Here is a 42,607-nt window from a genome sequence, read left to right as displayed (position 1 = left end):
AGGGCGAGTTCGCCCTGCCGGTCACCGTCACCCCGGCGCTGCCCGCCTCCGAGACGTTCGGCGAGCTGGAGATGCCGGCGCCGCTGAAGGCGGCGCTCGCCTCCGAGGGCATGACCGTGCCCTTCCCGATCCAGGCGGCCACCCTCCCCAACTCGCTGGCCGGCCGGGATGTCCTGGGCCGGGGCCGCACCGGCTCGGGCAAGACCCTGGCCTTCGGACTCGCGCTGCTGGCCCGCACCTCCGGCCGCCGCGCCGACGCCAAGCGCCCGCTGGCCCTGGTCCTCGTCCCCACCCGTGAGCTGGCTCAGCAGGTCACCGACGCGCTCACTCCGTATGCCCGGTCGCTGAAGCTGCGTATCGCCACTGTGGTGGGCGGCATGTCCATCGGCCGTCAGGCCAGTGCGCTGCGCGGTGGCGCCGAGGTCGTCGTCGCCACCCCGGGCCGTCTCAAGGACCTCATCGAGCGCGGTGACTGCAAGCTGGACCGGGTCACCGTCACCGTGCTGGACGAGGCCGACCAGATGGCCGACATGGGCTTCATGCCGCAGGTCACCGAGCTGCTGGACCAGGTGAACGCCGACGGGCAGCGGATGCTCTTCTCGGCGACGCTGGACCGCAACGTCGACCTGCTGGTGCGGCGTTACCTGAACGACCCGGTCGTGCACTCCGTCGATCCGTCCGCCGGCGCGGTCACCACGATGGAGCACCACATCCTGTACGTGCAGGGCGCCGACAAGTACGCCACCACGACGGAGATCGCGGCGCGCGAGGGCCGGGTGATCATGTTCCTGGACACCAAGCACGCGGTGGACAAGCTCACCGACCACCTGCTGCACAGCGGGGTGCGGGCGGCCGCTCTGCACGGCGGGAAGTCGCAGCCGCAGCGCACCCGCACCCTGGAGCGCTTCAAGACGGGGCACGTCACGGTGCTGGTCGCCACGAACGTCGCGGCGCGCGGCATTCACGTCGACAACCTGGACCTCGTGGTCAACGTGGACCCGCCGAGCGACCACAAGGACTACCTGCACCGCGGCGGGCGTACCGCCCGTGCCGGGGAGTCCGGCAGCGTCGTCACGCTGGTGCTGCCCAACCAGCGCCGCGAGATGACCCGGCTGATGGCGGACGCCGGGATCACCCCGCAGGTCGCCCAGGTCCGCTCCGGCGAGGCCGAGCTGAGCCGCATCACCGGCGCGCAGACCCCCTCCGGCGTCCCCGTGACGATCACCGCGCCGGTGACCGAGCGACGTCGGCGCAGCGCGGCCCCGCGCGGCCGGCGCAGCCCTGCCTCTGCCGCCCGGCGCGTGAGTCAGCGGCAGTCCTCCTACGACGCGGCGGCCTAGAACCTTCGTGATCCGGAAGCTTGCCCATGTGTGCAGGAGGCACCTTTTGTCGTTGATCCAGACCCGTCCCCGCTCCATTACCAGCGCCTTCGCGTGCGGGACGGTGGCCGACGCCATGGACACCGCCGGACCGCAGGTCTGCGACGACATGACCGTCGAGGTGGCCCTGTCCGTCATGGCGGGTGCGAGGGCCGGGCACCTGCTCGTCTGCGACGACAGCGGTCTGTGGACCGGGCTGGTCACTCAGCCCCAGCTCGCAGCGGTTCGTGACGGCTCCGCGTACACGGACCGGGTCCAGCTGCGGGACCTCAACGGCGGCCGGGGGCCGTACACCTCGCCGGTCGCCACCCTGGCAGAGGCCGAGCGCACGATGCGCTGCGGCCAGGTCGACGTTCTGCCGGTCGTCGACGAGCACGGCAGCGCCTTGGGCGTCCTGGCCGTCGCGCGCTGAACCTGCTCGACCGCCACAGAAGCACCCCGTCCGCCCCTCTCCCTGTGAGGCCTCATGCGCTGTGTCATCGCCCGCTTCCCGTTCGACCTCACCAGGAGCGGCGTCCTGGAATCGATGAAGGGCGTCAAGCCCGAGCCGGTCTCCGGCGAGTCCGTGATCATCGGTCGGCGCACCTACCCCGTCAAGCAGGTCGGTCAGGTGATCACACGCCAGGACCGCCGCGACTTCAGCGTGGGCGAAGTGCTGCGGGCCATGACCCAGCTGGGCTTCACCTGCCGCGAACTTCCCCGGACCGCCGTGCTCACGCGGGGCCTCGCCCCGGTGCGGCAGGCGTCCGCGATGCTGGGAGCCCCTGCGGCAGCCTGACCGAAGGGCAGGCGTGACCGACCCGCCGCCGAACCGAAGCGTGAGAGGGCCCGACCGGGTGTGCCGGCCGGGCCCCCGGCGCGTGCCGGGGGCTTTTCGGGTGCGGTGGATCAGTGGTCGGAGTAGCTGAAGTCCCCCATGGACCACGCGCTGACGTCCTCGATCGCCACCCGGTACATCCCGCCGGTCTCCGGAATCCCCACCGAGCCCTGGAGAATTCGGGCCACATGGAAGTGCAGATGGGTGGGTGGTGCTTCCTCGTGTGCCGTGGCGGTGAACACGGCGGAGAAGTCCCTCAGGCGGTCCGAGTCCGCCAAGACCTCCGACACCCGCTGCCTCCAGACGGCCTCGGGAGCCAGGCGGCCCGTGATGACAGCACCACCGGCGACCACGGTCAAAGACATCTGATTGCTGTGCCCGGACTCCACCAGGGCGGCAACGTTAACAAGCAGCGCGTCAGGCTTCGACATGGGGCCGATTATATTCGCCGCCCGCCCGGCCGCTTTCCGTGGTGCGGGTTTCGGCAGTCGCGGCCCCGTCGCCGAGGGCGCCGGGCTCCTGCCTACGGTGACCGACGGCACCGTGCTCGCCCACCGGCTGCCGCCCGGCCGCCAGCCCGGCGGGGGCGCGGGGAGAGGGGGCAGGTGGGATCGCCGGGCTCTGTGCCCTGGGCCGGCCGAGGGCTTCGCGTCGGCGTCCGCGCCGGTGCGGCGGTGTCAGCGAGGCAGGACGGCGGTGATGGTCTTGCCGCCGGCCGCCCCGCGGGTGATCCCGGTCGTGCGCGCGAGATGGTTGATCAGGGGCCAGCCGAAGCCCCCGGTGGCGCCGGTCAGGTCGGGAGCGCGCGTGCGGGGCATCTGCGGGCTCGGGTCGTGGACGGCCACCTCGATGCTGTCGACGTGGGCGGTCAGGCGGAGTGTGAAGGTTCCGCCGCCGTGGCGCAGGGCGTTGGTGGTCAGTTCCGAGACGACCAGGACCACCGCGTCGGCGGCTTCGCCCGCGACCGCAGGTTCGAGCTCTTCCAGGAAGGCGAGTGCGCTGCCGCGCGCCCCGGCGGCGGTTGCCGTTGCGGGGGCAGCCGCGGCCGCGAGGCTCATCGTGTCCATCGGGCCACCTCGTTCTGTGGATCGTCCGTGCCTGTCTGACGGGTGCTTGTGCCCGAACCGTGGTCCGCCAACCCGTCTGCGGTGAAATGCCTGTTGGCGACGGGGCCCCGAAGGGTGGCGCACGGTGCGTGCGGTGGGCTGCGTGGACGCCCGTATCGTCCCCGGTGCGGCGGACTTCTATCCTTGGCCCGGCGTGAACGACCGCAGGGGAAACGGCCATCGGGGGATCGGGTCAGCATGGGCATGCGCGAGGACGGGGAGCGGTACCCGGCGATGGAGGGCATACGACCGCTCGCGGCCGGTGATCCGGTCAGGATCGGGCCCTACCCTCTGCTGGGCCGGCTCGGCGCAGGGGGGATGGGACGCGTCTACCTGGCCCGCTCCGGGGGCGGGCGCACCGTGGCCGTGAAGGTGGTGCACGAGGAGCACATCGCGAACGGCGAGTTCCGGGCCCGGTTCCGTCGGGAGATCGAGGCGGCCCGCCGGGTCGGCGGGCGTTACACCGCCGCCGTGCTGGACGCCGACCCGGACGCAGAGCAGCCCTGGGTGGCCACCGGCTATGTGCCGGGCCCCTCTCTGGACCAGGCGGTCCGGGAGCACGGTCCGCTGCCCGCCGCCTCGGTGCACGCCCTGGCCGAGGGGCTGTTGCGGGCGTTGCGCGGCATCCACGCCGCCGGGATCGTCCACCGCGACCTGAAGCCGTCCAACGTCCTGCTGACCGTGGACGGCCCCCGCGTCATCGACTTCGGCATCGCCCGCGCGCTCCAGGTCTCCGTCGAGTCCCTGCTGACCAGCACCGGAATGGTCATCGGCTCGCCCGGATTCATGGCCCCGGAGCAGATCCTCGGCGAGGAGGCCGGGCCCGGGGCGGACGTCTTCTCCCTCGGGTGTGTGCTGATGTACGCGGCCACGGGGCGCCTGCCGTTCGGCAGCTCCGTGGGCAACCAGCACGCCGTGATGTACCGGATCGTCGAGTCCCCACCGGACCTCGCCGCGGTGCGGGACGCCTCCCTGCGGGAGCTGATCGAGCGCTGCCTGACCAAGAAGGCCGCTGAACGGCCTGGTGTCGACGGGCTGTTGGACGGGCTGGATCTGCCGGAGAGCGCGGGAGCGCCGCGTGGTGCGTGGCTGCCCCCGCTGCTGCTGGCGCGTCTCGCGCAGCAGGCGGCCCTGCTGCTCGACGCGGAGGTGCCGTCGCCGTCCGAGGCGGCTGCCCAGCCCGAGGCGGCTGCCGGGCCCGGGCCGGTCGCGGCGGCCCATCCGGGCCCGGGGGCGGGCGCCGGGGCCGAGCCGAAGCCGGGGACGGGCCTCGGGGCGGGCGCTGCGGCGGAGCCGGAGCAGGGGTCGGGGGCCGAGGGGTGCGCGGTGGGTGGGGCCTGGCCCGTCGCGTCTGCCTCTGCCCAGTCCGGGGCCGCTGCCGGACCGGGGGCGGGGGACGAGCCCTCTGACGCGGCTGCTCCCTCCGCCGTGCCCACCCCGCCCCGTGCCGACGTCGGCACGGTCGGCCTGCGGCCGGAGCCGGCGGTTGCGCCCGAGCCGGCGCCGGCACGGGGCGGGGCTGCTCCGTCGGTCCCTGACCCGGCCGCTCCGTCGCCCCCTGAGCCGGCTGTCCCGTCGGTGTCGGCCCCCGGCCCGGCTGTCCCGTCGGTGTCGGCCCCCGGCTCCCCGCCGGTCGTGGTCGCTCCGGAGGCCGAAGGGTCCGGCGGGGCTGCCGGGAGCGGGCCGCGCGCCCGCCGTCGCCGTACGTGGGTCGTGGCGGCCGCGGTCCTCGCGGTGCTGGCCGTCGGCGGCACCGTGGCATTTCTCGGCCAGGGGCCGGGCGGGGACACGGATGTACGGGGAGGGGGGACCACCGCCGAGCCCGGTACCGCTGGTGCCTCGCCCAGCCGTGCCGCCTCGCCGTCCGGGGCCCCCGGCGACGAGGAGTCGCAGGCGGACGGGGAGGAGGCGGACGGGGAGAAGAAGGAGGCAGGGGAACCGGACGAGGGCCGGGGCGGTCGGGACGGCGCGGGCGCGGGGCGGGCCTCGGACAGCGGGGGAGCCGCAGCCTCGGGCGGTGGCTCGTCCGGGTCAGGTGACGGGTCCCGTGACGGTTCCGGGCCCGGGGACACCGGGACGCCAGGGAGAGGCGGCGTACCGAGCGGGTCCGGGGCGCCCGGCGACCGGCCGGCCGCCGGTGCCGAGGGGGCGGGGTCCGACGCGCGACCGCCCGCAGGGGACTCCGGCTCCGCGACGCCGGACCAGCAGGTGCCCCGGCACTTCGTCGGGACCTGGACCATCGCGTCGCGGTACGACGTCCTCCAGCCCCACAAGGTGGTCATCCGGCGGGCGTCGCCGGGGCAGGTCGCGGTGACCCTCGTCTCGGACGTACAGGGCACGGGGCACTGCGAGTACACGGCGAAGCTCAGCTCCGTGACGGACGGCGGGAAGCGGATCAACGTCGGTACGGCCGTGGTGGACACGGCCCGTTCCACCGGCAGGTGCGGCGACTCCGACCCCTCGTTCTTCGCCGTCGACGGGGCCGGCATCCTTCACGACGTCGGTCCCGCCCACGGAAGCGGCTACCGCTACAACCGGGCCTGACCGCACGGAGCGCACGGACCCGCACGGACCACACGGGCCCGAACGGACCCGCACGGACCGCACGGACCCGAACGGACCCGCACGGGCCGTCCGGCCTTCGCCTTCGCCCCCGACCTCGGATCTGCCCCGGTTTTCGCTCGCCGTCCCGCCGGCCGGCTCGCGGCAGTGTGTCAACGGGCGGTAAAGAAGAGGGCTTTCTCCTCACGGAGGCCCTGACCTCTATAGGATTCTTCTCTTTTTCGTGTGGGCCGGTGGACGGAACATCTCCAGGAGGAACAGCGATGTCGCGCATCGCACAGGACAGGGCGGTACGCACCCGTGAGGCGCTGATCATCTCCGCGGCGGAGATCTTCGACGAGTTCGGGTACGCGGGGGCGGGGGTCACGAAGATCCTCGAACGCGCGGGGGTCACGACGGGGGCGATGTACTTCCACTTCAAGTCGAAGAGCGAGCTGGCCACGGCGGTCATGAGCGCCCAACAGCAGTCGATAGAGCCGCCGCAGGGCTCCCACGGGTTGCAGCGGCTGGTGGACATCACCCTGGTCTGGGCCGTACGGCTGCGGACGGACCCGCTGCTGAGGGCGGGTGTACGGCTCTCCGTGGAGCAGGGCAGCTTCGGGCTCCAGGACGCGACGGCCTTTCTCAACTGGCGGGACGCCATCGTGGAGTGCCTGGACGTGGCGCGGGACGAGGGCGATCTCCTGGCGGACGCCGACCCGCACGCGATCGCCGAGTTCCTGGTCGGCGCGTGCACCGGCGTCCAGCTGTACTCGCAGCTGATCAGCGGCCGGGAGGACCTGCTGAGGCGCACCGTGGGGATGTGGCGGATGCTGTTGCCCGGAATCGCCACCCCCCAGGCGCGGCAGCGGGTCCTGCTCGACGCGGACCGGGGGTACGCCGTGTAAGCGCCGCGCGCCTGGTGGCGACGGGTGCCCGTGGGCCGACGGGCGCCCGGTGGGTGCCCGTGGGGCGTCGCGTGCCCGGCGGCGGGGCGGCCGGAGTCAGCCCGCCGCGTCGCCCGGGTACGCGGTCTCGAACGCCGAGTGGAACAGGGCCGTGACGTCCTGGCCGCTGAGTCCTTCCGCGCGGGCCTGGGTCATCCAGTCGGCCAGGACGGTGTGCAGCGGGGAGCCGGGGCCGGTCCGGGGCCGGGCCAGGGAACGGGTGATGAACGTGCCCGCCCCCTGGCGGACCTCGGCGAGCCCCGCGCGTTCCAGCTCCCGGTAGGCCTTGAGCGTCGTGTTCGGGTTGACCTTGGTGGCCGCGGCGACCTGGGCGGCGGTGGGCAGCCGGTCGCCCTCCTCCAACGCCCCCATTCGCAGCGCCTGTTCGACCTGGCGGACGATCTGGAGATACGTCGCCACCCCGCTGCGCCGGTCGATGCGGAACACGACCACGGACTTCACCTTCCGCTCGATTGCCGACACTTTACGTAGGGGGCGCGCACCACGCCTACAGCGGGCGGTGCGTGACGCGCCACAGGGCGAACCCGGTGAGCAGGGCCGTTCCGGCGAGCAGCAGGCCCGCCGCGGTCCACTGCATCGCCGCCATCTGGTCGTAGCCGAGGTACTCGATGACGTTGTTGACGATGCCGTGCTCCTGGAGGCACGCGTTCCGCGCCTCCACGGTCGCCTCGGTGCAGGCGCCCCAGCCGTACAGGTCCCCGTCTGCACTGCCGACCCAGCGCTCCACCTCGTACGAGTCGCGGAAGCGGTCGGGAAGTTCGCTGTTCAACGGGTAAGTGAACATCTGCGAGGAGCCGAGGCGTACGCGGATCTCGTCCCAGACGAACAGGGTGGTGATCGCGGTGAAGAGGAACGTGATCACCATGGCCGGGAGCACCCGGCGGGCCAGGATGCCGATGGTGACGCCCGCGGCGGTGAGGAAGAGGAGGAGCGCGGGCAGGACGGGGCCGGTGTTGTCGAAGATCACGCCGTCGATCCACTGGCTGAGGAAGACGGAGCGGTACGGCTTCCACCACCAGGTGAACAGGGCCGAGAGCACCAGGCCGGATACCAGCGCGAGGGAGTAGGCCAGGCCCAGCTTGGCGATCAGCCACTGGCGGCGGGTGACGGACTGGGTGGTGACGAGCTGCGCGGTGCCGGTCTCCTGGTCGCCCGCGATCAGTGGGGCGCCGATGAAGACGGCGAGGATCAGGGGGAGGCTGCCGAGCACGGTGGTGATGTAGCGGTAGCCCCGGTCCTCCTGGAGCACGCTGCCGACGTCCTTCTCCGGCCAGCCCTTCGCGTCGAGCAACTGGACCAGCGTGTGACGCTCGTACACGATCCAGAGCGCGCACAGCAGGGTGAGGCCGAGGACGCAGACCAGCGCGGTCCGGTGCTGGCGTACGACGAGCCAGGGCAGCCCGCGCAGGAGGCGTCGGCGGGAATCGGTTGCGGCGGACTTCTCGGTGAGGGTGGTGCTCATGCGGCCTGGGTCCCTTCGGCCTCGACACGGGCGCCCTGGGTGTAGAGGGCGGGGGCGTCCGGGGAGCGGAGGTGGGCGAGGAGGACTTCCTCCAGGGAGGGCTCGGCGGTCTCCCAGTCGGCCGGCAGCGGGCCCCTGGGCCGGATCATCGCCCGGAACTGCCTTCCCTGGACGCGGGACTCCACCACGGTGTGGTGGGCGAGCCCGGGCGGCGCGGCGCCGTCCTGCGCCCTCCCGGTCACCAGGGCGTGGGCAGGGACGAGCGCGTCGGCGTCACCGGCCATCCGCATCCGGCCCTCGGCGACGACCAGCAGGTAGTCGCACATGTCCTCCAGCTCGGTCAGCATGTGCGAGGACATCACCACCGTGGTGCCCCGCTCGACGGCCTCCGCCATCAGCAGAGTGCTCATCTCGTCGCGGGCCAGCGGATCGAGGTCCGACATCGGCTCGTCCAGGAGCAGCAGGTCGGGCCGCTTGCCGAAGGCGAGCGCGAAGGCCACACGGGTGCGCTGGCCACCGGAGAGCGTGCCGATCCTGGCGTGCAGAGGGACGTCGCCCGAGCGGACGATCCGCGTCGCCGCCGCCGCGTCCCAGCCGGGGTTCAGTTCGGCGCCCAGGCGCAGGGTGTCGGCCACGGTGAACCGCTTGAACAGCGGTTTCTCCTGCCCGAGGTACGCGAACCTGGGCATCACCGCGGGGTCGTCCACCGGTACGCCGAAGACGCGCAGTTCGCCGGTGGTCGGCTGGACCCGTCGGGTCGCCAGTCCGAGCAGCGTGCTCTTGCCGGCCCCGTTCGGGCCGACCAGGCCGCAGATGCGCCCGGCCGGTATCCGGAAGGAGCAGTCGCGCAGCGCCCAGACGCGCCGGTAGCGCTTGCCCAGGCCGCGGGCTTCCAGCGCCCAGCTGCCGGACGTCGCGTTCGGAGTGCTCGTGTCCGCCACGCGCTTCACCTCGATTCCATGAGTCAATTAATGGAATCATGGTCTTGGGGGAGAATGACTGTCAAGCTTGAGAGCCAGGAGCCAGGAGCCAGGAGCCAGGAGCCAGGAGCCAGGAGCCAGTCCCGGCCGTGCTGCCGGGGCGCTCCTGGTGGCGGTCGTCGCCGTCCCGCCGGCCTGGCTCGCGGGCGGACCCGGCCGGTCGGACTGGCGGGAGCGGGGGAGTAGTACGTTCCTGGGCGTGCGGGAGCGGCCGCACGCCGACACGAACGGGGGCCGGGAGATGGGCGCCAGCGACGGGACCGCGGTGGACGGGCGGCCGGGCCGGAGCCGTACGGCGGGCGGAGGCGAAGGCAGCGGCGTTGCGGCGGGCGCGGTCGGCGCATGGCCGGGCCGGGCCGGCCATGGGAGTGCGGTCGGCGGCGCCCGTAGGGCCGCTGACGCGGCAGACCGGCCGGCCGGCGGGCTCGACGGCCCGGAAGAGGGGCATGGCGCCGACGAGGCATGCGGCCCGGAAGAGGCGTGCGGCCCGGCTGCCCGCGACGGCTGTGGCGTGCTCGCCCTGCCCGGCCCCCTGGTCACCGTCGCGTGGCTCGCGGAACGGCTCCGGACGCCCGGACTCGTCGTGCTGGACGCGTCCTTGCCGGCGCACCGCGGCGCGGGCGCCCGTGTCCCCGGGGCCCGGCGCTTCGACCTCGACGGTCCGTTCAGCGACCCCGGCTCCCCGCTGCCGCACACGATGCCGGGCCCCGAGCGGTTCACCCGTGAGCTGCGCGCCCTCGGGGTCGACGACGCGGACACCGTGGTCGTGTACGACGGGGCCGGGGTCTACTCCAGTCCGCGGGCCCGCTGGATGCTCCGGGCGGTCGGCTTCGACCGGGCGGCCGTGCTCGACGGCGGACTGCCCGCGTGGACCCGCGCAGGGCAGCCCGTCGAACCGGATTTGCCCGCTGCCGCGCCGCCACCGCCCGGGGACTTCACGGCCCGGCCGCGCGCCGGACTGCTGGTCGGCAGTGCCACCGTACTGGCGGCCCTGGCGGACCCGGATTCGGCTGTGTTCGACGCCCGGACCCGGGAACGGTTCGCCGGTACGGCCGCCGAGCCCCGGCCCGGCTTGCGGGCGGGGCACATGCCGGGGGCGGTCAACCTGCCGTTCGACGCGACCCGGCGCGGCGGGCGGGACGCCGGCCGGATGCGCCCGGCCGGTGAACTGCGCGCGCTGTTCGCGGAGTCGGCCGGGCAGCGGCAGCGGCTGGTGATGAGCTGCGGGTCCGGCGTCACCGCGTGCGTACTGGCGCTCGCGGCCGAACTGGCCGGGTACAGCCAGGTATCGGTGTACGACGGGTCCTGGAGCGAGTGGGGGCTGCCGTCCCACCTGCCGGTCACCGACACCGGCTGACCCGGAGGCGTCGGCACGGTCCCGGACTGCCGCTGACCCGGACGCGTCGGCATGGTCCCGGGCTCCCGCTGACCCGGACGCGCCGGCACGGCGGTTCCGAGGCGCGGGCCCCGTCGCGCGCCCCGTTCTCCTTCTACGGTGCGCACTCCAGCACCAGTTCCACCGCACCGTCCAGGCGGGCCCGTTCGAGCTCGGTCAGGCAGGGGCTCGCCTGTCGGCGGGCACGGGCGAGCGCCAGGTCGCCGGCGGGCGCGCCGCCGTCGTCCGCGAGCTCCGCGAGGAGCGCCGACAGCAGCGTACGGACCTCCGCCCCTGAGGGGCGCCCCGGATCGAGGGCGGTCCGGGCCAGGGCCAGCGCCGACATCGCCCGGTCGAGCCCCGGCGGGCCCTCGGACGCGGTCGACCAGTCGACCACCACCGCGCCCCCGTCCGTCAGCACCACGTTCTCCGGGCACAGGTCCAGGTGGAGGACGCAGTCGTTGGGGTTCGTCGACACGCGCGGCGGGATGGCGTGCAGTTCGCGCAGCAGACGGGCGAGCAGCACGGCCGCGTCGGCGGCTCCGAGCGCACCCGCCAGCAGGGCCTCGGCCAGGGTCGGACCGGACAGCCGCTGGAGCACCAGGTCCGAGGGGCGGGCCCCCTCGGCGGGCGGGCCGATGCGCGGCACCGGGAAGCCGAAGGCGCCGACGTACGACATCACCGCCAGCTCGTCCGTCGTGTCGGTGCGGTCGCGGTACCGGCGAAGGACCCAGGAGCCGTCGAGTGCGTACACGTCGGCGGTGCGTCCCGAGCCCAGAAGTTGCCCTGTGTGCATGAGGCCGAACCTACCCGGGCCCCCCACGGAAGGGGAGAGGCCTTCCGGCTGCGGACGCACGGCCGGCAACGGCGCCGTCCGCCCGCCGTACGGCGTGGGGCGGACGGCTGCGGACGGTGACCCATAACGCCGGGGGAGGGGGGCGAACGGGATCTCCTGCGGCGGACGGCCCCGCCGCTACGGTTTCGGCAATTCCCTGGTCCGGACCAACCCCCACCGGACTCGGACACCCCCTGAACCAAGGAGAGTTACGTGGAGAGATCCATCCTCCGCAGACGCGCCTTCGCCGCCGGGACCGCCACGGTGGCCCTGGGCGCACTCGCCCTCGCCGGGCTGACCGGTGTGGCGTCCGCCGACCCCGCGGCCACCACCGCCCCGCCGGTCTCCGCCGACAGCCTCTCCCCCGGGCTGCTGGCGGCCATGGAGCGCGATCTCGGCCTGGACGCCGACGCCGCCAGGAGCCGGATCGCCAACGAGTACCGGGCCGCCGCCGTCGCCGACGGGTTGGAGAAGTCCCTCGGCGCCAGCTTCGCCGGCGCCCGCGTCAGCGGTGACGACGCGACCCTGACCGTCGCCACCACCGACGCCTCGGAGACCGGCCGGATCGCCGACGCCGGAGCCAGGGCGGAGGTCGTCGGCCACAGCCTCGACCGGCTGGAAGGGGTCAAGGAGACCCTCGACAAGGCGGCACTGCGCAAGGCGCCCAAGGACGTGCCGGTCTGGTACGTCGACGTCGAGGCCAACCGGGTCGTGGTGAACGCCGCGAGCACCCCGGCCGCCGAGGTGTTCCTGAAGTCGGCCGGGGTCGGCGCCGATCTGGTCACCGTCGTCCGCTCCGCGGAAAAGCCCCGCACCTTCGCCGACCTGCGCGGCGGCGACGCCTACTACATGAACCCGTCCGGCCGCTGCTCCATCGGCTTCTCCGTGAAGCGCGGCACCCAGAACGGCTTCGTCACCGCGGGCCACTGCGGCCGGGTCGGCACGACCACCAACGGGGTCAACCAGCAGGCCCAGGGCACCTTCCAGGGCTCGACCTTCCCCGGCCGCGACTACGCCTGGGTCGCCACCAACGCCAACTGGACGCCGCGCCCGGTGGTGAACGGATACGGGCGGGGCGACGTCACCGTCACCGGCTCCACCTCGGCCGTCGTGGGCTCCTCGGTCTGCCGCTCCGGCTCGACCACCGGCTGGCACTGCGGCACCATCCAGCAGCTCAACACCAGTGTCACCTACCCGGAGGGCACCATCTCCGGCGTGACCCGCACCAGCGTCTGCGCCGAACCGGGCGACTCCGGCGGCTCGTACATCTCCGGCAGCCAGGCCCAGGGCGTCACCTCCGGCGGCTCGGGCAACTGCTCCTCCGGCGGTACGACGTACTTCCAGCCGCTCAACCCGGCGCTCCAGGCGTACGGGCTGACGCTTGTCACCAGCGGCACCCCGACCGACCCGCCGACCACGCCTCCGACCGATCCGCCCACCGACCCGCCGGGCGGCACCTGGGCCGCCGGCACGACGTACGCCGCCGGGTCCACGGTGACGTACGGCGGAGCGACCTACCGCTGCCTCCAGGGGCACACGGCCCAGCCCGGCTGGACCCCGCCGAACGTCCCCGCCCTCTGGCAGCGGCTCTGAGCGCCCCGGTCCGCTGACCGCCCCCCGCCGTCCGTCCGGCGTCACCGCACCTCCCGAACCTCTCCGCCTCTCCGCACCGAGGACTCCGAGGAAACTGTCATGACCCCACCCATGGACCAACCGACCCCGCCCGGAACACCCGCGGGCGACCCGGCTCCTGACGAGACGACGGGGGGCGAGCGGCGGATCAGCCGCAAGGGCCTCCTGAAGGCCGCCATCGCCGCGAGCGCGGCCCCCCTGCTCGCGGGAGGAGGCGTCGCGCTCGCCCGGGACGCCGCCTCCTCCGGGGACGGGCTGCCGGCCCCCACCCCGGCCTGCGACGACGGGGACGACCCGACGCCGCCGCAGATGGAGGGGCCGTACTTCAAGCCCGACTCGCCGCGTCGCACCAGCCTGGTGACGGCCGGCACCCCCGGCGTGCCGCTCACGGTCAGCGGTTATGTCTTCGGCCGGGCCTGCCGGCCTGTCGCCGGAGCGCTGCTCGACTTCTGGCAGGCCGACACCAACGGGGCGTACGACATGGCCCGCTACGCCTTCCGGGGGCACCAGTTCACCGGGCCGGACGGGGCCTTCAGCCTCACCACCGTCGTGCCGGGCCTCTATCCGGGCCGTACCCGGCACATCCACGTGAAGGCGCAGGCGCCCGGAGGCCGTGTCCTCACGACGCAGCTGTACTTCCCGGGGGAGCCGCGCAACAACACCGACGCCCTGTTCGATCCGAGGCTGCTGATGAACGTCCGCAGCGCGGGGAACGGGCGCCAGGGCTCCTTCGACTTCGTGCTGGACGTCGCCCAGTCGCCCGACCCGACCGATCCGCCCACTGACCCGCCCACCGAGCCGGGCACCAGCTGGTCGTCCGGCACCTCCTACCGCGCGGGAGACCGCGTGACCTACGGCGGGGTCGCCTACCGCTGTCTTCAGGCGCACCTGGCCATGCCGGGCTGGGAGCCGCCCAAGGTCCCCGCGTTGTGGGAACGCGGGTAGACCCGGACAGCGAACGCGCACCGCCGCCCGCGCCCCGTTCACGCCGTCCGGCGCGTGAACGGGGCGCCCTCGCGCGACCGGCGGCCTTCGCGTGCACCGGGCGGGCCTGCGCGTGGACGGTGGCCTTCGCGTGTACGGGGCGGACCTTCGCGTGTCCACGGCGCCGGCGTCCGGGGCACGCGGCGTCCGGGGCACGCGGAGCGTCGACGGCGTCCGGCGGGCCGCCCCGCCTACTTGGCGTCCGCGTACCGCTCGACCACCGCCGTCGTGAACGGGAACCGCACCGGCGTCTCCCCGAAGGCGGTCCGCCCGGCCAGCTCGCCGGCCGTGCGGATCGCCTCCGTGACGGCGGCGGCCTCCTCGGCCGGGCAGTGGACGATCACCTCGTCGTGCTGGAAGAACACCAGTTCAGCGCGCAGCCCCCGCACGAAGAGCGACCGGCGCAGCGCCGCCAGCAACAGCAGGGCCCAGTCGGCCGCGCTGCCCTGCACCACGAAGTTGCGGGTGAAACGCCCCCGGGCGCGGGCCAGGCCGCCGTCGGCCGTGCTCTCGCCGCCCTCCTGGGGGAGGCCCGCCTCCTCGTCCCCGCCCGCCGCCGCGACCGGTGGGCTGGTCCGGCCGAGCCAGGTCCGCACCACGCGCCCCTCCTCACCGGCCCGCGCCGCGTCGTCGACATACGCGACGGCGAGCGGGAACCGCCGACGGAGGGCGGCCAGGTTCTTCAGCCCGTCCCCGGACGTCTGGCCGTAGACCGCCCCGAGCAGGGCCAGCTTGGCGTGTTCGCGATCGCCGTGGAACGCCCGGTCGGACAGGGCCGTGTAGAGGTCGCCGTCATGGCCGGCCACCTCCATCAGCCCCGGGTCCCGGGAGATCGCCGCCAGCACCCGCGGCTCCATCTGGTCGGCGTCCGCGACGACGAGACGCCACCCCGCGTCGGCGACGACGGCCTGCCGGATCACCTTGGGGATCTGGAGGGCGCCGCCGCCGTTGGTCGTCCAGCGGCCGCTGACCGTGCCGCCCGGCTGGTACTCCGGGCGGAAGCGGCCGTCGCGCACCCAGTCCTGGAGCCAGCTCCAGCCGTGCGCCGTCCAGATCCGGTACAGCTTCTTGTACGCGATCAAGGGCTCGACCGCCGGGTGGTCCAGCCCCTCCAGCTCCCACCTCCGGGTCGACTTCACCGCGATCCCGGCCTGCGCGAACGCCTTCACCACGTCGGCGGGCAGATCGGGGCGGACCCTTCTGCCGAACGCCGCCGACACCTCGTCCGCCAGCTCGGCGAGTCTGCGGGGCTCGCCGCCGCCCGCGTACCGCTCGCCCAGCAGCCCGTGCAGCACCTCCCGGTGCACATCGGCGCGCCAGGGCAGCCCCGCCCGGTGCATCTCGGCGGCGACCAGCCGCCCCGCCGACTCCGCGGCGGTCAGCAGCCGCATCCGGTCCGGGCGCCGCGCCGCGTCGTGGCGGCGCACCTGGTCCGCGTAGACCCGGAGCAGGCCGCCGAACGGCACTCCGGGGCCCGACGGCGGATCGAAGAGGGAGGACTGCGCGCCCGGCTCTGCGGCCCTGGCCGGCGGGTCCGACGGCACGGGCGCGTCGTCCAGCCGGGCCAGCGCTGCGGCCGCGGACCGGGGCTCGCCGAGCCGCCCCGCGTGCCCGAGCAGCAGCGACTCGGCGCACTCCACGTCGTAACACCGCTCGACGCGGACCCCGGCGGCGAGCAGCCGGGGATAGATCCCGGCGGTCGACCGCCACACCCAGCGCACCACGTCGGGGCGCGAGCGGACCGCCTCGACGAGATCGGGCTCGGCCACGGCGGGGCCGGCGGGCGTGCCGTCCCGGGTCAGCGGCGCGAGCAGCGCGCCGCCCCCCTCCGTCGGCATCAGCGCCCACCGTTCGGTCATGGGTGCGAGTCTGGCGCCCGCCACTGACAACGCCCCCGCCCCGCCGACTGGCCGGGCGGGGCGGGGGCCGCGAGGATCGGCGCATGGAAGCGATGCGGTACGAGGAGTTCGGCGGCCCCGACGTCCTGCACCTGGTCCGGCTGGACGCGCCGCGCCCCGGCCCGGGCCAGGTCAGGGCGGCGGTGCGGGCGGCCGGGGTCAACCCGATCGATCACAAGATCAGGAACGGCTGGATGGAGGGCGTGTTCCCCACCGTGCTGCCCGCGATACCCGGGACGGAGTTCGCCGGGGTCGTCCTGGAGACGGGCGAGGGCGTCACCGCGTTCGCTCCCGGCGACGAGGTCCTCGGCCGGAGCGCCACCGGCTCCTATGCCTCAGAGGTCCTGGCGGAGGAGGCCTCCCTGGCCCGCAAGGAGCGGGGGCTGTCCTGGGAGGAAGCCGCGGCGCTGCCCGTCGCGGCAGGCACGGCCTCCCGGGTGCTGGACGAACTGGCCGTCGCCGAGGGCGAGACGCTGCTCCTGCACGGGGCGAGCGGCGGCGTCGGCTCCATGGCCGTGCAGTTGGCGGCGGCCCGCGGCGCGACGGTGATCGGCACCGCGTCCCCGGCCAACCACGACTATCTGCGGGTGCTCGGCGCGATCCCGGTGGCGTACGGGGACGGGCTGGTCGAGCGGGTGCGGGAGCTGGCCCCGCAGGGCGTGGACGCGGTGTTCGACGCCGCGGGGCGCGGGGCGCTGCCGGGCTCCGTCGAGCTGCGCGGCGGGACGACGGAGCGGATCGTCACCATCGCGGACGGGGACGCGGCGAAGCTGGGGGTGGCTTTCTCCTCCGGCGGTGGCGGCCCCTCGGCGGAGCGGCTCGCGGAGAACGCCCGGCTGGCGGCCGCCGGCGAACTGCGCGTGGAGGTCGCCCAGGTCTTCCCGCTCGCCGACGCCGCGAGCGCCCACGCCCTGAGCGAGGGCGGCCACGTCCGGGGCAAGCTGGTGCTGCTGCCGTAGCGGGCCCGGCGGCAGCCGCGGGGCGGCCCGGCGACGGGGCCGGCTTCCCGGCCGATGCGGCAGGGGCCGAGGCCGCCGGCACAGCGAGGCGTCCCCACCCTCACCGGGCAGGCCGGGCACCGCGCCGGGCGCACCGGGCAGGTCGCATCGGACACCGCACCGGGCAGGCCGGACACGCCGGGCGCCGTGCCCGGTGCGCCGTGCCCGCCCCGGTGTGCCCGCGGCGCCGTCCGGGCGTCCGCCTACCCTGGTCCGATGGACTCGGTGACCGATCAGGCGTGCGCGGCGGCGCTCTACGCGCAGGGCGACGCCGCCCTGGACGCCGGGGCGTCCCTGCTCGCCGCGGCCCCCGAGGCCGACGCGGAGGCGCACCGGCGCGGTGAGGAGTTCGTGCGCCGGGCCTGGGAACGGGGCTGGCACCCCGCCGATCTGGTGCGGTTCGTGCGGCGGGAGCTCGACGATCGGAGGGCGGCGCTGGCCGCGACGCTGATCGCCGCCGAGACCGCCCGGTACGCGCAGCTGCCGCACCGGTGGCGGCAGCAGCTCGCCGAACTCCCCGCACCCGTGGCGCGCAATCGCCCCGACCGCTTCTCCTACGCCGCTGATCTGCTGGAGCTGTACCGGCTGCTGCTGCGACTGCCCACCGTCGAACCGGTCGGCCCGCCGCCCGGCGCCGCGGCCGACCGGCTGCACCGGCCGCCCGCGACCGGTGAACCCCGCATGCTCACCCGTATCCGGGCGCTGCTGGCGAAGGCGGAGGCGACCGGCTTTCCCGAGGAGGCAGAGGCGCTCACCACCAAGGCGCAGGAGCTGATGGCCCGGCACAGCATCGACGAGGCCCTCCTCGCCGCCCGCACCCAGAGCCACGAGACGCCCGGAGCCTGCCGGATCGGGGTGGAGCCCCCGTACGAGAGCGCCAAGGCGATCCTGCTCGACGCCGTGGCCTCCGCGAACCGCTGCCGGGCGGTGTGGAACAGCGACCTCGGCTTCACCACGGTCGTCGGCTTCGAGGCGGACCTGGACGCGGTCGAGCTGCTGTTCACCTCGCTGCTCGTCCAGGGAACCGCCGCGATGACCCGGGCAGAGGCCGACCAGCGCGCCGCGGGGCGCAAGCGGACCAAGACCTTCCGGCAGTCGTTCCTGCTGGCGTACGCCCAGCGGCTCGGCGGCAGGCTCGCGGAAGGGGCCGAGCGGGTCACGGCCGACGCCGCCGGCGCCGTCGGCGCGGAGGCCGCCGACCCGGGACCCGGCGGCGGGCTGCTCCCGGTGCTGGCCGCCCGGGGCGTCGCCGTGACCGAGACCGCCGAGCGGATGTTCCCGCGGACCACGACGGCCCGGGTCCGCGGCGCCACCGACCCGGACGGCTGGGCGCACGGCACAGAGGCGGCCGACCGGGCCCGTATGGGCGACCCGCGGCAGCGTCCGCGCGGCGGCAGGGGCGGTGGGCGGAGCGGTTCGGGGGGAGGCTCGCAGGCGGGCTCCCGGGCAGGCTTCCCGGACGGCGACATCATGGCGTAAGCCGGGCTTGTCCCGGATTGCGGCTAGGCTCGGGCCCATGAGCTGGCTCCGGGCGCTGAAGGAGACCGCCCGCTCGGGGCTGGAGATCGAGCGGCAGAGGCTGGAACCCCTCATCGCCATGCGCGGTGCCGCGGGCCTCGCCCTCGTCATCGGCGCCAGCCTCGTGCTGTTCGGTCCGGAGATCGCGGCGAGTTCCGCGTTCGGCGCGTTCCAGGCGGCCCTCGCCACCTTCCAGCGCAGTTGGCGGCCGCGCCCCGTGCTGGCCCTGGTCTCCGGCGCGAGCCTCGCCGTCTCCACGTTCGTCGGCTACGCCAGCGGCTCGCACCCCGTCCTGTTCCTCTGCCTGCTCGGGGCGTGGACCTTCCTCGCCGGCCTGGCCTGGGCGGCGGGCCCGACCGGCGGCATCATCGCCGCGTCCAACGTCGCGATCATGCTCGTGACGATCACCCTGCCCACCTCCATCGCGGACGCCGCCGTGCACGCGGCGGTGATCGCCGTCGGCGGCCTCGTCCAGGCCGCGCTGATCGTGCTCTTCCCCATCCGCAGATGGGGCGCGCAGCGCGACGCGCTCGCCGACGCCCTGGCCGCGGAGGCCGACTACGCCCGGCGGCTGCGCCACGACCCGGTCGCCCCCTTCGACCCGCTGCCCCTGATGACCGCCCGCAGCGCCGCCGCCGTCACCCCGCGCCAGGCCCGCCGCCGCCCCGCCGAGCTGCACGGGGCCCGCGGCATCGCGGAGCGGCTGCGCCCGGTGCTGGCCTCGCTCGCCGACCCGGCGATGGGGGTGCCGGGCGACGGCCTGGAGAGGGCCTGGGTGAACGAGCTGCTGGGCGCGGCCGGCTCGGTCCTGGACGCCGCCGCGCGGGCCGTGCGGCACGGTGAGGCCGTCCACCTCTCCGCCACCGACCTGGGCGTCCTGAAGACCCCCGACAACGACGTGATCCTCGTCGGCCCCGCCCGCCGCGCCGCCGACCGGCTCGCCGCCCTGCTCGACGACGTCCTGGAGATCGCGGAGGGCACCGGGACCGACAGCGGAGTGCCGTCCGACCTCGCCCCGGACACCCGGCACCGCCCCACGCTGCTGCGGCTGGTGCCGGTGGTGTTGAAGGCGATGCGCCGCGAACTGCACCACGACTCCCCGATCCTGCGCCACGCGATCCGGGTCGCGGTGGTCGCCGTGGCGGGCTACTTCGTCGGCGCGGCCCTGCCGTTCGGGCACGGCTACTGGGCTCCGATGACCGCCGTCATGGTGATGCGGCCCGAGTTCTCCCAGACGTACGGCCGGTCGGTGGCCCGCTTCGGCGGCACCATGGTCGGCGTCGGGCTGGCCACCGCCATCCTCCAGACCGCCCACCCCGGCGCCCGGCCCTCCGCCCTGCTGGCGGTGGTCTGCGCCGGGCTGATGTACCTGCTGATGCGGACCGGGTACGCGGTCGGCCAGGCGTGCGTCTCGGCCTACGTCGTCTTCCTGCTCGGCATGGCCGGTGACGACTGGTCCCAGACCGTCACCGAACGCATCGTGCTGACGCTGGCCGGCGGACTCCTCGCGATGATCTCGTACGCCCTCTACCCGGCCTGGGAGACACCGCGCCTGCGCAGCCGGCTGGCCGACTGGCTGCTGGCGGACGGGGCGTACGCGGCCACGGTCGTCGACCAGTACGCCGACCCCTCGGCGCGGAACGTCGAGGACGTCCGGGCCACTCTGATCGCCACCCGGGAGGCGCGCGTCGCCTGGCAGGAGGCGCTGGCCACGGCCCAGCACGAACCCGTCCGCCACCGGGGCATCTCGCGCGCCGCCGCCACCGACGCCCAGCACGCGCTGGCCCAGCTGGGCCGGTCCGCGATGGTGCTGGAGGCCCACTTGCCGTCCGGCTCGGCCGCCCCGGTGCCCGGCGCGGCCGAGCTGGCCGAGGCGCTGCGCCGGGCCACCGAGAGGGGGGCGAAGGCGGTACGGGAGCGCCGGCTGCCCGACTGGCAGGCGGTGGCGGACGCGGTGGCCCACTGGGACGTGCCGCAGGGGCCGGCGGCCGAGCCGTCCGGTGGGCCGGCCGGGCAGCCGCCCACCGGTCCGCACGCCGAGGCCCAGGAGGGTCCGCCGGCCGCCCCGCTCGCGGGCGACCCGGTCGTGCGCTGGGGCGGGGCGCTGCTCCTGGAGGCGCTGGAGGAGTTCACCCGCGCCCTGGACGAACGCGGCGGCAGCACGCGGGTCAGCAGCACGCTGGCGGGGAGCTGACCCCTGGCCGGACCGCCCGCCCTGGGCCCCACGGCTCCCGGGCTACGGCGTGGGCAGGCCCGGGGAGCCGGGGAGCGACGGCAGGCCGGTCGGGAGCTTGTCCGGGCCGGCCTTGGCGAGGCTGTCCGTGATCCCGCCGTCCCACGAGACCACCAACTTCTCGCCGTCGTGGGACTCGACCGCACCCATGGTGCGGTCCTTCCCGCCGCCGGTGCACGTGAGCGCCAGCACCGGCTCCCCGCCCCTGTCCCGCACATCGCCCTGGCAGACGGACCGGTCGGCGACGAGGGCGACCTTGCGCGCGGCGATGGACACGGTGACGTTCTTGCCGTCGGTCAGCCCTGCCCAGGTGCCCTCCAGCGCGGCGACGTCCGTGCCGCCGCCCCCGGCGGACTCCCCGGGGCCCTTCCCGCTGTCGCCGCCGGGCGTCGCGCTCGCCGTGGGGCCGGCGCCGGTGTCCGTGCCCGCCTCGTCGTCGCTGCCGCACGCGGTCAGCGCCAGGGAGGCGGCGAGAGCGGTGACGACGACGGCGCCGGTGCGTACGAATCCGGTCACGTGGAGTTCCCCCTTGCTGTTTCCCGGCCGAAAGACCGCGTTACGTTACCAAGCCGGTCCGGGCCGACTCCGGTAAACGGGAGCGAAATAGCGGTGCCGTACGTCTCTCTCCAGGGAGTGGCCGACCGGGGGAAAGGCTGTAACCGCGGCAACACCCCGCGTGCACGTGCATCTGCTCATGCATTGGCATATGAACACAGCTATGATCCGAGGTAGTTGACACTTGCACCTTGCAACTCGGGGAGCGTCCTGTGCACCACGTGTACAACGGCATGGCGGCCACAGAGCTTCACGGAGTCGTCTGGCAGAAGAGCAGGCACAGTAACTCCCAGGGTTCCTGTGTGGAGTTCGCGAAACTGCCCGGAGGGAATGTGGCGATGCGGAACTCCCGTCACCCCGACGGGCCCGCCCTGGTCTACACACCGGCCGAGATCGAAGCTCTGCTGCTCGGCGTCAAGGACGGCGAGTTCGACCACCTGGCGACCGGCGGCTGACGGCGGAGCCCCCGGGGCGTGCCGCGACGCGGTGACGGCCGCCGGGCGCGGGGCGTACCGCAGGGTCACGGCGACGAGCGCGACGGCGGCATCGAGCGGCGGGCGGAGTCGGGCGACCGGCGGCGGCGGCAGGCGGCCGCAGGGGCTGAACGGCGCGGCAGGCCGGCCCGCGGCGCGGCAGGCCGGCCCGCGGCGCGGCAGGCAGGCCCACGGCGCGGCGACGGGCCGGTCCCCTGGCGCCGGAGTGGCCGCACGGCCGGTCAGACGTCTGGGCCGCCGTCCTTCTGGAGCCGGAAGAGAGCCCAGACGACCTTGCCGTACAGCGGGCCGGACGGCAGCTCTCCCGCCGGTGCGGGCGAGGGGTGCCAGCCCCAGCTGTCGCTGACGCACTCCACCAGGAACAGCCCCCGCCCCGATTCGGCCGAATCCGCGGCCTCGCCCGCCACCGGGCTCTCCCGGCTGGGGTCGCGCACCGCGCACACCAGACGCGAGGCCCAGCGCATCAGGTGCAGCCGCACCGGCGGGTCCTGGTACTCCCGCGGCGGTTCGTCGGGCAGCGCGTGGCGCAGGGCGTTGGTGACGAGTTCGGACACCACCAGGGCGACGTCGTCGAACCGGTCGCCCAGGTCCCAGCGGTCCAGGGTGGATCTGGTGAACTTCCTGGCCCCGCCCACCGCTTCGTAGCAGGAGGGCAGAGCGCACGATGCCGATCCGGCGACCCCTGAGGGGTCGGTTGGGGGAAGCCCCTGCCGTAACGGCTCGAGCATCGTCGATCCATTCGTCCCCATACGAGGCACTCCCGGGATTCGCGGCTGTAGCGGCACTGCCTGTAGCGGTACTGCGGGGGGTACAGCGGCACAACACGAGCACGCAGGTGCGCAGGGACCATGGTTCCGAATGCGCAGGGCAGATGCAAGGGCAGATGCACGTGCACGCGCCGGACCTGCCCGATACCGTGGTGGTTCTTGGGTATTTCTTCCCGAGGGCAGTTTCGGAGCTTTCAGGACGTCTTCCCATTTCCGTAATCGAATGAGTACGGGCTGAAGCGTTTTGGTGGCAGAATCCGGCACTTGGGGTTCGGGGGGTTCCGAGTGCCAGGTAGGCGATGGGGAGGGTCGGACCAGTGTCGGCAGGCGAGTCGAGTGGATCGGTGGTGCGGCGCATACTGCTGGGCTCTCAGCTCAGAAGGCTGCGGGAGTCGCGCGGTATCACCCGTGAGGCGGCCGGCTACTCGATCCGGGCCTCCGAATCGAAGATCAGCCGCATGGAGTTGGGACGGGTGAGCTTCAAGGCCAGGGACGTCGAGGACCTGCTCACGCTCTACGGCGTCACGGACGAGGCGGAGCGCGACTCCCTCCTCGGACTGGCCCGGGAGGCCAACGTGGCGGGCTGGTGGCACAGTTACGGAGACGTGCTGCCCGGGTGGTTCCAGACCTACATCGGCCTGGAGGGCGCCGCCTCCCTCATCCGGATCTACGAAGTCCAGTTCGTGCACGGCCTCCTCCAGACGGAGGCGTACGCCCACGCCGTCGTCTCGCGCGGCATGGGCGGGGCCTCGACCGCAGAGATCGACCGCCGGGTGGCTCTGCGTCTGGAGCGCCAGAAGGCCCTCGTCTCCGAGCGCGCACCGACGTTCCACGCCGTCCTCGACGAGGCGGCGCTGCGCCGCCCGTACGGCGAACGCGACGTCATGCGGGCCCAGTTGCGGCATCTGATCGATATGTCGGAGCAGCCGAACATCACGCTCCAGGTGATGCCCTTCAGCCATGGCGGCCATGCGGGCGAGAGCGGTTCCTTTACGATGCTGCGCTTCCCGGAATCCGACCTGTCGGACATTGTCTATTTGGAGCAGCTGACGAGCGCGCTCTATCTGGACAAGCGCGAAGAGGTCGCCCAGTACGAAAAGGCCATGGTGAACCTGTGCCAGGACAGCCCCGCTCCGGACGAGAGCCGGGATCTCCTGCGCGGGCTGCTCCAACTGACGTGATTTCTCAGTAGGATGACGCCACATCAGGAGTCTGCGCCTGCAGTAAGGGATTGCATGTCCTTCTTCCGTGAACTGGCCCACCAGTACATCGACGGTGAGTGGCTGAGTGGCAGCGGCTCGTGGGACATCATCGATTTCAATCCCTACAACGGAGAGAAACTCGCCTCCATCACCGTGGCCACCGCGGTGGAGGTCGACCGGGCCTACCGGGCCGCGGAGCGGGCGCAGCGGAAATGGGCGGCCACCAACCCGTACGAGCGCCGTGCCGTTCTCGAGCGCGCGCTCAGCGTGACCGAGGAGCGTGCCGAGGAGATCGTCGAGGCGATCATCGACGAACTGGGCGGCACCCGGCCGCGGGCCCGGTACGAGCTCCGCGGCGCCGCGGAGTTCCTGCGTGAGGCGATCCGCCAGGCGCTGCGGCCCACCGGTCGGCTGCTCCCTGCCGTCGGGGACGGCAGGGAGAACAGGCTCTACCGGCTGCCGGTCGGGGTGGTGGGCGTGATCAGCGCGTTCAACTTCCCGTTCCTGGTGGCGATGAAGTCGGTCGCGCCCGCCCTGGCGCTCGGCAACGCCGTCGTCCTGAAGCCGCATCAGAACGCGCCCGTCGTCGGCGGCGGACTGGTGGCGAAGATCTTCGAGGACGCCGGGCTGCCGGCCGGACTGCTCAACGTCGTCATCACCGACAGCGCGGAGATCGGCGAGGCGTTCATCGAGCACCCCGTGCCCCGGGTGATCTCGTTCACCGGTTCCGACCGGGTCGGCCGGCACATCGCCGCCACCGCGGCCGGCTCCTTCAAGCGGACCATCCTCGAACTGAGCGGCAACAGCGCCCTGGTGGTGCTGGAGGACGCCGACGTCGACTACGCGGTCCGGGCCGCCGTCTTCAGCCGCTTCCTGTATCAGGGGCAGGTCAGTATGGCGGCCAACCGGATTCTCCTCGACCGCTCGGTCGCGGCGGAGTTCACCGAGCGTTTCACCGCAGAGGTGGCCGCGCTCAAGGCCGGGGACCCGAGAGACCCGGAGACCCGGATCGGTCCCCTCATCAACGCCTTCCAGGCCGACGCCCTGGACTCCCTGGTCGACCGTGCGGTGGCGGACGGCGCGACGGCGCTCGTGCGGGGCCGGACCGTCGGCAACGTCGTGGCCCCGTCCGTCCTGACGGACCTGCCGGCCGACTCCCCGCTGCTCACCCGGGAGATCCTCGGACCGGTGGCCCTGTTGATGACGTTCGACGGCGAGGAGGAGGCCGTGCGGAGGGTCAATGCCGGCCCGTACGGCCTCAGCGGCGCGGTCCACACACGGGACGCGGAACGCGGGGTGCGGTTCGCCCGGCGGATCGTCAGCGGGATGTTCCACGTCAACGGCTCGACCGTGCAGGACGATCCGCTGGCCGCCTTCGGCGGTGAGAAGACCTCGGGCATGGGGCGGCTGAACGGGGAGGCCGTGGTGGAGGCGTTCACCACGCAGCGGTGGATGTCGATCCAGCACGGCCGCTCGGTCTTCCCGCTCTGACGGGGCCGCCACCGCCGGGCGCGCCCCGGCCCCTCGTACGCCCGCCCGTTCGGCGCCGCCGCACACCGCCCTGCCGGCCCGCAGGCGGGCGACTACCCTGAGGGCTGCCCCGTGATAGCCCCTGGCGGGCGCACGACGACGGACGCGGCGCCTCGCCGCGTTGTCGGGGCGTCCGCATGCATCCCGTATGCGGACGTCCCTCCGCCGTGCGACGCGCCGCGTCCGACGCCGCGCGCTGGCCCACCAGGGATTGCGGGACAGCCTCTGGTCGAAGTTGAGTAGGAAGCCTCGGAGAGGGAGCCCGGCACGGGCCCCGGCCGGGGATACCCCGGCCCGCGAACCCCGGGGAAGGGATGGGTGGGATGTCCGCGATCCGGCTGCTGGTCCTCGGCGCGGTGCGCATGCACGGCCGCGCGCACGGCTATCAGGTCCGCAACGACCTGGAGTACTGGGGTGCGCACGAGTGGTCCAACGCGAAGCCGGGCTCGATCTATCACGCCCTGAAGCAGATGGCGAAGCAGGGGCTGCTCCTCGCGCACGAGACCGCGCCCTCCACCGTCGGCGGCCCGCCCCGCACCGAGTACGAGGTGACGGAGCGGGGCGTGGAGGAGTACCGCGCCCTGCTGCGCACGGCCATCCGCTCCTACGACCAGAGCATGGACGTGCTGTCGGCGGCGATCGGGTTCATCGTCGACCTGCCCCGTGAGGAGGCGGTCGCGCTGCTCAGGGAGCGGATCACGGGCATCGAGGAGTGGCGGACCGCGGTCACCGACTACTACACCCCGGAGGAGGGCCCTGAGTCCGTCGGTCACATCGGCGAGATCATGAACCTGTGGGTGCACTCCGCCGACTCCGGCGCCCAGTGGACCCGTGGCCTGATCGAGCGGATCGAGGGCGGTGCGTACACCTTCGCGGGCGAGGGCGACCCCTTCGTCGGGGTGCTGGGCGAAGGGGAGGAGAACCCCTACGCGACGGGCGTCCCCGACCCCGGCGACGCCGAATGACGGCCGGTCCGGGCGATGACGGCCGGGCGGTCGCGGACCCTGAGGGCCGCGTGATCTCCGGACGCCGCAGCTAATCAAGTTTGACGAATGCAAGAGCGCGCGTTACTTTCGATGCGCTAGTCAAGTTTGACTACGAAAGGTGGCGGACAGCGTGACCGAGGCGATCGTCATGGACGGCGTGCACAAGAGGTACGGGGAGAAGCGGGCCCTGGACGGGCTGGACCTCGCGGTCGGCCGGGGCACGGTCCACGGGCTGCTCGGCCCCAACGGAGCGGGCAAGACGACCGCCGTACGGATCATGTCGACGCTGCTGCGCCACGACGCGGGCCGCGTCACCGTGGCAGGGCTCGACGTCCGTGGACGGGCGGACGAGGTGCGGCGCAGGATCGGGCTGCTCGGGCAGCACGCGGCGGTGGACGAGGAGCTCGGCGGGCGGCAGAACCTGGAGATGTTCGGCCGGCTGTACCACCTGGGGGCGCGCCGGGCCGGCAGCCGGGCGGACGAGCTGCTGGAGCGGTTCGGTCTCGCGGACGCCGGGCGCAAGGCCGTCAAGCAGTACAGCGGCGGCATGCGCAGACGGCTGGACCTGGCCGCTTCGCTGATCACCGAGCCGCAGGTGCTGTTCCTGGACGAGCCGACGACCGGCCTCGACCCGCGCGGCCGGGCCGAGGTGTGGAGCGCGGTGCGCTCCCTGGTCGGCGGCGGCACCACGGTGCTGCTGACCACGCAGTATCTGGAGGAGGCGGACCAGCTGGCCGACCGGATCTCCCTCGTCGACGGCGGCCGGGCGGTCGCGGAGGGCGCCCCGGACGAGCTGAAGGCCCGGGTCGGCGGCGACCGGATCGATGTCGTCCTGCGTGACGCGTCCCGCCTGGTGGAGGCGGCCGCGCTGCTCGGCGGCCCGGACCTGACCCTGGACGAGGACCGGAGGCTGATCGGCGCGCCCGCCCCCAACCGGATGGCGGCCCTGGCCCGGACCGTGCGGACGCTGGAGGAGGCGGGCATCGAGGCGGAGGACATCGCCGTGCGCCGCCCCACCCTGGACGAGGTGTTCCTCACCCTCACCGGCGGCAGGGCCGAAGAGGCCGACCGGCCGGCGGACGGCCCGGCCGTCCCGGACGCCCGCACGACGGGGGCGGCGGCATGAGCGCGACGACGACGGCCCCCGGCCCGCACGGCGGGGCGCCGGCCCGGCTGGGCCGGGCGGTGGCCGACTCCTGGACGATGACCCGCCGCGAACTGGCGCGCTGGGCCCGCCAGCCCGTCCAGGTGCTCGTGGGGCTGGCCTTTCCGGTGATGCTGCTTCTGATGTTCACGTACCTGGTCGGCGGCGGCCGGGGCGTGGACGGCGACCCCACGGCGTTCCTGGTCCCCGGAATGCTCACCCTGGCCATGGCCTTCGGCCTGGAGAGCACGATGCTCGCGCTGACCCAGGACCTCGGCAAGGGCGTCATCGACCGCTTCCGCTCGATGCCGATGGCCTCGGGCGCGGTCCTGGTGGGCCGCAGCGCCGCGGACATGCTCCAGTCGGCGGCCGCGCTCGCGGTGATGACCGGGGTCGGCTACGCGGTCGGGTGGCGCTGGCACCACGGACCGGCCGCCGCCCTGGCGGCGCTGGGGCTGCTGCTCCTGCTGCGGTTCGCGATGCTGTGGGTCGGCATCCAGCTCGCCCTGGCAGCGGGGCGGCCCGAGCTGGTCACCGGGGTCCAGATCCTGGTCTGGCCGGTCGGCTTCCTCTCCAACGTGTTCGCCACCCCCGCGTCCATGCCGGGCTGGCTGGGGGCGGTGGTGGAGTGGAACCCCTTGTCGGCGACGGCCACCGCCGTACGGGACCTGTTCGGCGCCCCCGGCGGAGCGACCGGCTCCTGGGCCGCCGAGCACGCCCACCTCCTCGCGGTCCTGTGGCCGCTGGCGATCATCGCGGTGTTCTTCCCGCTGGCGGTGAGCAGGTTCGCGCGGCTGAGCCGGTGACGGGGCGAGCAGGCCCGCGCGGCTGAGCCGGTGGGAGGGGGCGAGCGGCCGTCAGTGGGGGGAGGCCGTGTCGGCCGGCCGGCACGGCCCGACGGGCGCCGCTGCGACCGCGGTTCGGGCAGCAGCCGCTTGAGGTCCCCGATCAGCAGCTCGGCCGGATTCGCGGAGACCCCGTCGTTGCGGGCGGGCGCCTCGGTGGAGCGGCATGGGAAGGCCCTTCTCCCGGCTCGCTCGGCTCCGTCGTGTCCCCCTGCTGCCGGTGCTCAGCCCTCGGAGGCCAGCCCCGCCTTGATCGCCCGGGTGAACTTCACGACGCGCTCGGCCTGCACCCGCGCGGCGGTCAGGGTCTCCTCGCCGACCGGGATGTCGCCCTGCCCGGACACGTGCGAGGTGCCGTACGGGTTGCCGTCGACGAACTTCGAGGGGTCGGTGTACCCGGGCGCGACGAGGATGCCGCCGAAGTGGTGGATCGTGTTGTAGAGCGCGAGCAGCGTGGACTCCTGGCCGCCGTGGGCGGTCGAGCTGGAGGTGAAGCCGCTGTAGACCTTGTCGGCGAGCTGCCCCGACTGCCACAGGCCGCCGAGTGTGTCGAGGAACTGCTTGAGCTGGGCGGTGACGTTCCCGTACCGGGTCGGCGAACCGAGGATCACCGCGTCCGCCCACACCATGTCGTCCGGCGAGACCTCGGGGATGTCGGCGGTTTCCCGCACGTTCGCGGCCCACGCCGGGTTGGAGTCGATGGCCGCCTGCGGGGCGAGCTCCGCCGCCCGGCGCAGCCGCACCCGCGCTCCGGCCCGCTCCGCGTCCTCCGCGACGGCTCTGGCGATCGTGGCGACGGTGCCGGTGGACGAGTAGTAGATGACGGCGACGTTGACGGACGTGGACATGGGGGCTCCTTCTGCCGTGCCTGCTGCCACGTACCTCACCGTAGGAGGACATGGCGGACGCGGCAGCTCGGGTGACCCACCGGGGTACGGCGCCCACCGCTGCCGGGCGGCAGGGTCCGTGGCACCGCGCGGAACGACACAGGGAAGAGGGCGCCCCGCCGCGGCGGGGCGCCCTCGACCGGTGCTGCCGGCGCCGTTCGCCCGGGGTCCGGGGTCGCCCGGGCAGGACCGTCGCCCGTCGCCCGTGAGCTCAGCCGCCCGTCGGCCGCGGGCGGGCTCAGTCGCGCCCGGAGCCCGAGGCCACGCGCGCGTGCCGACCGCGTTTCTGCGCGGCGGCGGGCTCCTTCGGCTCCGCTGCGCGCGAGCGGTGCTCCACCACGAGGACGCCGATCACCACGGCGGCGCCGAGCACGATCAGACCGCAGGTCAGACCGACAGAACCGCTGGGGACGAGCAGCCCGCGGTCGTCGTCCTGCCAGGGCCACAGCGCGCGCAGCGAACCGGCCATCAGGCCGGTCATCACGACCAGCGTCATGTGGTGGTAGTGCTCCAGCAGCCACTTCAGCAGCTTCACGAAGAGCGCGAGTCCCACCACGCAGCCCAGCGCGAAGGCGGCGAGGTACCCGAAGTCACGCTCGTTGAGGGCGTCGATCGTCGGCTCGTACAGGCCCAGCGTCAGCAGCAGGAACGAGCCGGAGACACCCGGCAGCACCAGCGCGCAGATCGCGACCGAGCCCGCCAGCGCGACCACCACCGGGTGGGTCGGCATCTCACCGGGCGGCAGCCCGGTCAGGAGGAAGGCGCCCACCGCGACGACCAGGCAGAGCGCGTAGTTCCCGCCGGTCCAGCGCTTCCCCGAACCCGAGTACGGCACCCACAGGGAGGCCAGCACCAGGCCGAAGAACAGCGCGTACGCGAACTGGGGGTGCTCCTCGACCACCGGTGCGATGAGCTTGGCCGAAAGCACCAGGGCCGCCGCCATGCCCACCAGCAGCGGAACGAGGACCATCCAGTCGACGTTCCTCAGCTCGGCCCTCGCGCGTGCGGCTCCGCGGCCGCGCGGCAGGTCGGACGCGCCCATCCGCAGCGCGCTGGTGACGTGCCCGGCACCGCCGATCAGCTTCTCGTAGACGCCGGTGATCAGGGCGACGGTGCCCCCGCTGACGCCGGGGACGGCCTCCGCGGTGCCGATGAGAGCGCCACGGAAGGCGTTGAAGACGTGGTGACCGGATGGCTTCGCCATGATCTCCTGTTTCGGCTGGCGGCCCTGGGCCGCGGATCGGCTCTCGGCCGTTGAGGGGAGTAGAGGGCCATTCTAGGCGGCGCACCGCGGCGGCCGGAGAAGCGGGAGGGGGCCCGGAGGGGTCCCGGGCGCCGCGTCGTCCTCAGAACCCGCGGGTCCGCTTCGCCGCCCGGCGGCTCGCCCCGCCCACCGCGCCCGGCACCCGCATGAACAGCCGGGAGATCTCGCTCCCCAGGTTCACCCCGATCGCGATGGCCAGCGCCGTCGCGACCGCCGTCGACAGCGATGTCAGGCCCCGGTTCACCTCGCTCTGCGCCACGCCCAGCAGACCGAAGTACGTCGCGGAACCGGGCAGCAGCGGCCCGATCGCCGCCGTGATGAACGGCAGGGAGGAGGTGTACCGGTAGCGCGAGAACAACTGCCCGAACAGGCCCACCAGACCGGCCGCCACCGCCGTCGACGCCACGGGCGAGATGTCCCCGGTCCGGGCCATCGCCCCGAAGACGATCCACGCGACGCCGCCGTTGAGGGTGACCGCCAGCACGGTGGAGCGCTCCTGCTGGAGCAGGACCGCGAAGGCCAGGCTCAGCCCCATCGACGCCAGGATCTGGAGCGCCGGCTCGTTGTACGGCACGAACTGCGCCTCGGGGTTGAGCTGGGCGCCCAGCTGCACCCCCAGGTACAGGACGATCAGCACGCCCGCCACGATCCCGATGAAGAAGTACATGACCTCCAGCAGCCGGGCGGAGGCGGTGATGTAGTAGCCGGTCAGCCCGTCCTGCACCCCCGCGACCAGCGCCCGCCCCGGCAGCAGGGCGAAAAGCCCACCGGTGATCACCGCGGAGGGGCGGATGTCCGTCGAGTGGGACAGCGTCAGCGCCACGCCCATCGCGGCGGGCGGCATCGCGGCCACCGTGAACTGGTAGAACTCCGGCAGCCCGCGCCCGGCGCACAGCCACGCCAGCCGGTCGCCCAGCATCGCGCCCGTCGCCGCCACCACGAAGACCAGCAGCCCGCCGCCGACCAGCACGGAGGCTGAACCGGCCAGCAGCCCGGCGGCGGCCGTCAGCACCCAGCCCGGGTACGGGTGCCGGTTACGCCTGATCTCCGCGAGCCGTCGGTAGGCCTCCTCCAGGGAGACCTCGGTGTCCGAGCTGGTGATGTCGTCGACCAGCCGGAAGACCGCGGCCAGTCGGGTGTAGTCGGTGCCCCGGCGGCGCACGGTGCGACTCGCCGTCACCGGATCGTCGACCAGCGACGGCTGGTGCGAGATGGACAGCAGCGTGAACGTGACCGTCGGCTCGCTGCGGTCGAGACCGTACGACCGGGTCACCGCGAACATCGCCGCCTCGACGTCCTCCGCGCCCTCGCCGCCCGCCAGCAGCAGCTCCCCGATACGCAGCGTGAGGTCGAGCACGCGCGGCACGGCCGGGCCGGTCTCGTCGTCGGTGCGCTGGACGGTGTCCGGGGCCGGGCGCTCGGTCACCGGCATCCGCAGCATCGTGCGCATGCGGTCCTGCCAGGGAGCCTCCTTGGTCACCCGGACCATCGGAATGCCCTGGGCCGGGGTGAACGCGGGCGGCGACTGCTGGGCGCTGTACGTGCTCGGCGGGGCGAAAGCGGAACTCAGCGTGTCGGAGGAGCCGCCGCCCCCGGGCCCCCCTCCCGCGGCGGCCGGAACATGGGGCTCGGGGTGCAGTCCGGTCGGGAGGGCGAACTCCGACGTCGGATGGTCCTCCTCGGGCGGCGACGCCTGATGGCTCGTCCCGGTGGGGGGGACGAAGGCGCTGTGCGCCTCGTCGGACTGGGGCTTCTGGTCCTCAGGACCGCCCGATTCCGCCACCACTCGACCTCGTTCCCTCTCGACTGCACATCCCTCGGCCGGACGTCTGCCCAGTATGGCCACCGGCAAGGGCCGCGACGCGCAGAAGTGCGGACAGCGAAACGGGCGGCACACCCGTGCAGGTGTGCCGCCCGTTCCCGTACGGCCGTCCGGCTCACGAACGGAACCGGAAGAGGGACGTCAGTGCGCGCCGCCCTGCGCCTCAAGACGCTTGTACGAGGCCTCGATCTCGGCCTCCGCCTCGGCGCGGCCGACCCAGTCGGCGCCCTCGACGGACTTGCCGGGCTCCAGGTCCTTGTAGACCTCGAAGAAGTGCTGGATCTCCAGGCGGTCGAACTCCGACACGTGGTGGATGTCGCGCAGGTGCTCCACCCGCGGGTCGGACGCCGGGACGCACAGCAGCTTGTCGTCGCCGCCCGCCTCGTCGGTCATCCGGAACATGCCGATGGCCCGGCACTTGATGAGGCAGCCGGGGAAGGTCGGCTCGTCCAGAATGACCAGCGCGTCCAGCGGGTCGCCGTCCTCGCCGAGGGTGTTCTCGACGAAGCCGTAGTCGGCCGGGTAGCTGGTCGAGGTGAAGAGTCGACGGTCCAGGCGAATCCGACCGGTCTCGTGGTCCACCTCGTACTTGTTCCGCGAACCCTTCGGGATCTCGATGGTGACGTCGAACTCCACGGGTGGCTCCTCCATGATCAACACATACGACGGGTGGTTAAGTGTCCCCCACGCAGAAGAGTGCTCGCGAAAGGGGCTGGTCAACGGTGGCCGAGCCGGTGGGAAGACCGTCGGACCGCGCGTCGGACCCGGGGGACAGGCAGCAGGTCCCGAAGAACACGCACAACGGGTCGCACACCTGGCAGGTCATCGCAGGCTCCGCCGTGCTCGGCCTGGTCGTCGCTGCCGGCGCCGTCCTCGCCGCCGGCCCCTGGGACAACGGTCAGCGTAAGGCCGAGCGGGATGCGGCGGTCGCCGCGGGCCGAACAGGTGGCGCACATCACGGCCGCCCGACGCCGGAGCACCCCCGGCCGGCCCCCAGCGCCCCGCCCGTCCTCCCCGCCCTCGGCGCCACCGTCCGCGACGCCCCCCAGGACTCCGCGGGCCTCCGCGACACCCTCGCCCCGCTCCTGGGCGTGCCCGGACTCGGCGCCCGGGTCGCCGCGTCCGTCGTCGACACCGCCACCGGGAAGCAGCTGTACGGGCACGGCGCCGCCGTCCCGATGGTCCCGGCCTCCACCGTCAAGATCGCCACCGCCGCCGCCGCGCTCTGCGCCCTCGGCCCGGACCACCGCATCGCCACCACCGTCCGGCTGTCCCCCGACTCCCGCACCCTCACCCTCGTCGGCGGCGGCGACCCCACCCTCACCCCCGCCGCACTGCGCACCCTGGCCGCCACCGCCGCCCGAGCCCTGCGGGAGAGCGGCCGGACCTCGGTGCGGCTGACCCACGACACCTCCCGCTACACCGGCCCCGAGCGCCACCCCATCGGCCCCAACGACAACATCGCCCCCGTCGTCGCCCTGATGGCCGACGAGGGCCGCCTCGACGACAGCGACCGCGGCCCGGCCCCCCGCGCCGGCGACCCCGCGGGCGCCGCGGCCCGCACCTTCGCCGGGCACCTGGAGAAGGCCGGCGTCGACGTCGCCGGCGCGTCCCGCGAGGCCCGGGCGCCCGCCAGGGCCCGCACCGTCGCCACCCACCGCTCCGCCCCCCTCTCGGCCCTCGTCGAGCGGACGCTCACCAACAGCGACAACGACATCGCCGAAGCCCTCGCCCGGCAGACCGCCCTCGCCGCCGGGGAGAGCGCCGACTTCGCCGGAGCCCGCCGGGCCGTCACCGCGGAGCTGAAGAAGCTCGGGGTCCCGGTCGCCGGCGCCCGCCTCACCGACGGCAGCGGCCTGGACCGCCAGGGCCGGGTCACCGCCGCTCTCCTCACCGGGCTCCTCACCCGGGCCGCCGACCCCAAGCGGCCCGAGCTGCGGCCCGTCCTCACCGGCCTCCCGGTCGCCGGGTTCAGCGGCACCCTCGACAACCGCTTCGACGACGGCGCGGGCGGCAGCGGTCTGATCCGCGGCAAGACCGGCACCCTCACCGGCGTCAACTCCCTCGCCGGAACCGTCGTCGACCCGCAGGGCCGCCTCCTCGCCTTCGCCTTCCTCGCCCGCGACACCTCCTCGCCCGCCGCGGCCGAATCCGCACTCGACGCACTGGCCTCCGCCCTGGCCGCCCCCGGCCGCCGGGAAACGGCCGGCGGCTCCTGACCGGGCCCTCTGCCGTCTCCCGGCCCGGGCCGACTGCCGGGCCCCGGGCCGCCCCGGCACCCGAAGAGCGGTGCAAGACCCCACCACCGTGCGACGTGCTCACGTACGGTTGACGCATGACGAGCATCGGTGGTGCCGAGATGGTCGACTGGAATCTCGCGGTGGCGACCGCGACCCGGCTCGTGCGGCCGGGTCCCGAGATCAGTCGCGAGGAGGCCCGCGCCGTCGTCGCGGAGCTGCGACGGCACGCCCGTGCCTCGGAGGAACACGTCCGCCGGTTCACCCGGATGATCCCGGAGGGGGCCGAGCCGGAGGACACCCCGGTTCTCGTCGTCGACCGGGCCGGCTGGATCAAGGCCAACGTCTCCGGCTTCCGCGAACTGCTGCGCCCCCTGCTCGCCAAGATGGAGAGCCGCCGCCCCGGCGGGCCGGGCGGCGTGGTCCTCGGCGCGGTCGGCGGCAAGGTGACCGGCGTCGAGCTGGGCATGCTGCTCTCGTTCCTCGCCTCCCGGGTGCTCGGCCAGTACGAGACGTTCGCCCCCGCCACCAGGGACCTGCCCGCCTCCGCGAACGGCGGCGGCAGGCTGCTGCTGGTCGCCCCCAACATCGTCCACGTCGAACGGGAGCTCGGCGTCGACCCGCACGACTTCCGGCTCTGGGTCGCCCTCCACGAGGAGACCCACCGCACCCAGTTCACCGGCGTCCCCTGGCTCCGCGACCACCTCCAGGGCGAGATCCAGACGTTTCTCGACGAGACCGACGTGGACCCCACGACCTTCGTGGGGCGGCTGCGCGAGGCCGCCCAGTCCCTCTCCGGCGCGGGCCGGCCGGAGGGCGAGGAGGGCGAGGACGGCGGCCGCAGCCTGGTCGACCTCGTGCAGAGCCCCGCCCAGCGCGAGGTGCTCGGCCGCCTCACCGCCGTCATGTCGCTCCTCGAAGGGCACGCGGACTACGTGATGGACGGCGTCGGCCCCGAGGTCGTCGGCTCCGTGTCCGAGATCCGCGAGAAGTTCCAGCAGCGACGGGCGCGCGGCGCGAGCCGCCTCGACCAGGCCCTGCGCAAGCTGCTCGGCCTGGACGCCAAGCTCCGGCAGTACCGCGACGGCGAGAAGTTCGTCCGGGCCGTGGTCGAGGAGGTCGGCATGGACGGCTTCAACCGGGTGTGGACCTCGCCCAACACCCTCCCGACCAAGGCCGAGATCGCCCGGCCCGCCGACTGGGTCGCACGGGTGCACCGCACGGCGGAGCCCTGATCTCCCGGATGGCCCGAATGCGATCTGCGGGCGGCCCGGATGCCGGCCCTCCCGGCGGCCCGGGGGCGGATATCGGTCCCTCAATCACCCATCCGAGGGACCATAGGGGCATGGGAAGGCGTGCAATGCTCGGTGGACAGCTTGCCTCTGTCACCATCGACGCACTCTGAGTGACGGGACTCCCGCGTTCCGGCGCTCCACGTTCCTCCCGAAACTCCACGAAGGGCACCGGACATGGGTCCCCATCCTGCGGTCGCGGCGATACGCCTGGCGGTCCGCCGCGTTCTCCACGACGTACTCACCGAGTTCCACCGGCACGCCGACCACGACCGGCCGGCCGACGGGCCGAGGCGCCCCGCGCACGCCCCCCGCTCCCGCTACGCCGAGGCCGGCGCGGGCGGCCCCCGCACCGCCCTCCCCGAACGGCCCGGCACCCCTCTCGTCCTCGTCGCCTGCTCCGGCGGCGCCGACTCCATGGCACTCGCCTCCGCCCTCGCGTTCGAGGCCCGCAGACTCTCGGTCCGGGCCGGCGGCGTCACCGTCGACCACAACCTCCAGCCGGGGTCCGACCTCCGCGCCGCAGAGGTCGTCGCCCGGCTCTCCGCCATGGAGCTCGACCCGGTCGAAGCCGTCGCCGTGCGCGTCGGACGCGCGGGCGGCCCGGAGGCCGCGGCCCGCGACGCCCGCTACGCCGCGCTGGACGCCGTCGCCGAACGCCACGGCGCCGCCGCCGTCCTGCTCGGCCACACCCGCGACGACCAGGCAGAGACGGTCCTCCTCGGCCTCGCCCGCGGCTCCGGCATCCGCTCGCTCTCCGGCATGGCCGCCGCGTCCGGCCCCGCCGGCCGCTACCGCCGCCCCTTCCTCCAGATCGACCGCCAGACCGCCCGCAAGGCCTGTCTGGCCCAGTCGATCCCCGTCTGGGACGACCCGCACAACATCGATCCCGCCTACACCCGCTCCCGGCTCCGCCACGAGGGCCTGCCCGCCCTGGAGAAGGCCCTCGGCAAAGGCGTCGTCGAAGCCCTCGCCCGGACGGCCCAGCTCTCCCGCGACGACGCGGACGCCCTGGACAGCTGGGCCGCGGAGGCAGAGCTGTCCGTCCGCGACGAGACGGGCGGCCTGGGGTGCGCCCAGCTCTACGTCCTGCCGCCCGCCGTGCGCCGCAGGGTCCTGCGCCGGGCCGTGATCGAGGCCGGAGCGCCCGCCGGCTCGCTGTTCGCCCGCCACCTCGAAGAAGTCGACCGCCTGATCACCGGCTGGCGTGGCCAGCGGGCCATCAACCTGCCCGGCCGCGTCGAAGCCGTGCGGCAGGGTGGCAGACTGGTCATTCGGCAGAGCTGACGCGCAAGCGGCTGAAGTGCAGGCGAACAGCCGGGCCCGGCCCGGGGCGCGCCCCGGGCCGGCAGGCAGAGAAAGAGACGTGGGTGAACGAGAAGGACATGGGCGCCGACCTCGAGTCGGTGCTCCTCACCAAGGAAGAGATCGACGCGAAGCTCGTCGAGCTGGCCGCGAAGATCGACGCGGAGTACGCGGGCAGGGACCTGCTCATCGTCGGCGTCCTCAAGGGCGCGGTGATGGTCATGGCGGACCTGGCGCGCACGCTGTCCACCCCCGTCACGATGGACTGGATGGCCGTCTCCTCGTACGGTGCGGGCACCCAGTCCTCCGGTGTCGTGCGCATCCTCAAGGACCTGGACACCGACATCAAGGGCAAGCACGTCCTGATCGTCGAGGACATCATCGACTCCGGGCTGACGCTGTCCTGGCTGCTGTCCAACCTGGGCTCCCGGGAGCCGGCCTCGCTGGAGGTCTGCACCCTGCTGCGCAAGCCGGACGCCGCGAAGGTCGCGATCGACGTGAAGTGGATCGGCTTCGACATCCCCAACGAGTTCGTCGTCGGCTACGGGCTGGACTACGCGGAGAAGTACCGCAACCTGCCGTTCGTCGGCACGCTGGCCCCGCACGTCTACGGCGGCTGACGGCCGGGAACCCTCACCGCCTTCGGGCCGTTGAAGCTTCGAAAGCAGGTTTCCCCGTCGTACCCGGCAGTCGCGGGTGGCGATGCTGGGGTACCGTCCGAAGAGCAGTCTTTTCTCACAGCAGCATTTACCTACGGGCAGGAGGGACGGGGCGTCTTCGCTCCGTATGGATGGACGTGAAGCGATACTTCCGTGGGCCGGTCATGTGGATCGTGCTGGCCGTCCTCGCCGTGGTCGTGTTGATGCAGGTCGTCGGCTCGTCGGGCGGCTACAAGACGGTGGACACCGGCAAGGTGATCCAGGCGGTCAGCAAGGACCAGGTGGAGCAGGCCAAGCTGACCACCGGTGACGAACAGATTCTCAAGATCGAACTGAAGGACGGCCAGAAGCTCGAAGGCGAGTCCGGCAGCAAGTTCCAGGCGAGCTACATCGGCAATCAGGGCGTCGAGCTCGCCGACACGCTCCAGCAGAAGTTCGAGGCGGGTGACATCGAGAAGGGTTACACCGTCTCGCCGTCGAAGCAGTCCCCGTTCGTCTCGATCCTCCTCTCGCTGCTGCCCTTCGTCCTGATCGTGGTCGTCTTCCTGTTTCTGATGAACCAGATGCAGGGCGGCGGCTCCAAGGTCATGCAGTTCGGCAAGTCCAAGGCCAAACTGATCACCAAGGACACCCCCAAGACGACCTTCTCCGATGTGGCGGGGTCCGAGGAGGCGGTGGAGGAACTACACGAGATCAAGGAGTTCCTCCAGGAGCCGGCGAAGTTCCAGGCCGTCGGCGCCAAGATCCCCAAGGGCGTCCTGCTCTACGGGCCGCCCGGCACGGGCAAGACGCTGCTCGCACGCGCCGTCGCCGGCGAAGCGGGCGTGCCGTTCTACTCGATCTCCGGTTCCGACTTCGTCGAGATGTTCGTGGGCGTCGGCGCCTCCCGGGTGCGCGACCTCTTCGAGCAGGCCAAGGCGAACGCCCCGGCGATCGTCTTCGTCGACGAGATCGACGCCGTCGGCCGCCACCGCGGCGCCGGCATGGGCGGCGGACACGACGAGCGTGAGCAGACGCTCAACCAGCTGCTCGTGGAGATGGACGGGTTCGACGTGAAGGGCGGCGTCATCCTGATCGCCGCCACGAACCGCCCCGACATCCTCGACCCGGCGCTGCTGCGTCCGGGCCGGTTCGACCGGCAGATCGCGGTCGACCGCCCCGACATGCAGGGCCGCCTGGAGATTCTCAAGGTGCACCAGAAGGGCAAGCCCGTGGCGGAGGGCGTCGACCTCGGCGCCGTCGCCCGTCGCACGCCCGGCTTCACCGGCGCCGACCTGTCGAACGTGCTGAACGAGGCCGCGCTCCTGACGGCGCGCAGCAACAAGAAGCTCATCGACAACGAGAGCCTCGACGAGGCCATCGACCGCGTCGTGGCGGGCCCGCAGAAGCGGACCCGGATCATGTCCGAGAAGGAGAAGAAGATCACCGCGTACCACGAGGGCGGACACGCCCTGGTCGCGGCGGCCTCTCCCCAGTCGGACCCGGTCCACAAGATCACGATCCTCTCCCGCGGCCGCGCCCTCGGTTACACGATGGTGCTGCCGGAGGAGGACAAGTACTCCACGACCCGCAACGAGATGCTCGACCAGCTGGCCTACATGCTGGGCGGGCGTGCGGCGGAGGAGCTGGTCTTCCACGACCCGACCACCGGCGCCGCGAACGACATCGAGAAGGCCACGGCGACGGCCCGCGCGATGGTCACGCAGTACGGCATGACGGAGCGGCTCGGCGCGATCAAGTTCGGCGGCGACAACTCGGAGCCCTTCCTGGGCCGCGAGATGGGCCACCAGCGCGACTACTCCGAAGAGGTCGCGGCGCTCGTCGACGAAGAGGTCAAGAAGCTCATCGAGACCGCGCACAACGACGCGTGGGAGATCCTCGTCGAGAACCGCGACATCCTCGACGCCCTCGTGCTCGAACTCCTGGAGAAGGAGACGCTCGGCAAGGACGAGATCGCGGAGATCTTCGCCCCGATCGTCAAGCGTCCCGCCCGTCCGGCATGGACCGGTTCCGCCCGACGCACCCCGTCGACGCGGCCCCCGGTGCTCTCGCCCAAGGAGCTGGCCCTCACCAACGGCGCCGCCAACGGTTCGGCCACCCCGCCGGAGATCGCCCCGCCGGGCCTCTCGAAGGACGTCGCCCCGTCCCCAGAGGCGACCCCACAGGAGCGTCCCGAAAGCTAGCCCCGGGCCGACCGCCGCCCCGGCGGCGGTCGCCCGACTCCGGTGAGACCCCCGTCACGGGGGCCGCACCGGGCCCGGAATGGATGCCGCGCCCCCCAGGTTTTAGCCTGTGGGGGCGCGGCTTTTTTCGTACGCCTGCGATGTCTGAGCGCGAACCCGCGCACGGGACAGAACTGAGGAACGAGGCACAGATGACCGATCCGGTGACGCTGGACGGCCAGGGTTCGATCGGCGAGTTCGATGAGAAGCGGGCCGAGGCGGCCGTACGCGAACTGCTCATCGCCGTCGGCGAGGACCCGGACCGCGAGGGCCTGCGGGAGACGCCGGGGCGGGTGGCGCGGGCGTACAAGGAGATATTCGCCGGTCTGTACCAGGAGCCGGAGGACGTCCTGACGACCACGTTCGACCTGGGTCACGACGAGATGGTGCTGGTCAAGGACATCGAGGTGTTCAGCACATGTGAACACCACCTGGTTCCGTTCAGGGGCGTAGCGCACGTCGGCTACATCCCTGCCTCCACCGGCAAGATCACCGGTCTGTCCAAGCTGGCCCGGCTGGTCGACGTCTACGCCCGCCGCCCGCAGGTCCAGGAGCGGCTGACGACCCAGATCGCCGAGTCCCTCATGTCGATCCTGGAGCCCCGCGGAGTGATCGTCGTCGTCGAGTGCGAGCACATGTGCATGTCGATGCGGGGCATCCGCAAGCCCGGGGCGAAGACCCTCACCTCCGCCGTGCGCGGCCAGCTCCGTGACCCCGCGACGCGCGCCGAGGCCATGAGCCTCATCATGGCGCGCTGACGCGGCCGGACGCCCGGAGGGCGCGGCGAGCGCTCTACGCGGCCGCCGCGCCCGTGCCGTCGTGGTCGTCGCCGTCCGGGAGCCGGCAGACGCGCTCCAGGAACATGGCGGCCGCGATCACCGCGACGCCGGCCAGCACGGCCGCGCCCGCGTAGATGGCCTGGTCGCGGCGGGGCGGGACGTCGAGGTACCCGAGCAGGAAGACGCCGGTGCCGCCGTACATCCCGGAGACCAGGGCGGCGACCAGCGCGCTCGCCTGGCCGAAGACGACCGCGCGGGCCGCCATCAGGGGCTCCACGCCCTTGGCGCCGGGGCGGCGCTCGCGCTGGGCGCGGAGGCGGGCGCGCGTGGTCAGCGCGGTCGCGAGGAGGATCACCGCGATCACGGCGAGCACGATCGACGCGGCCAGCGGGACGCTCGGCAGGGTGCCGAGGGAGTCCCAGAGCCGGGCCCCGCCCCAGGAGAGGACGCCGGCGGCGGCGAAGAGGCCCGCCAGTACCCCGAGCCGTAGTTGCTTCACCTGGTGAGCCGCCCTTCACGCCGCCTGTGTCCGGCCCGGCGTGCGCCGGACCGTCGTCCGTCGAGCCTAACGATTACTCGGGCAGGCGCAGTTCCAGATCGGCGCGGGGCAGTACGCCGTCGCGGCCGACTCCGTCGAGCAGCTCCGCGACCGGCCCGGCTCCGGGCAGCTGCGCCTCGGGGTCCACGTCGTGCCAGGGGGCGAGCACGAAGGCCCGCTCGTGGGCGCGCGGGTGGGGGAGCGTGAGCACCGGGTCGTCCGAGACGACGTCGGCGTACGCCACGATGTCGACGTCGATGGTGCGCGGGCCCCACCGTTCCTCGCGGACCCGGTCGAAGGCCTCCTCGACGGCCTGCCCGCGCTCCAGCAGGGAGGACGGGGGCAGCGTCGTCTTCACGACGATCACCGCGTTGAAGTAGGCGGGCTGCGAGTGCGGCTCGACGCCCCAGGGCTCCGTCTCGTACACCGGGGAGACCGCCTTGACCCGCAGGCCCGGTGTGTCCTCCAGGGCGTCGATGGCCCCCTGGAGCGTCTCCAGGCGGTTGCCCAGGTTCGAGCCGAGGGCGATCACGGCCATCTTCGGGTTGGAGAGCGTGACGTCCGCGGCGTCCACCTGCTGGACGACGGCGGTCGGAACCGGCTGGACGGTCGGGTCGCTCTGCCCTTCGGTGGAAAATGCAGTCATGCTCGGCTCCGGGTGATGGTGATGGTCACGTCGTCGAAGGGGACGGTGATCGGCGCATCCGGCTTGTGCAGCACGACCTCGACCTCCTGGACCCCTTCGTGCTTCAGGCACTGCTGGGCGATGCGCTCGGCCAGCGTCTCGATCAGGTCGACCGGGTCGCCGGCCACCACGCCGACGACCTCCTCCGCGACCACGCCGTAGTGCACGGTGCGGGCCAGGTCGTCGCTGGCCGCCGCGGGGCGGGTGTCGAGGCCGAGCACCACGTCGACGATGAAGGTCTGGCCTTCTTCCCGTTCCCGGAGGAAGACGCCGTGGTGACCACGGGCCTTGAGGCCGCGCAGCGCGACACGATCCACGTGAATCACTCCTGCTGTCGTTGGTCGTCGAGGCCCCCGGTCGCGTGCGGGCGGCTGGGCGCCGTCGTTCGAATCTACCCGCGAGCACCGACAGCACCCGCCCGTGGGGGGCTCTGGACAGCGCCTCGCCAAACTGGTAGCCGTCCGGACCCGGTGGTCATGGATGCCCATCCCTACCGGTCCCGTACCCACTCAGCCGGGTGTTTCCTCGTCGTCGTCCTCGCCGGTTTCGGTCAGCACGGGAGAACCGTGGTGGGACCAGAGCTTCCAGCCGTCCGGGGTGTGCCGGAAGACGTTGGTGGCGACGACGAGCTGGCCGACGAGGGGCCCCAGCGCGTCGCCCTCCTCGGC

At 73.4% G+C, this 42,607-nt stretch carries 40 protein-coding genes (1 of these 40 only partly in view); 23 read left to right on the top strand and 17 right to left on the bottom strand.

Annotated features, from left to right (window positions below; translation table 11 throughout):
* The 3 genes from V9U70_RS06740 to V9U70_RS06730 all read left to right on the top strand — a co-directional run.
* Positions 1 to 1,340, top strand: a 1,340-nt coding sequence (locus tag V9U70_RS06740; RefSeq protein WP_336673542.1) for a DEAD/DEAH box helicase, incomplete at its 5' end; no start/stop codon positions are given.
* Between the two features lie 46 nt (positions 1,341 to 1,386).
* Positions 1,387 to 1,791 carry a CBS domain-containing protein gene (locus tag V9U70_RS06735; protein WP_336673541.1) on the top strand — a complete coding sequence of 135 codons (405 nt, stop codon included), beginning with the start codon at positions 1,387 to 1,389 and terminating at the stop codon, positions 1,789 to 1,791.
* A 54-nt stretch (positions 1,792 to 1,845) separates the two neighbouring features.
* Positions 1,846 to 2,157 carry an SCO5918 family protein gene (locus tag V9U70_RS06730; protein WP_336673540.1) on the top strand — a complete coding sequence of 104 codons (312 nt, stop codon included), beginning with the start codon at positions 1,846 to 1,848 and terminating at the stop codon, positions 2,155 to 2,157.
* A gap of 110 nt (positions 2,158 to 2,267) precedes the next feature.
* Here the strand turns inward: V9U70_RS06730 and V9U70_RS06725 are convergent, their stop codons facing one another.
* Positions 2,268 to 2,627, bottom strand: a complete 360-nt coding sequence (locus V9U70_RS06725) for a hypothetical protein (RefSeq protein WP_336673539.1) — start codon at positions 2,625 to 2,627, stop codon at positions 2,268 to 2,270.
* 246 nt (positions 2,628 to 2,873) lie between these two features.
* Entirely contained in the window at positions 2,874 to 3,263 is a 390-nt protein-coding gene (locus tag V9U70_RS06720; RefSeq protein WP_336673538.1) for an ATP-binding protein, read from the bottom strand.
* Between the two features lie 237 nt (positions 3,264 to 3,500).
* Between V9U70_RS06720 and V9U70_RS06715 the strand changes: the two genes are divergently transcribed.
* Complete coding sequence (locus V9U70_RS06715; RefSeq protein WP_336673537.1) at positions 3,501 to 5,846, top strand: serine/threonine-protein kinase; 2,346 nt, start codon at positions 3,501 to 3,503, stop codon at positions 5,844 to 5,846.
* A gap of 281 nt (positions 5,847 to 6,127) precedes the next feature.
* Complete coding sequence (locus tag V9U70_RS06710; protein WP_336673536.1) at positions 6,128 to 6,751, top strand: ScbR family autoregulator-binding transcription factor; 624 nt, start codon at positions 6,128 to 6,130, stop codon at positions 6,749 to 6,751.
* 96 nt (positions 6,752 to 6,847) lie between these two features.
* Here the strand turns inward: V9U70_RS06710 and V9U70_RS06705 are convergent, their stop codons facing one another.
* Genes V9U70_RS06705 through V9U70_RS06695 form a run of 3 tightly spaced genes read right to left on the bottom strand, consistent with a single transcriptional unit; the run spans position 6,848 to position 9,214 of the window.
* Positions 6,848 to 7,252 carry a GntR family transcriptional regulator gene (locus tag V9U70_RS06705; RefSeq protein ID WP_336673550.1) on the bottom strand — a complete coding sequence of 135 codons (405 nt, stop codon included), beginning with the start codon at positions 7,250 to 7,252 and terminating at the stop codon, positions 6,848 to 6,850.
* Positions 7,253 to 7,298: 46 nt separating this feature from the next.
* Positions 7,299 to 8,273, bottom strand: coding sequence for an ABC transporter permease (locus V9U70_RS06700; RefSeq protein ID WP_336673535.1), 975 nt, complete (start codon positions 8,271 to 8,273; stop codon positions 7,299 to 7,301).
* On the bottom strand, positions 8,270 to 9,214 hold the full coding sequence (locus V9U70_RS06695; RefSeq protein WP_336673534.1) for an ABC transporter ATP-binding protein: 945 nt from the start codon (positions 9,212 to 9,214) through the stop codon (positions 8,270 to 8,272). The genes V9U70_RS06700 and V9U70_RS06695 overlap by 4 nt, the downstream gene beginning before the upstream one ends.
* A gap of 550 nt (positions 9,215 to 9,764) precedes the next feature.
* On the opposite strand from V9U70_RS06695, the gene V9U70_RS06690 reads away from it, so the two are divergent.
* Positions 9,765 to 10,610, top strand: coding sequence for a sulfurtransferase (locus V9U70_RS06690; protein ID WP_336673533.1), 846 nt, complete (start codon positions 9,765 to 9,767; stop codon positions 10,608 to 10,610).
* A 133-nt stretch (positions 10,611 to 10,743) separates the two neighbouring features.
* Here the strand turns inward: V9U70_RS06690 and V9U70_RS06685 are convergent, their stop codons facing one another.
* On the bottom strand, positions 10,744 to 11,424 hold the full coding sequence (locus V9U70_RS06685; RefSeq protein WP_336673532.1) for a phosphotransferase: 681 nt from the start codon (positions 11,422 to 11,424) through the stop codon (positions 10,744 to 10,746).
* Between the two features lie 252 nt (positions 11,425 to 11,676).
* Between V9U70_RS06685 and V9U70_RS06680 the strand changes: the two genes are divergently transcribed.
* Together V9U70_RS06680 and V9U70_RS06675 are read left to right on the top strand one after the other, a co-directional pair.
* Entirely contained in the window at positions 11,677 to 13,056 is a 1,380-nt protein-coding gene (locus V9U70_RS06680) for a carbohydrate-binding protein (RefSeq protein ID WP_336673531.1), read from the top strand.
* A 99-nt stretch (positions 13,057 to 13,155) separates the two neighbouring features.
* Positions 13,156 to 14,040 carry a dioxygenase family protein gene (locus tag V9U70_RS06675; protein ID WP_336673530.1) on the top strand — a complete coding sequence of 295 codons (885 nt, stop codon included), beginning with the start codon at positions 13,156 to 13,158 and terminating at the stop codon, positions 14,038 to 14,040.
* Between the two features lie 230 nt (positions 14,041 to 14,270).
* Here the strand turns inward: V9U70_RS06675 and V9U70_RS06670 are convergent, their stop codons facing one another.
* Positions 14,271 to 15,938 (bottom strand): bifunctional 3'-5' exonuclease/DNA polymerase, encoded by a 1,668-nt coding sequence (locus tag V9U70_RS06670; protein WP_336673529.1) that lies wholly within the window; start codon positions 15,936 to 15,938, stop codon positions 14,271 to 14,273.
* 83 nt (positions 15,939 to 16,021) lie between these two features.
* Here V9U70_RS06670 and V9U70_RS06665 point away from each other — a divergent pair, with 83 nt between their 5' ends.
* The 3 genes from V9U70_RS06665 to V9U70_RS06655 all read left to right on the top strand — a co-directional run bounded on the left by V9U70_RS06665 (position 16,022) and on the right by V9U70_RS06655 (position 20,687).
* Positions 16,022 to 16,936 carry an NADP-dependent oxidoreductase gene (locus V9U70_RS06665; RefSeq protein WP_336673528.1) on the top strand — a complete coding sequence of 305 codons (915 nt, stop codon included), beginning with the start codon at positions 16,022 to 16,024 and terminating at the stop codon, positions 16,934 to 16,936.
* 255 nt (positions 16,937 to 17,191) lie between these two features.
* The gene (locus tag V9U70_RS06660) at positions 17,192 to 18,454 is read left to right on the top strand and encodes a DUF2786 domain-containing protein (RefSeq protein ID WP_336673527.1); all 1,263 of its coding nucleotides are present in this window, start codon (positions 17,192 to 17,194) and stop codon (positions 18,452 to 18,454) included.
* Between the two features lie 37 nt (positions 18,455 to 18,491).
* Complete coding sequence (locus V9U70_RS06655; protein ID WP_336673526.1) at positions 18,492 to 20,687, top strand: FUSC family protein; 2,196 nt, start codon at positions 18,492 to 18,494, stop codon at positions 20,685 to 20,687.
* A 42-nt stretch (positions 20,688 to 20,729) separates the two neighbouring features.
* Here the strand turns inward: V9U70_RS06655 and V9U70_RS06650 are convergent, their stop codons facing one another.
* A complete protein-coding gene (locus tag V9U70_RS06650; RefSeq protein WP_336673525.1) occupies positions 20,730 to 21,242 on the bottom strand; it encodes a hypothetical protein in 513 nt (170 codons plus the stop codon).
* A gap of 251 nt (positions 21,243 to 21,493) precedes the next feature.
* On the opposite strand from V9U70_RS06650, the gene V9U70_RS06645 reads away from it, so the two are divergent.
* Positions 21,494 to 21,736 carry a DUF397 domain-containing protein gene (locus tag V9U70_RS06645; RefSeq protein WP_336673524.1) on the top strand — a complete coding sequence of 81 codons (243 nt, stop codon included), beginning with the start codon at positions 21,494 to 21,496 and terminating at the stop codon, positions 21,734 to 21,736.
* 260 nt (positions 21,737 to 21,996) lie between these two features.
* Here the strand turns inward: V9U70_RS06645 and V9U70_RS06640 are convergent, their stop codons facing one another.
* Complete coding sequence (locus tag V9U70_RS06640) at positions 21,997 to 22,503, bottom strand: ATP-binding protein (protein WP_336673523.1); 507 nt, start codon at positions 22,501 to 22,503, stop codon at positions 21,997 to 21,999.
* A 356-nt stretch (positions 22,504 to 22,859) separates the two neighbouring features.
* On the opposite strand from V9U70_RS06640, the gene V9U70_RS06635 reads away from it, so the two are divergent.
* The 5 genes from V9U70_RS06635 (at position 22,860) to V9U70_RS06615 (ending at position 28,210) form a co-directional block, all read left to right on the top strand.
* Positions 22,860 to 23,723, top strand: coding sequence for a helix-turn-helix domain-containing protein (locus V9U70_RS06635; RefSeq protein ID WP_336673522.1), 864 nt, complete (start codon positions 22,860 to 22,862; stop codon positions 23,721 to 23,723).
* A gap of 54 nt (positions 23,724 to 23,777) precedes the next feature.
* Positions 23,778 to 25,235, top strand: a complete 1,458-nt coding sequence (locus tag V9U70_RS06630) for an aldehyde dehydrogenase family protein (protein WP_336673521.1) — start codon at positions 23,778 to 23,780, stop codon at positions 25,233 to 25,235.
* A 362-nt stretch (positions 25,236 to 25,597) separates the two neighbouring features.
* Positions 25,598 to 26,239, top strand: a complete 642-nt coding sequence (locus V9U70_RS06625) for a PadR family transcriptional regulator (RefSeq protein ID WP_336673520.1) — start codon at positions 25,598 to 25,600, stop codon at positions 26,237 to 26,239.
* A 151-nt stretch (positions 26,240 to 26,390) separates the two neighbouring features.
* The gene (locus V9U70_RS06620) at positions 26,391 to 27,386 is read left to right on the top strand and encodes an ATP-binding cassette domain-containing protein (RefSeq protein ID WP_336673519.1); all 996 of its coding nucleotides are present in this window, start codon (positions 26,391 to 26,393) and stop codon (positions 27,384 to 27,386) included.
* Positions 27,383 to 28,210 (top strand): ABC transporter permease, encoded by an 828-nt coding sequence (locus V9U70_RS06615; protein ID WP_336673518.1) that lies wholly within the window; start codon positions 27,383 to 27,385, stop codon positions 28,208 to 28,210. The genes V9U70_RS06620 and V9U70_RS06615 overlap by 4 nt, the downstream gene beginning before the upstream one ends.
* 263 nt (positions 28,211 to 28,473) lie before the next feature.
* Here V9U70_RS06615 and wrbA read toward each other — a convergent pair whose 3' ends face one another.
* From wrbA to V9U70_RS06595, 4 genes are all read right to left on the bottom strand, one after another.
* Positions 28,474 to 29,097, bottom strand: coding sequence for an NAD(P)H:quinone oxidoreductase (wrbA, locus tag V9U70_RS06610; protein ID WP_336673517.1), 624 nt, complete (start codon positions 29,095 to 29,097; stop codon positions 28,474 to 28,476).
* A 277-nt stretch (positions 29,098 to 29,374) separates the two neighbouring features.
* Positions 29,375 to 30,340, bottom strand: coding sequence for a DUF368 domain-containing protein (locus V9U70_RS06605; RefSeq protein ID WP_336673516.1), 966 nt, complete (start codon positions 30,338 to 30,340; stop codon positions 29,375 to 29,377).
* Between the two features lie 142 nt (positions 30,341 to 30,482).
* Positions 30,483 to 32,186, bottom strand: coding sequence for a threonine/serine exporter family protein (locus V9U70_RS06600; RefSeq protein WP_336673515.1), 1,704 nt, complete (start codon positions 32,184 to 32,186; stop codon positions 30,483 to 30,485).
* 177 nt (positions 32,187 to 32,363) lie between these two features.
* Positions 32,364 to 32,858: an inorganic diphosphatase gene (locus V9U70_RS06595; RefSeq protein WP_003968257.1), complete on the bottom strand. Its 495-nt coding sequence runs from the start codon at positions 32,856 to 32,858 to the stop codon at positions 32,364 to 32,366.
* 86 nt (positions 32,859 to 32,944) lie between these two features.
* On the opposite strand from V9U70_RS06595, the gene dacB reads away from it, so the two are divergent.
* The 6 genes from dacB to folE all read left to right on the top strand — a co-directional run bounded on the left by dacB (position 32,945) and on the right by folE (position 40,695).
* Entirely contained in the window at positions 32,945 to 34,441 is a 1,497-nt protein-coding gene (gene dacB / locus V9U70_RS06590; RefSeq protein WP_336673514.1) for a D-alanyl-D-alanine carboxypeptidase/D-alanyl-D-alanine endopeptidase, read from the top strand.
* A 116-nt stretch (positions 34,442 to 34,557) separates the two neighbouring features.
* Entirely contained in the window at positions 34,558 to 35,694 is a 1,137-nt protein-coding gene (locus V9U70_RS06585) for a zinc-dependent metalloprotease (RefSeq protein ID WP_336673513.1), read from the top strand.
* Positions 35,695 to 35,928: 234 nt separating this feature from the next.
* Complete coding sequence (tilS, locus tag V9U70_RS06580) at positions 35,929 to 37,038, top strand: tRNA lysidine(34) synthetase TilS (RefSeq protein WP_336673512.1); 1,110 nt, start codon at positions 35,929 to 35,931, stop codon at positions 37,036 to 37,038.
* A gap of 98 nt (positions 37,039 to 37,136) precedes the next feature.
* Positions 37,137 to 37,676 carry a hypoxanthine phosphoribosyltransferase gene (hpt, locus tag V9U70_RS06575; protein ID WP_336673549.1) on the top strand — a complete coding sequence of 180 codons (540 nt, stop codon included), beginning with the start codon at positions 37,137 to 37,139 and terminating at the stop codon, positions 37,674 to 37,676.
* A gap of 170 nt (positions 37,677 to 37,846) precedes the next feature.
* Positions 37,847 to 39,898, top strand: coding sequence for an ATP-dependent zinc metalloprotease FtsH (gene ftsH / locus V9U70_RS06570; RefSeq protein WP_336673511.1), 2,052 nt, complete (start codon positions 37,847 to 37,849; stop codon positions 39,896 to 39,898).
* 191 nt (positions 39,899 to 40,089) lie between these two features.
* On the top strand, positions 40,090 to 40,695 hold the full coding sequence (gene folE / locus V9U70_RS06565) for a GTP cyclohydrolase I FolE (protein ID WP_056700396.1): 606 nt from the start codon (positions 40,090 to 40,092) through the stop codon (positions 40,693 to 40,695).
* A 34-nt stretch (positions 40,696 to 40,729) separates the two neighbouring features.
* Here folE and V9U70_RS06560 read toward each other — a convergent pair whose 3' ends face one another.
* The 4 genes from V9U70_RS06560 to V9U70_RS06545 all read right to left on the bottom strand — a co-directional run.
* Positions 40,730 to 41,215: a DUF3180 domain-containing protein gene (locus V9U70_RS06560; protein WP_336673510.1), complete on the bottom strand. Its 486-nt coding sequence runs from the start codon at positions 41,213 to 41,215 to the stop codon at positions 40,730 to 40,732.
* A gap of 73 nt (positions 41,216 to 41,288) precedes the next feature.
* Positions 41,289 to 41,900, bottom strand: a complete 612-nt coding sequence (gene folK, locus V9U70_RS06555) for a 2-amino-4-hydroxy-6-hydroxymethyldihydropteridine diphosphokinase (protein ID WP_336673509.1) — start codon at positions 41,898 to 41,900, stop codon at positions 41,289 to 41,291.
* Positions 41,897 to 42,256 carry a dihydroneopterin aldolase gene (folB, locus tag V9U70_RS06550; RefSeq protein ID WP_336673508.1) on the bottom strand — a complete coding sequence of 120 codons (360 nt, stop codon included), beginning with the start codon at positions 42,254 to 42,256 and terminating at the stop codon, positions 41,897 to 41,899. Before folB ends, folK begins: the two co-directional genes overlap by 4 nt.
* A 192-nt stretch (positions 42,257 to 42,448) precedes the next feature.
* On the bottom strand, positions 42,449 to 42,607 hold the final stretch of the coding sequence (locus V9U70_RS06545; protein ID WP_336673507.1) for a nuclear transport factor 2 family protein. It continues 315 nt past the right edge of the window; 159 of the gene's 474 nt are visible here — the last part of the coding sequence; its start codon lies off the right edge, out of view; it ends in the stop codon at positions 42,449 to 42,451.

It is taken from the genome of Streptomyces pratensis (assembly GCF_037137275.1).
Lineage (GTDB): Bacteria > Actinomycetota > Actinomycetes > Streptomycetales > Streptomycetaceae > Streptomyces > Streptomyces pratensis_B.
Note: the sequence above shows the minus strand (reverse complement) of the source record. Positions and strands in the feature narration are given on the sequence as shown.

Bases quoted from the DNA above. Each gene is read 5' to 3' on its own strand.
- ftsH (WP_336673511.1), top strand. From the start codon at position 37,847: ATGGACGTGAAGCGATACTTCCGTGGGCCGGTCATGTGGATCGTGCTG.
- folK (WP_336673509.1), bottom strand. From the start codon at position 41,900: ATGACTGCATTTTCCACCGAAGGGCAGAGCGACCCGACCGTCCAGCCG.
- V9U70_RS06725 (WP_336673539.1), bottom strand. From the start codon at position 2,627: ATGTCGAAGCCTGACGCGCTGCTTGTTAACGTTGCCGCCCTGGTGGAG.
- V9U70_RS06585 (WP_336673513.1), top strand. From the start codon at position 34,558: ATGACGAGCATCGGTGGTGCCGAGATGGTCGACTGGAATCTCGCGGTG.
- V9U70_RS06665 (WP_336673528.1), top strand. From the start codon at position 16,022: ATGGAAGCGATGCGGTACGAGGAGTTCGGCGGCCCCGACGTCCTGCAC.
- V9U70_RS06625 (WP_336673520.1), top strand. From the start codon at position 25,598: ATGTCCGCGATCCGGCTGCTGGTCCTCGGCGCGGTGCGCATGCACGGC.
- hpt (WP_336673549.1), top strand. From the start codon at position 37,137: ATGGGCGCCGACCTCGAGTCGGTGCTCCTCACCAAGGAAGAGATCGAC.
- V9U70_RS06655 (WP_336673526.1), top strand. From the start codon at position 18,492: ATGAGCTGGCTCCGGGCGCTGAAGGAGACCGCCCGCTCGGGGCTGGAG.
- V9U70_RS06700 (WP_336673535.1), bottom strand. From the start codon at position 8,273: ATGAGCACCACCCTCACCGAGAAGTCCGCCGCAACCGATTCCCGCCGA.
- V9U70_RS06685 (WP_336673532.1), bottom strand. From the start codon at position 11,424: ATGCACACAGGGCAACTTCTGGGCTCGGGACGCACCGCCGACGTGTAC.
- V9U70_RS06720 (WP_336673538.1), bottom strand. From the start codon at position 3,263: ATGGACACGATGAGCCTCGCGGCCGCGGCTGCCCCCGCAACGGCAACC.
- V9U70_RS06605 (WP_336673516.1), bottom strand. From the start codon at position 30,340: ATGGCGAAGCCATCCGGTCACCACGTCTTCAACGCCTTCCGTGGCGCT.
- V9U70_RS06660 (WP_336673527.1), top strand. From the start codon at position 17,192: ATGGACTCGGTGACCGATCAGGCGTGCGCGGCGGCGCTCTACGCGCAG.
- V9U70_RS06675 (WP_336673530.1), top strand. From the start codon at position 13,156: ATGACCCCACCCATGGACCAACCGACCCCGCCCGGAACACCCGCGGGC.
- V9U70_RS06715 (WP_336673537.1), top strand. From the start codon at position 3,501: ATGGGCATGCGCGAGGACGGGGAGCGGTACCCGGCGATGGAGGGCATA.
- V9U70_RS06640 (WP_336673523.1), bottom strand. From the start codon at position 22,503: ATGCTCGAGCCGTTACGGCAGGGGCTTCCCCCAACCGACCCCTCAGGG.
- V9U70_RS06670 (WP_336673529.1), bottom strand. From the start codon at position 15,938: ATGACCGAACGGTGGGCGCTGATGCCGACGGAGGGGGGCGGCGCGCTG.
- V9U70_RS06630 (WP_336673521.1), top strand. From the start codon at position 23,778: ATGTCCTTCTTCCGTGAACTGGCCCACCAGTACATCGACGGTGAGTGG.
- wrbA (WP_336673517.1), bottom strand. From the start codon at position 29,097: ATGTCCACGTCCGTCAACGTCGCCGTCATCTACTACTCGTCCACCGGC.
- folE (WP_056700396.1), top strand. From the start codon at position 40,090: ATGACCGATCCGGTGACGCTGGACGGCCAGGGTTCGATCGGCGAGTTC.
- V9U70_RS06730 (WP_336673540.1), top strand. From the start codon at position 1,846: ATGCGCTGTGTCATCGCCCGCTTCCCGTTCGACCTCACCAGGAGCGGC.
- V9U70_RS06615 (WP_336673518.1), top strand. From the start codon at position 27,383: ATGAGCGCGACGACGACGGCCCCCGGCCCGCACGGCGGGGCGCCGGCC.
- tilS (WP_336673512.1), top strand. From the start codon at position 35,929: ATGGGTCCCCATCCTGCGGTCGCGGCGATACGCCTGGCGGTCCGCCGC.
- V9U70_RS06710 (WP_336673536.1), top strand. From the start codon at position 6,128: ATGTCGCGCATCGCACAGGACAGGGCGGTACGCACCCGTGAGGCGCTG.